This is a genomic window from Micromonospora sp. NPDC049230, from assembly GCF_040647875.1.
In the GTDB taxonomy this organism is placed as follows: Bacteria; Actinomycetota; Actinomycetes; order Mycobacteriales; family Micromonosporaceae; genus Micromonospora.
In genome coordinates this window covers 1-55,821 of record NZ_JBEZCZ010000026.1, presented here as the reverse complement: position 1 = coordinate 55,821, position 55,821 = coordinate 1, and the positions used below count along the sequence as shown (strand labels likewise).

The window sequence follows — 55,821 nt, the reverse complement described above, 5'->3', positions numbered from 1 at the left end:
GCCGGGATGGCCGCCACGAGGGTGACAGCGAGCAGGAACAGCAGCGGCAGGGTCCACCCGCCGCTCACGTCGTGCAGCAGCCCGACGAGCAGCGGACCGAGCGCGCCGAGAGCGTACGCGACTCCCTGGGCGAAGCCGCTCAGCGCGACGGTGCCGCCGTGGGTTCGGGTGCGGATGTTGATGAGCACGAGGCAGACCGGGAACAGGATCGACCCCGAGCCGATGAGCAGCACCCAGAGCAGTGTGAGTGTCGTGGGCGCGAGCAGCAGGCCGAGGTAGCCGGACAAGAAGCTCACGACACCGGTGGCGATCAGCCAGCCGACGTTAAGCCGCGCGGCGAGCAGTGGCGCGACGAATGCGCCGGGCACGCTGATGATGCCGGTGGCGGCGAGCAGCACGCCGGCTTCGGTCGGCGTCGAGCCGGCGATGTCGCCGAGGATCTCGGGCAGCCACGCGAAAGCCGCGTAGGTGCAGATCGTGCTGGTCGAGAATACGACGGTGATCGACAGGGCCACGCGTGACCGCCACAGTCGCGAGACGAGGGCGGTAGGCGGGGACTCGACGGCGCCGGCATCCGAGAGTCGCTGGCGGCGCTCCCGCGCGACGATGACGAGCCACGGAACGAGCGCGACTACCGAGGTCACCGACCAGATGCCGAGCGAGAACCGCCAGCCGATCTGCTCGGCGACCGGAGCGGCGACCGCGGCGGGCACGGCCGTGCCCACGCCCACGACGCAGACGTAGACGGCGGTCAGCAGTGCTACCCGGTCGGGGAAGTGGCGCCGCACGATCGGCGGCAGCAGCACATTGCCGATGCCCGTGCCGGCGAGCGCGACGACGCTGCCGGCGAGGAGTACCGCGAAGCCGGGGGCGAACGCGCGTACGAGATGGCCGAGGGTCATGAGCAGCAGCGCGAGCACGATGCCGCCATCGAGGCCGAAGCCACGGGCGACGCGCGGCGCGACGAACCCGGATGCCGCCAACAGGATCGGTGGCAACGTGCCGAGCAGCCCGACGCCGATGTTCGATATCGGGACGTCCACCCGGATGTCGCCGAGGATCGGCGATATCGTGGCAACCGCCTGGCGCAGGGTGAATGCGACGAGCCCGATGCCCAGCAGCGCGGCCGTGCGTCCCGCCCACAGCGGAAGGCGGCGGTGCTCGGACATCCCCCGACTCTAGTACTCAGCCCCGGGGATGTTGACCTTGGCCGAGCCCGCACGTCGGGTGACGAGAAGGCGGAGACGGTCGCCATCAATCGTTGACGACCGCCGAACATGCCGGGGACGCCAGACCGGTCGGGATGCGGAACCTGCTGACCCGGGGCGAGTGGGACGACGCTCATCGAGGACGCAGAAGAAGAACAGCACCTTCGACACGGGCGCCACGCTCCTGCGGAGGTCATGCCACTGATCCAGCTCCCCGGCACCACCGTCAACCCGATCGGTCTGCCCCGCACGCTGCCAGAGGGCAACCACCGTGCGCGCGCCCCGGGGAGGCGTTGACCTTCGCGAATGCGCTGCGTGTCTGTGGACGACCGGTGTGTTGTCCACAGGTTCTCGCGGAGACCTGAAGGAAGCCCGAAGATCTCTTGGCAATCTGGTGGCGAGACGTCAAGGGGAGTGGCCAGGCATGGACGATCGACAGTGCCCGCACGTCGGTGATGAGGCCCCAGCCCGCAGGGCACCTGAGTGGATCGGGGAGATCAGCGCGCTGCTGACCGCACTGGCGGGACTCGTGGCAGCGATAACGACGAGGATCGTCGCTTTGGCAGCGAGCCGTTAGGGCGTGCGGCAAAGCCCCTGGCCGGCCTGCGGCGGGCCCGGACCGCCGCCTGGACTCCGCCTCGGCTCGACCGAGGACTTTGACACACGCCCTGGACGTGGGCCGCCGTCGGAGCCTGACGCAACCCTGCGACGACCGACTCGTTGGTGCGACAAGGGGCGGACGGAGGCGGGCGATGGCGGCGGGGCACGGCGCTGACCTGCTGCGCCCTCCCTCGAGTTCGGGTCGCGCCACGTTCCTGGAGCTCTTCTTCGACCTGGCCTTCGTTGTGGCTCTCACCCGGGTCTCGCAACGATTCGCCGGCCTCGGCGATGACACTGGCTGGGCGCTCGTCACCGGGTTCGGCCGTACGCTGCTGCTCTTCTTGGCGCTCTGGCTGATCTGGTCACACACCGCCTGGATCACCAGTCGCTACGAACCGGAGCGGTCGATCATCCAGGCCGTGGTGGTCGGCACCATGTTCGCCGGCCTGGTCATGGCGGTGGCGCTCCCGCGCGCCATGGAGGAGCGGGCGCTGCCGTTCGCGATCGCGTACCTGACGGTGATGGTGGTGCGGCCGATGGTGGTCGCCGCCGCGCTGCGTGGCCATCCGCGATGGCTGGTGCCGTTCCGGCTTTCCGTGTGGGCGGCGGCGAGCGCACCGCTCTGGCTGGGCGGCGCGCTGGGCCCGGACCGGCTTCGCCTGCCGCTGTGGGCTACCGCCCTTGCCGTCGACTACCTCGCCTGGACGCTGGGCTGGCCGTTGCCGCGGCTCGGGGCTTCGAAGATCGGCCGTTGGCGGATCGCCGGGACGCACCTCGCCGATCGTTACCAGCAGGTGTTTCTCATCGCGCTCGGTGAGTCCATCCTGGTCATCGGCGTGGTCTTCAGCGGCACGGACTACTCCGCCGGGCGGGCAGCCGCCTTCGGGACCGCGTTCGTCACCAGCGCGTTGCTCTGGCGGATCTACTTTCACCGCGCCGGCCTGCTGTTGACCGATGCGTTGGAGCGGGCGGGCATGCCCGGTCGGCTGGGCGCGGTGTCGGAACGCACTCATCTGCTGATCGTGCTCAGCGTGCTCGTCACGGCGGTCGGATACGAGCTGGTGATCGATCACCCGTACGGGTTGCTCCGACCCGGTTGGCTCCTGTTCGTGGTGGGCGGCCCGATGCTCTTCCTCGTCGCCCGTCTGCGGCTGGAGTACGAGATCTTCGGCCGGCTTTCCCGTTCCCTGACTATCGGCCTGGTGGCCCTGCTGCTGGTCACGCCGGCGTTGGCCCGCTGGGCGCCGATGGCCGGGTTGAGCGTGGTGGCCGGGGTGCTGGCCCTGATCGCGCTGCGCGACGCGCTGTGGAACCGGGGCCGGCCGCCGGAGGTGCCCGCGTCGCCGATCGGGCGGGAGACATCCCACGATCGCGACTCCGAGGCCTGACCGCGCGGCCGTGTACAGCGACCAGCCCGCCCCGGCACTCGCACGGGAGCGCTAACTGGCGGATTCGGCCGACTGGCGCTCGGCGTTGATCCGGAGGAGACCCTCGACCCCCCGCAGGAAGGTCTCGGCCACCAGCGCGGGGTCGAAGAGGCAGCCGGCTGCCATGGCGCCGTCGCGGAGCATGACGAAGTGACGCGCGGCGGGCTCTGCCGTCTCCTTGTGGACCTGTGCCATCAGCGTGGTGAGCGTGTCCAGGAACCACTGCCGGTGGGCGATGATCTCCCGATGCACAGGGTGGTCGGCGTCGGGATATTCCGCTGCGGCGTTCAGGAAGGCGCATCCGCGAAACCCGGGGGACTGGATGCCCTCGGCGATGGCGCCAGCGATCGCCAGGAGGGGATCGGCCGGCGGCGGGTTGGCGGCGATGGCCGCGCCGACCGCGCCGCGATCCATCCGGTGAACTTCCCGCAGGTACGCGAGAATGAGGTCTTCCTTGCTGGGGAAGTGCCGGTAGAAGGTGGCCCGTGTCACTTTCGCCTCGGCGATGATCCGGTCAACGCCGACGGAGTGGATGCCCTCGGCGTAGAAGATCTTGGTTGCCGTGCTGAGGAGCCGGGATCGCGCCTCAGAGGGCCGATCAGCGGGTGCGCCGCGCTTCATCCTCCAATTCTAGCGTATAGAACGTTCGGTCTTAAGATCACGTGCGCTGACGCCCTGTCCGGCGGACGCGGCTGAGGCTCCCCGGCAGTGGCTCACGGGCCCCGCACGGACCAGCCGCTTGACCCGGCCGGCGATGGCCGGCCTGCGCTCGCGTCACCTCACCGAGTAGGCGACCGGCTGGCCGGACGTGCGGCCTTCATCACCCGCGAGGGTAGAACGTTCTGTCTTGACGATGCCCGGCGAAGGTGAGAACCTGTCATAGGTAGAACGTTCGTTCTAGCCAGGGCCCCGCACCATCCGTCCCCGGAAAGGGTCATCGTGAGTTCCGTTGTTGCTTCGCCCGGCATTTCCCAGACCGCTTCCGCGCTGCGGCGGCTCTACTTCGTCCGCTTCGCGTTCGCCATCGTGTGGGCACTCGTGACGATCGCGACCGCCAAGGAGATCGGTCCGCTCACGGCTGTGCTTTTCGTGCTCTACCCGCTGTTCGACGTGGGCGCCGCCATCTACGACCTCCGCTCGTCGCGGGCCACCGGATCGTCGACCCTGCTGTACGTGAACATCGCCGTCAGCCTGATCACCGCCGTTGGCGTGGGTGTCGCCTGCGCGTCCGGAATTCCGGCGGTGCTGCGGGTGTGGGGCGCCTGGGCGGTCGTGGCCGGTCTGGTCCAGCTGATCGTGGGGGTCACCCGACGCAGGATGGGCGGGCAGTGGCCGATGATCATCAGCGGAGGCATCTCGGTGCTCGCCGGTGGGTCCTTCATCGCCGGCGCCTCCGCGGCCGATCCGTCGCTGACCAACGCGGCTGGCTACGCCATCCCCGGCGCCATCTTCTTCCTCATCGCCGCACTCCGTCTCGGCCGCGGCGCGAAGGGCAACTGACATGACCACCACGGAGTACGACGTCGTCGTGATCGGCGCGGGTCCGGTCGGGGAGAACGTCGCCGACCGGGTCGTGCGGGGCGGCCTGACCGCCGCCATCGTCGAGCGGGAGTTGGTCGGCGGGGAGTGCTCGTACTGGGCCTGCATGCCGACCAAGGCGTTGCTGCGCAGCGCCTCCCTCATGCGGACGGCTCGCCAACTGCCGGGCGTGCGGGAGACGGTGACGAAGGACCTGGACGTCGCGGCGGTGCTCGCACGCCGGGACTCCTTCGCGTCGCACTGGCAGGACGACGGGCAGGTCTCCTGGCTCGCGTCGGCGGGGATCGCGCTGCACCGCGGCCAGGGGCGGATCCGGTCCGCCCGGGTCGTCGACGTGACAGGCGCCGACGGTGTGGTGACGCGGTTGACCGCGCGGCACGCGGTGGTCGTGGCGACCGGAAGCAGTGCTCTGCTGCCGGACGTCCCGGGTCTGCGGGAGGCGGCACCATGGTCCAGCCGCGAGGCCGCCTCGGCCGGGTCGGTTCCCCGTCGGCTCGCCATCATCGGTGGTGGTGTGGTGGCGGCCGAGATGGCGACAGCGTTCGCCGCTCTGGGATCTTCGGTGACGGTGCTGGCCCGTGACGGTGTGCTGCCGTCTGTGGAGCCGTTCGCGGGGGAGCTGGTCAAGGAGTCGTTGCGCGATGCCGGTGTGGCGGTCCTTGTCGGCGCGCAGGCTCTCTCCGTGAGGCGCGACGACAGCGGGACCGTCCACATCCGCACCGCTGACGGCGATCTCCTGGAGGCCGACGAGGTCCTGGTGGCGATCGGCCGTACGCCGAACACCCAGGACATCGGGCTGGACAGCGTTGGGCTGGTGCCGGGTGCCTGGCTGACAGTCGACGACACTCTGCGTGTCGTCGGCGGTGGCGAGTGGCTGTACGCGGCGGGTGAGGTGAACCGGCGCGTACTGCTCACCCATCAGGGCAAGTATCAGGCGCGTGCGGTGGGCGACGTGATCGTCGCCCGGGCGAAGGGTGCGAAGGTCGACGACGGCCGGTGGGGCCGGCACGCGGCCACGGCCGACGAGCGGGCGGTGCCGCAGGTGGTCTTCACCGACCCGGAGATCGCGTCGGTCGGGCTGACCGCGGCCTCGGCCACGGCGGCCGGCCTGCGGATCCGGGTCGTGGACTACGACCTCGGAGCCGTCGCCGGAGCATCCCTGCACCTCGATGGCTACCGGGGGCACGCCCGCATGGTCGTCGACGAGGACCGGAAGGTGATCGTCGGCGTCACCCTCGCAGGCCCGGACGTGGCGGAACTGATCCACGCCGCGACGGTTGCCATCGTCGGCGAGGTCCCGCTGGACCGGCTGTGGCACGCGGTTCCCGCATACCCGACCATCAGCGAGGTGTGGCTACGGCTGCTGGAGGCATACGGCCGCTGATGGTGTGGCCGGGCCTGTCCGGGAATCTCGACAGCCTTGCTCGCCGGTGCGGGCGCATGGGGCGATCGACTCCACAGTCAGGTGGCGTATCCAACCTCGACCGGTTCGTCCCGAAGCTGTCCCCGCAGGTGCGGACCGCGCCGACGGTGCTGCTCATCCGTCCCGACGGTTATCTCGCGCTGATCTCCGATGCCGGTGACGTCTCGGCGGTATCGCATTATCTCGACGCGGTCGGCTGACTCGTCGGCCCGGTCCCGTACGGCCGGTTTTCCAGATCTCGCGGACAGCGGTCCGACCCGCTCCGGATACTAGACATTGCCCGGATGTTGCACCGCCACCAGCCCGGGAATGCGGCCAGTGGGCGGTCGTCACCGAAACGCCCTGTCGACACATCCTCGTCGTCCGGTCTGCCCCAACACGTCCGACGACAGCGGGCTTCTCGAAGGGAATGCCAGATGAATGCTGCTTCCGACATGTCTGCCCACGAGACAGGGATGCCGACCATCGTGCTCGTCCATGGCGCATTCGCCGACTCGTCGAGTTGGAATGGGGTGATCGCCCACCTCAAGCGCCGAGGTTATCCGGTCCTCGCCGTCGCGAATCCGCTGCGCGGTGTGCAGAAGGATGCGGCCTACGTGCGGTCTGTGGTGGACAGCGTGTCCGGCCCGGTCGTGATGGCCGCTCATTCCTACGGCGGATCGGTGATGACCGAGGCCGCGGATGGCGCCTCCAACGTCAAGGCTCTGGTGTACGTCGCCAGCGTGAGCCCGGACGTCGGCGAGAGCGTTGCCGAATTGACCACCAAGTTTCCGGGAAGTGCGCTCCTTACCTCCATCAAGATGGTCCCGTACGCCCTCGACGGGGGTGGCACGGCCATGGAGCAGTACATCTATCAGGAGAAGTTCCCGGAGGCGTTCGCCGCGGATGTCGACCCCGACGTCGCCGCGCTGATGGCGGTGACGCAGCGGCCACCTACCGAAGCCGCCCAGACGGAGAGCGTGACCAAGGCCGCCTGGAAGACGATCCCGTCCTGGACCCTGATCAGCACCCAGGACCGGGGGATCCCGCCGGACCTACAGCGCTTCATGGCCAAGCGGGCCGGGTCCACGACTGTCGAGATCGAGGCGTCCCACGCGGTGGCCGTCTCGCAGCCCGGCCCGGTCGCGGACCTCATCGACGCCGCCGCCCGCGCGACAGCCTGACCGGGGACCGCGCCTTCCACTACCTGTCGCGTCGGGATCACCGGCCGAGTTGGGCGACCATCCGGCGGCACGGCATCGACGGGGTGTGGTCCGTCGGCGGGACGCGCTCTCGCCGACGGACCACACCGGAAGCGGAGCCTACGGTTTGCGGGCGAGGAGCCCGACGAAGGTGTGATATGTGTCGGTCTGTTTCGGAGCGGTCGCGCCCGACTCTGGACGCCACTCGGCCAGCGGCACCAGCCCCGGCTCCAGCACCGTGAGCCCGTCGACGAACGAGAGGATCTCCTCGTCGGTGCGCCAACGGCCGGTGCCCAGCGACTCGTTGAAGACCCGCTCGACCTCGCGGGCCTTGCGGGAGCCCTCGGGGTCTCGCTCGCCCGGGTCGCGGAAGTGCGACACCGCCACGTAGCTGCCGGAGGGCAGCGCGTCGATCAACGCCGCCGCCACCGCTCGGGGGTCCTCGTCGTCTCCGAGGTGGTGCAGGATCGCGAAGAGCAACAACCCGATCGGCCTGTCGAAATCGAGGAACCGACGTACGTCCGGATGGTCGAGGATCTCCTGGGGTGCCCGAACGTCCGCCTGGATCACCGTCGCGGTGCCCTCGGCGGCGAGCAGGGCCCGGCCGTGGGTCAGGACGATCGGGTCATTGTCCACATACACCACCTGAGCCTTCGGGTTCTGCTCGGTGGCGACCTCGTGCACGTTGCCCTGGGTGGGCAGCCCCGACCCGATGTCGAGAAACTGGTCGATGCCCGCCTCGGCGACGAGGAAGCGAATCACGCGACGCAGAAAGGCCCTGTTCGCCTGGCCGGCCGCCGGCCCGTCCGGGGTGATCCGCAGGGCGTGCTGGGCGACCTCCCTGTCGACCTCGAAGTTGTCCTTGCCGCCCAGGAAGAAGTCATAGACCCGGGCCACGCTGGGAATACGGGGGTCGATGCCGGGGGGTGCCGCCTTGTCGGGGGTCACAGGCGTCTCCATTCGTCGGGAATTGGCGCAGGCTGAGGTCTGCGGGCGGTGCCGGCGTCGCGGCGAGTGTAGCGATCAGAAGAGTTGATTTCCGCCCCGACTTTGGTACGCGGCACCAACAGGGAGCTCAGCATCCGTGCCAGCCGGTCACCCGCCGCCCCCGAGAATCAGCAGGTGCGCGTCTGCCAGCTCACCTTCGTCGCGAACATTGGCACATACAGGTCCCCTCCGCCGGGGCGAGCGCACAGTACGCCGGACATCTGCGACCCATTGAGGTACGTGTAGGACCAGCTGATCTCGGCGTTGCGGGAGGTGTGGTTGTGGAAGTCGAAGGCCGGGACGTTGCCGGAGCATTCGCTGCTGGTCACCAGAGACGGAGTCGCTGGGTGCGGCCCTCTGGGGCGGAGACTGCCCGAGGCGTCAGGAGCAGTTCTTGCCCTTGTTGATGCAGGTGACGATGCGTTGCATGGTCTGCGCGGAGTTGACGTTGACGAAGTCGTTGTGGTCGGAGAAGGGGTTGTGGTTCTCCTCCGGGAAGGAGTCGAGGGCGTACTGGCCTTTGACCTGCACCTTGCGGGCGATGTCGTACCCCACGGTGATCCGCAGTTGCGGGATCGCCTGGAAGCCCTGCGGGCAGGCGCCGCTGGCCTTGTCGGCGAACGCGACGTGCTTGCGGTGGTTGTCGCTGTCGATGTTGCTGCCGTCCCAGCAGCCGGGGAAGTCGTGCACGCGCTGCACCTGGCTGCCGGCGGGGCAGATCGGGTACTTGTCGGAGAGGCGGTCGGTGAAGCCCGAGCAGGTCCAGGTGGCACGGGCGTTGGCCGGCCCGCGGCTGGTGGGCTTGGCGTCGCCGGTGAGGGCCCGGAGGAACTTCGGCATCGGCACCACCTTGCTGACCGGGTTGCCGCGGTACTCGATCAGCACCTGCGCCGGGCGGACGATGCCGCCGGTGTTGCCGGGCAGTTCGAAGTTGGGTCCCTGCGGGTCGGGCAGCGCGGTGGCGGTGCTGGGCGCGCTGCTCGGTGCCGCCGGGGTGCTGGGGGCCTGGTCCAGCCTGCAGGCGGCGAGCGCGTCGAGGCCCTGCGGTCGGGTGGCCTGCCGCCCGATCGCGGTGGCGATCCGGTCGAGCGCGGCGGTCCGCTTGGCACGCAGCGGCCCGAGGATGGCGTTGTCGACGAAGGCCGGGCCGCCCTGGCCACGGCTGCTGACGAGACGTTCGTTGGCCTCGGAGATCTGCCGGTCGAGGTCGTCGAGGTTGCGGTTCACCTCGGCGAGGGCCCGGTCGGGTACGCCCGGCACCTTGTCCCGCACGCTGGGGCACTGAATCCGCGGATTCGCGGCCTGGGCCGCCGTGGCGCTCGCACGGTGGGCGCTGTCGGGCATCCGGGCGTGCATGTCGTCGTAGCTGACGTCGCACTCCACAAGCGAGACGAGGCCGGGCTGGTTGCCGCCGGCGGAGGTGATCGTGGCGCTGATCTCCTTGAGCATGGCGGCGCGGCGGGTCCGCAGCGAGTCGAGGACCTCCCCGTTGAACGCGGCGTCGATGCGGCCCCGGGTGGCGGTCATCCGCTGGTTCGCGGCGGCCTGCTCGCGATCCAGTTCCGCCAACAGGCGGTCGACGGCGGCGCGGGCCCCGGCGGGGACGGCCCGCAGCCGTTTGCCGACCGAGGGGCAGACCACCATCGGCTGGGTCTGGGCGAGGGCCTGCCGGATCTGCTTGCCGCTGCGGACGGTCTTGTCGATGCGCACCACCGGCCAGAAGTAGGACGACTTGTCACCGTTGCGGCAGGTGGTGCCAGAGGCGTCCAGATCGGCGTTGGAGGAGTTCGCGGTGATGGCCAGGTTGCCGACGAAATCGTGGACGTGTTCGGCGCCGTTGCGGATGCCGGGCTGGGCCACCGGATTGTCCGGGCTGAACTTGCCGTTGCCGTTCGTGCCGCAGTCGACGGTGAACCGGCCGGTCGACGCCCCGGCCGCCGGTCTCGGGTTCTGCACGTTCGGCGACACTTTCTCGATCGCCACGAACTGGTCCAGGGTGGTGGCGGCGTCCGCGGTGCCCTTGCCGCCACCTGAGACGAAGGTGGCGGTGAGCGCACCGCCGGCGGCGAGCACGAGCGCGGCCATGGCGAGCCTGGCCGGCCGGGACTGGGCCAGTGGGGTCCCGCTCTTTCTGCGGTTCATCGGAATCTCCTCATCGCCGGAAGCGGCTGTCTCCAGTCGGTACGGGCCGGCGCACGGTCAACGGTCAACCGTCGAGGGGCACGTCATGATTCGGTAATAAGTCCCGGCGGTCGGGGGTGAACCGGTCGGCCCGTGACGCACGGCAGCGGCGGCACCGCGCTGGCCGAGGCGTGAGATACGTTGGCGATCATCGATCTGTTGCGTCATCGTCGGGGGTATGACAGGCGTCCGTTCGTCCTCGCTGATCCGCCGTCCGCTGCCGGGTCTGCTGGCCGCCGTCGTGCTGGCGACGGCGATGCTCGGAACCGCTCTGACCGCCGCGCCAGCGGCTGACGCCGGCACCGCGGCGCCCGGCGCGTACCCGGGGGTCGCCCCGGCGCCCGGCCGGGCCGCGGTGTCCGCCGCGGAGCCCACCGGCACCGCGCCGCCGGTGCCGACGACGGCGCCCAGCACGCCGAACACCTCGCCCTTCCCGCCGAGTGCGCCCACGAACCTGACCGCCAGCGAGGTACGGACCGGGTCGGTCACCCTCACCTGGACGGCCGCCAGGCCCGGCTGCTGCGCCGTCACCGGCTACGAGATCACGTACTACCAGGCGTTCGACGACGTCATCTACAGCGCCAGCGTCGGGGCCGTCACCACCACCACGATCACCAGCTACCTCGGGCCGGGCCGGCAGTACTCGTTCCGGGTGGCCGCCCGGGACGGCCTCGGCCACCGCTCCCCATCGACGGACACGCTGACCGTTGTCACCCCGGTGACGGACACCGGCCCGGACACCACCCCGCCGAGCGCCCCGCAGAATCTGACTGTCGGCGAGGTGACCGCCTCGACAGCCGAGCTGTCCTGGTCGCCGTCGACGGACAGCGTCGGCGTGCTCGGCTACAACGTCTACCGGTTCGACGGCTGGTTCTCCTCGACACTTGTCGCCACAGTGCCGGGGACGACGTACACGACGTCGCTGCCCCCGTCGACGCCGCTGCGCAACCTGTACTACGTGCGGGCGCGGGACGCGGTGGGCAACGTGTCGATCGCGTCCAACACGGTCACCGTGCCCACGACGTCCACGCCGACGCCTCCGCCGCCCTCGACCTGCCGGGTGACCTACCGCAACCAGTCCGAGTGGCAGGGCGGCTTCGTGGCCACTGTGACGATCCAGAACACCGGGACGGCACCTGTCGACGGCTGGATCGTCACCTTCAGCTTCCCCGGAGACCAGCAGGTCACCTCGGCGTGGAACGCCACGGTCGGCCAGACCGGCGCCGCCGTGTCCGCCCGTAACATCGACTGGAACCGCGTCCTCGCGCCAGGCGGCTCCGCGAGCTTCGGCATGCAGGGGCGGTGGGCCGCCGGTGACCTGCCGCCGATCGGCTTCGCGCTGAACGGCGCCCCGTGCGCGGTCGGCTGAGTGGCCCGAGAAGGAGTCCCGTGAGCAGGTATTCGCACCACCGCAGGGCCCTGGTCGGGGCCCTGACGGTCGGCATCCTCGTCGTCTGCGCCACGCTCGGCGGCACGCCCGCGCCCGCCTCCGCCGCGAACACGCTGAGTATGCGGGGTGCCGACGTCTCCTCGTTGCGGCGCAGCCTGGATCTGGGCGCCAGGTACTACGACGCCGGCGGTGTCGCGCGCGACGCACTGGACATCCTGAAGTCCGTCGGCGTCAACTACGTCCGACTGCGCGTCTGGAACAACCCGATCAGCGGCTACAACAACAAGAACAGGGTGTTGGGCCAGGCGAGGGCGGCCAGGGCGAAGGGCCTCGGGGTGCTCATCGACTTCCACTACTCCGACACCTGGGCCGACCCCGGCAAGCAGTACAAGCCGGCCGCCTGGGCCGGCCACAGCCTGAGCCAGCTGGGCACCGACGTGTACAACTTCACCTACGACGTCTGCGCCAGCCTCCGGGGGCAGGGCACCCCGCCGGACAGCGTGCAGATCGGCAACGAGATCAACGTCGGGATGCTGTGGAACGAGGGCAGGGTCGTCAACAACGACTTCGCCCCGCTGGCCAGCCTGCTGAAGCAGGGCTACAACGCGACAAAGGCGTGCGGCGGCGGCATCCCGGTAATGATCCACACCGCCAACGGCGACAGCAACGCCAACGCCAGGTGGTTCTACGACGGCATCCGGGCCCAGGGCGTGCAGTGGGACATCACGGGGCTGTCGTACTACTGCGTGTGGCACGGCACCCTGTCGAACCTCTACAACAACATCGTCGACCTGCGCGGTCGCTACGGCAAGCCGGTCGTGATCGCGGAGACCGCGTACCCCTTCACCCGCGACAACGCCGACAGCGAGCCGAACGCCATCGGCGACGCGACCTGTGACGGCATCAGCGCGACCTGGGCCGGGCAAGCCCAGGAGTTCGACTGGGTCCAGAACACGGCCCGCAACGCGGGAGCCATCGGTGTCTTCTACTGGGAACCGACCTGGTACGCCGTCCGAGGCAACGGCTGGGACCCGGCCAACATCAACGGCACCGGCAACCAGTGGGACAACATGGCCGTCTTCGACTGGTCCGGGCGGGTGAACCCGGGCGTACGCTGGACGCCCTGACCCGTCGCTGGACGCACGCCGAACCGAGGTCGCCGACCGCGGCGACGCGTCCGGATGCGACGACAGCTCCACTGACCGCCGGCGGCGCGGCGGCGTCGTGCCGACGCGAGGCCACCCACGACGCCAGCCGCACGACCTCACTGGGGGCGGTTCAGCGCGCCTTGTTCGGATACTCAGGACAGCTGAGTACCCGCCATCAGGTGGCCGGCTCGACCGACCAATAGTGTTGCCACGTGGTGACATTCCTGCGTCGGTGGACCCTGCGGACCGCGAGCTTCGCCCTGACCTGGCTCTACACCCTCTACCGGATCCATCCGGCGGTGTGGCGGCTCACGGCCCGTCAGTACCGTCCCCACCTGGGGCGCTTCGCCCGGCTGCACGCCTGGATGACCTGCCAGTTCGCCGCGATCGACGTGCCCGCGTACGGCGACTTCCTCCGCCGCCACCACTGGCGGTTCCGCTGGTTCGACCTGTCGTCGTACCCGCCCACGGACAAGCGGTCGTACGTGCAGGCGTACCCGGAGGCGCAGCGTTGTTGGCACGGCGAGCTCGAGATCGCCGGCAGCGTGGTCGACGAGTCGTCGGGCTCGTCGGGCCAGCCGTTCAACTGGATCCGCAGCCGCCGCGAGCTGCGCTCGGTGCACAAGAACCTGGCCGGCTACGCGACGATGGTGTTCCCGTCGAAGCGGCGGTTCGTCATCAACGCGTACTCGATGGGGGCCTGGGCCACCGGGACCAACACCGGCATCGCCATGTCGGCGATCGCGATGGTCAAGAACACCGGGCCCGACCTGCGGAAGATCATCGACACCCTGTTGTACTTCGGCCCCGGCTTCGACTACATCGTCACCGCCTACCCGCCGTTCCTCAAACACCTGCGCGACAAGCTCGACGCCGAGGACTTCCCCTGGGCCGACTACCGCATCAGCGGACTTGTCGGCGGTGAGGGGATGACCGAGGCCCTGCGCGACTACCTACAGGAGCGCTTCGTCAAGGTGCGCTCCGGCTACGGGGCCAGCGACCTCACCATCGGCATCGCCGGGGAGAGCGACTTCAGCGTCTGGGTCCGCCGCCGACTGCGCACCGACACGGCACTGCGGACCGCCCTGCTCGGCGCCGACGAGCACCGGCTGCCGATGGTCTTCCAGTACAACCCGCTGGAGACGTACCTGGAGACCACAGCGGACCAGGAGGTGCTCTGCACGATCAACTCCACGGCGGTGCTCAATCCCCGGGTCCGCTACAACATCGGCGACGAGGGCCGGCTGATCTCGTACCCCGATGTCCTGGCCGCGATCACCGACCCCGCGGCGCGGGCCGCCGCCGACCGCGCCTGGCAGGTCGACCGGATGCGTCTGCCACTGCTGTTCCTGTACGGCCGCAAGGACAGCACCATCTCGTACATGGGCGCCAACATCTACCCGCAGGACGTCGAGTACGGCCTCTATGCCGGCAATCCCCAGGCGCACCTGCTGCAGAGCTTCTGCCTCGCGGTGACCGAGCAGGCCGACCTGGAGAGCCGACCGGTCGTCAACCTGCAACTCCGCGAGGGCCTGGCGCTCGACCCGGCGCAGCGGCGAACCCTCACCGACACCTGCCGGGCGGGGGTGTTGCGCCACCTGGCCGAGGTCAGCCGGGACTTCGCCGAGTCCCTCGCCGAGGACCCGTCCGCGGCGGACCTGCGGGTGGAGGTCCACGAGTACGGCACCGGCCCGTTCGCCGGCGCGGCATCAAAAATCAAGAACGTCTACCTGGTGAAGGGCGTGCCGGCATGAGAACCACCGACTTCTCCGCAGCGCCGGCGGTGGGCCAGGCGACGGCCATGTTCGTCGGCGCCACCCGCTACCGGGGGCCGCGCTCGATCCTCACGCTCACCCGGACCTGGTTCCGGATGGTCCGGCAGATGAAACGGATGGAGGGGTACCGGTGGCACACCGTCTACTACCAGTTCCCGTTCACCCTCGGCACCATCGCCTTCTTCAGCGACCGTGACGCGCTCCTGACGTTCGCCCGCAGCCGCCATCACCGTGACCTCATGTGTTGGGTGACCGATCACGGCACGAAGAACGCGACAGGCGGCTACATCCGCCTCTACAACGCCGAGCCCGAGGGCTACAGCAACGGCATCTGGCGTGCCGAGGGCGACGGCATGGCGCACATACCGACCTTCACCCCGCTCTCCCGTGAGACGTCCGGCCCGCCGGTGCACCGCGCATGAGACTGGAACCCGTGCGGTCACGGGCCGACCTGCGGGCATTCGTCGACTTCCCGCTCCGGCTCCACCCGACCGACCGCTACGTACCCCTGGTGTCCTCGGTCATCGCGGCCCACCGCGGCGCCGCCGAGCTGTTCGTGGTCCGCGACCGACGCGGCGACGTCGTGGGACGCACCAGCGTGCACCGCAGCGCGCCCTTCGACGCCAAGGTCGGCCCCCGGCAGCTGTTCGGGCACACCGAGTTCGTCGACGACGACGACGTCTTCACCGCCATCATGGACGCGGTCGAGGCCCGGGCCGACGGTCGACAACTGTTCGGGCCGGTGGCCCTGCTGCCCAACCAGACCGGCGGGGTGATCACCTCCGGCTTCGCCGACCGTGGCTTCGTGGACTCGGCGTGGAACCCCGCCTACTACCCGGACATGTACGAACGGCACGGCTTCCACCGTCGCTTCGAGGCCGACACGTGGCTCGTCGACCTCGACGGTACGACCACTGGTGCGTCGCCGGCCGTCGACGCTGACCATGGATTCGCCTTCGACGATGCGCGAATAGCCAGCGAACGGCTCGTCATCCGGCACGGCTCCCGGTGGCACCTGCGCGGCCAACTGCCGATCCTGCGCCGGATGCTCAACGCGAGCTTCGCGCAGTTGGGCTACTACACCGACATCTCCGCCGAGCAACTGGCGGAGCAGACCGACGGCCTGGCGTTCCTGCTCGACGAGGCGCTGCTCCTCTGGCTGGAGAAGGCAGGTCGACCCGTCGCGTTCGTCGTCACAGTGCCGGACATCTCCGAATACCTCATGCGCGTCGGCGGTCGGCTCGGCGTACTCAATCAGCTCCGGCTTCTCGCCACCCGTGGCCGATACCGACGGGACGCCGTCCTCATCATCAAGGGGACCGTGCCCGACGAGCAGGGAAACGGGTACCTGACGCTGCTGTCCCGGGAGTTGCATCGCAATCTCGCCCGCAACGGCTACCGGACGCTGCGCAGCACCTTCGTCGAGCGGACGAACGTCGCCTCCGCCGCGCAGTACCGGCGCGCGAGTGGACGGCCACTGCACGGGTACACCTTCTACGAGCGAGGGGCCGCGGTGTGAGCTGGGTCGAGCAGGTGCGGGCCGCCGAGGCGATCTGCCGGCGGGCACCGAGCGCACACAACACGCAGCCGTGGCGGCCGGAGTACCACACCGACGAGATCACCATCGCCGTCGATCCCGCCCGCCGCCTGCCCGACTCCGACCCGACCGGGCGCGACCTGGCCCTCGGCATCGGCGCGTTCGTCGAGACCTGCCTCATCGTCTCCGCCGAACTCGGCCTCACCGTCACCGTGGCCCCCGGTCCGCGCCTGGTCCCCGCCGCACATCGGTACGCGACCCCGTTCACGACCGCCGACATCGAGGCCCGCCGGGTCGCCCGTGGTCCGTACGCACCCGGCTACGTCGACGACGCAGTCCTCGCCGATCTCGAGCCGGGCATCGCACAGGTCCCGACCCGGGATCTCGTAGCGGACCTGGCCGTCGCCGACAGGTGGATGTTCGGCACACCCGCCGTCGCCGTCGAGTTGCGGGACTGGCTGCGCCTGAGCCCACGCCATCCTCGGTACCACCTCGACGGGCTCACGGACCGGGCGCTCAGCCTGTCCCGCGCCGAAGCGCGCGTCCTGTCCGCGGTGCTGCGCGCGTACCCGGTCACCCGCCGGCTGGGCCTGCCGGCGCTGCTGGCCGCCAGCGGCCGTGGCCTGTTGCGCTACGACGGCAGCGTCCTGGTCCTCCTCGCCGCCGATGGTGAAGACCGGATCAGCGCGGGCCGACGGTTGCTGCGGACGTGGCTGGCTCTCGCCCGGCACGGCCTGGCGGTCCATCCGCTCAGCCAGCTCGTCGACTGCCCGGCGACCGCCGGTCGGCTCGCCGAGCGGGTCGCAGGCCTTCCGCTCGCGGTGTTTCGGGTCGGCCGGCCCCGCATCGCACCGGTCCGGTCGGCCCGACGCGGCGAGGAGTTGTCGGCCCAGCCGGAATAGTCGTGCCTCACCTGCTCGGCAGTCAGAGCGGAACCGCCCGCGCTGTGTACGTGGTCGCGCCGTCAATCTGCTTCGGCGGTCGGCGTCAGCCCCAGGGGCCAAATCCGGCGATGACGCCCCGGTACAGCGCACTCGGGCGGTCCCAGCGCAGGGTCGCCGTACACGGCGCGGTATCGGTGCGGCGGACCGACACCGCGACGGTTTTCGCCTGTGGCGGGGCTGCCTGCGCCGCGTCGAGGCGGCTCCCGGCAGCGAAGAGCCCTCCCGATCGCCACAGCCGTCCGTCAACTGTCAGCTGCCACTCGAAGACGGCGTTGGCGCACTCGCTCGACGGCGGAAGCGTGAACTCGCCGTCCACGCCGCGGAACTGGATCACCCGCTGCCGGGTCGGGAAGGTGAAGGCGGTGCTGACCCGGCCGCCAGGGCCGACCTGCCACTGGTAGGCGACAACGTACTCGGAGCAGTGGGCGTTGCCGGCACCGGAGCTACAGCTCACCTGCGTGATGTCCGTGGGCTGGTCGCCGGAACGATAGATGGGGGCCCGCGGTGCGATGGAGAGCAGGGACAGCGTCAGGAAGGCCAGGCCCACCACCACCGCGCAGAGCCGGATCCACCACTGCTGCGGCGTTGGCCGGCGCTCCTCCGCTGCCTGCTCGGACGTTGTCGCCGCCGGCGGCGCGGCGGAGAGCGGACTTGCCCCGCCGGCCAGATACTCCTGCAGCATCAGGTGCCGGAACTGGTGGCGCGCACCCGACTGGCGGAGCACTCCCCGTTGGTGCGCGTCGTCGAGAAACCGGGGCAGCCGGAACGGCAACCGGCCAGTGACGCCCAACCAGGCCCGGGCGACGAGGAACGAGCCCCACGGGTGGTCGAGTGCGGTCGCCAGGGCGTAGACCACGCCGAACACCGCGACAAAAAGTCCTGCGTACCAGATTCGCAGGCCCAGGACATTCGCCAGCAGCAAGCCGATCGCCACACCGATGAGCGCGCCACCCCAGACGCCTCGGGAGATCGCACGTGCGCGTTCCCTGGCCAGGGCCGACCGGGGGGTTGGCTCCTCCGCATGGAGGCTCTGCGGCGGCCCGCCCGTGGAGAACGCGACAAGGGCCGTGAGGGCACCCGCCAGGGCCGCCATGACCAGTCCGGTGGCGAGCCCGAAGACGGGTGTGAACAGCAGCGCCGTCAACAGTGCGACCAGGGCGCCGGCGATGGTGACGAAGCCGGTACGGATGAGTGGGTTCAGCTCCCACCAACCCACGTCCTGCACACCATGCTCGCTCATGTGCCGGGCAAGAAACATCAACCACCGCTGTGCCTTCTCCGGTTGGTAGTCGACGTCGGCGGCCTGCGGCTGGTCGGACGTGCGGCGGCGGGGCGGAGACGCGTAGACCGCGGGGACGAAGGCCGCCACCAGCCGGGCCTCCACCGAGCGCTGGCCGTCGGCGGTCTGCGCGGCCTCCAGCAGGTCCACCGGGTCCGTCGTGGACGCCGCCTGGTAGGTGCTGCGGGCAAGGGCCACCATCAGCGGGGTGGAGAACGCCTCGGCCAGCGGCCCGTCCCGGTGCGCCCGCAGATGGGCGAAGACCGGCTCCCAGCGCGGATCCGGCGCCGGCGAGGACAGATAGGTGATGGCATCCTCGACATCCACCGACGCCAACTCGACCACCGCCGCACGGGACAGCACGCGGCTGCGTTCCACGGCCATGTCGTACTCGTGGCTGCGGCAGGTGACGACCAGCGGCCACCCGGTCACGGCGAACTGGTCGAGCCTGGTCATCGCCTGAGCGACGGAATCAGCGGGCAGCTCGTCGAAGCCGTCCAGGATCGGCAGGATCCGCTTCTCTTTCACCAGACGTCGGGCGAGAGCCGGCGGGTCGCCGTGGACGGCCAGCACGTCACAGTGGTCCTCGGCCAGCCGCCGGGCCACGAAGTCGTCCAACCGCTCGGCGCCGTCCCACAGGTGGATCGACAGAAGCACCGGCACCGGCTCGCCTGCGGTACGACGGCCGATCAGCCCGAGGGTCAGCAACATCGCGAAGACGGTCTTGCCCGCACCAGGGCGACCGAGAACCATCAACTGCCGATGCGGCAGGTTGCGGAACGCCTCCACGATCTCGTTGTTCGGCTCTCCGGTAGTTTTCCCGCTAAGCGGAAAATGCTGCCAGTCACCCCCGAGGGGATCGTCGAGCACATATCGCCGATCGGCGGCTGGCCGACCCGTCGACGACCAACGCACCAGCAGCGGCGCCGGCCGGGTGACCTCCTGTCGCGCCGCCTCCGCCGCCCACTCCGCCTCGATCTGTGTCGCGAGATCCGTAAGCGCCCGCCCGATCCGGTCCTCGTCGATCGCTGGCGCGTCCGCACGTCGAGGAATCCGCTCCCAGAGCAGATTGGCTCCCTCGAGCAGAGCCACGACAATTGCCGCCCACGTCCCCCACCGCTCAAGCTCTTCCGGGGTGTCGGCGACACCGGATCTCGCCAGGAACATCACGGCCAGCACCAACAGCCCGACACCGGCCAAGATGTAGGTGATCCGCATGTCCCGTCGCCGCCGCACACATGCATCATCGGCTATCGCGACAACACCGTCACGCCGCAGGTCGGCCCGCGAAATCGTCCCACTGACGCGCCCGCCCTCCGCCGCCTCCGAGCCCCGCTCACGACCGCCGAGGATGCGGGCCGGTGCGTACGCGACTCCTCACTGTCCCGTCGTCGCGGCGGGCTGGGGTTGCTGTTGCCAGGGATCGCCGGAAGCGCCGTCGGCGAGGTGCCGTTCGTAGCTGGACACCTTGCCGTTGACGAGTTCGAGGCAGTCGTTCAGTCGCGCGAGCTGCTCGGTGATGTGGCGCTGGTGTTCGCGGAGCAGGTCGAGCCGTTGCGCCTCGTTGCCGGTGCCCTCGCGGACGAGCTGGGCCAGGCGGCTGATCGTCGCGAGGGGCATCCCGGAGGCCCGGAACTTCACGCAGTTCGCCACCCACTCGACGTCCCAGGCGCTGTAGACGCGCCGGCCGGCACTGTCACGCCGTACCTCACTGGCGAACAAACCCTTTCGTTCGTAGAGCCGCAGGGTGTGCACGCTCAACCCGGTGCGCCGCGCCACCTGTCCGATGCTCAGGTCGATGTCCGCCATGGCGTCGACCGTAGTCCGTTGACCTAGACCTCGGTCTAGCGCCTAGCGTCCGTGACATGACCAGCGACACGACCGACGCCATGTTCGGCGCCCACAGCAAGACCGCGGACGTCCTCGCCGGAATGGACCTCAGCGGTAGGACCGCCCTCGTCACGGGCGGCTACTCCGGCCTCGGTCTCGCCACGACCCGTGCGCTCGCCCGAGCCGGGGCTCGGGTCGTCGTCCCGGCCCGCAGGCCGGACGCGGCGCGGCAGGCACTCGCCGGCGCGGCCGAGGTCGAGATCGAACAGCTCGACCTCGCCGACCTCGCCTCCGTCCGTGCGTTCGCCGAACGGTTCCTCCGCAGCCATCCCGCCCTCGACATCCTGATCGCGGGTGCCGGGGTCATGGCCTGCCCGCAGACGCGGGTGGGTCCCGGCTGGGAGGCGCAGTTCGCGATCAACCACCTCGGCCACTACGCGTTGACGAACCTGCTGTGGCCGGCGCTCACCGCCTCCGGCGCGGCTCGTGTCGTGTCGGTCGCCTCCGGGCGCGACCCGTCGTGGCGGATCCGGTGGGACGACGTGCAGTTTGAGCGCGGCTACGACAAGTGGGAGGCCTACGCCCAGTCCAAGCTCGCGAACATCCTGTTCGCCAGCCATCTCGACCTGCTCGGCGGGCCGCACCGCGTCCGCGCGTTCTCCGTCAATCCCGGCTATGTCCGCACCCCCCTGCAACGACACCTCGCCGTCGAGGAGATGGTCGCCGCCGGCTGGATCGACGCGGACGGGACTCCCGCGCCGGGCCTGTTCAAGACCGTCGAGCAGGGCGCGGCGACCCAGGTCTGGGCCGCCACGTCACCTCGGTTGGCGACGAACGGTGGCGACTACTGCGTGGACTGCCGGATCACCGTCGGCAGCCCCACCGACAGCGGCGCGGCAGCCCGACTCTGGGCTCTGTCGGCCGAGCTGACCGGCCTCGACCTCATCGACCACGCCTGACCCGTCCCGCCCGCTCGTACGCCTGCTCCGCGGTCGCGAGCTGCTGGGCCAGCCGATCCTGCCCGCTCTTGATCAGGTCCCCGTACGCGTCGTCGCCAAGCGCCCCGATCCCGCATCGGCACGCTGGAGGCGTTCGCGGGCACGGGCGAGGTCACCGAGCCGGCGATAGCGGTCCGCCAGGTTGAGATGCAACGACGGGTCCGGCGCGGCCACCGACATCGGCTGCGAGTGCCGCCAGTACGGCCCCAATGCTCCGGACTTCTACTTCCTCTGGGCCTTCACCCACTAGTGGTACCGCTCAGCAAGGACTGACCAGATATTTGCGTGGCGCGCATATTTGCGCGCCACGCAACTAGTGCTACCGTTGGGGCATGACGGGGCTACGAGAGCGCAAGAAGGCCGAGACGCGGGCGGCGCTCGGCTGGGCGGCGATCCACCTCACCGTGCAGCGCGGCTTCGACAACGTCCGCGTCGAGGACATCGCCGAGGCGGCCGGTGTGTCCCCGCGCACCTTCAACAACTACTTCTCCAGCAAGGCCGAGGCGATCGCCTCCCGCCACCTCGACCGCAGCCTGCGCACCGCCGCCGCGCTGCGCGAACGCCCCGCCGACGAGCCGCTCTGGGCGGCGCTCACCCAGGCCGCGCTGGAGCAGTTCACGCGCGGCCCCGAGGTCGAGGCGATGCCGTCCCCGCCACACGACCAGTGGGCGGCCGGCGTCCGCACCATGCTCGCCGAGCCCGCGTTGCAGGGCGAGCGGCTGCGGGCCGTCGCGATCGCCGAGGCCGAGTTGGCCGCCGCCGTCGCCGAGCGCACCGGCACCGACCTCGCCACCGACATGTATCCACGGCTCGTCGCCGCCGCCGCCAGCGCGGCCGTCGCCGTCGCCATGCAGCACTATCTCGACAGCGCCGACCCGCCCGCCCCGATCGAGCGCCTCATCACCGACGCCTTCACCCAGGTCGCCGCCGGCCTCCCGGCGCCGCCCCGCTGAGGCTCGACACAACCTCACCCACGTCTCCAGCCGCGGCACACCGCGGCGGGCCGGCCGCGCGCCGCGCCTGCCGTGGCGATGACGCACGCCCAGAACGGATCACGACAATGATCGATGTCCTCATCGTTGGAGCCGGACCCAACGGCCTCATGCTCGCCTGCGAGTTGGCCCTCGCCGGCGTCCACCCCGTCGTCCTCGAACGCCACGCCGCGCCGACCGGCGAGCCCCGCGCCAACGGCCTCGTCGGCCAGGTCGTCCGACTGCTCGACCGACGCGGCCTCTACGCGCGGCTCAGCGGCGAGAGCACCCCGCCGGCCCCCCAACCAGCCTTCGTCTTCGGCGCGTTCCCGCTGGATCTCACGATGCTCACGCAGAACCCGCACTACGTGCTCGGCGTGCCGCAGGCCCAACTCGAGGCCGCCCTCGCCGCCCGAGCCGCCGAGCTCGGCGTCGACCTGCGCCGCGGCCACGAGGTCGTCGACCTCCGCCAACGCCCCGACGCGGTCGAGGTCCACCTCGCCGACGGTACGCGGCTCACCTCCCGTTTCCTCGTCGGCGCCGACGGTGGCCGCAGCGCGGTGCGCCGCCTCGCCGGCATCGAGTTTCCCGGCGTCACCGTCGACCGGACGATTTCCCGCACCGCCACAGTGACCGTCCCCGCGTCAGCCCTCGATCCCGAGACCGGCGGTCTGCGCGTTCCCGGCTACGGGGTCGTCCCGCCGTTCCAGCACACCCGCACCGCCCGCGGCATGATCGCCTGGGCCCCGTTCCCCGGCCGTCCGGCGATCCTGAGCACGACGGAGTGGCCCGACGCGCCGACAAGCGACGAGACCCCGATGGACCTGGCGGAACTACGCGCCAGCGCCGCCCGGGTGCTCGGCGCCGACGTCCCCGTCGACGCGCCGGAGGGCCCCGGCCTGCTGCGGCGGCTGACCGGCCAGAACACCCGCATCGCCGCCCGCTACCGCGCCGGGCGGGTGCTGCTGGTCGGCGACGCCGCGCACGTGCACCCCGCGATCGGCGGGCCCGGCCTCAACCTGGGCCTCCAGGACGCGGTCAACCTGGGGTGGAAGCTCGCCGCCACGCTACGCGGCTGGGCACCACAGGGCCTGCTCGACACGTACGAGACCGAGCGTCGCCCCGTCGCCGAACGGGTCGTGATGTCCACCCAGGCCCAGTCGGCGCTCATCGGCCCCGGTGACGAGATCACCAGCCTGCGGCAGCTCTTCGCCGAGCTGCTGCGCAAGCCGGAGGTGACCGGGCACATCGCGGCGCTGATGTCCGGCGCGGACATCAGCTATCCCGCCGACCCCGCCGACCCGTTGGCCGGCCGCTTCGCCCCCGACGTGATCGTGCGCCGCGACCGCGGCCCGGTCCGGCTCGCCGAGCTGACCCGCGCCGCCCGCCCGCTGCTGCTGGACTCCACTGGCGCCTACGCCGGGGTCGCCGCGCCGTGGCGAGACCGGGTCGACGTGGTCACCGGCCCACTGGAGGGCACGACCGCGACCGCGATGCTCGTACGCCCCGACTGCTTCGTCGCCTGGTCCGCCGGGGACGCCGGTACGCTGCGCGCCTCGCTCACCCGCCACTTCGGCGTCCCACGGTGAGGAGGCAACCACGATCAGGGTTTCCGGCGTAGTTCGCGCAGCACGCCGTGCCGACGTGCGGCCCAGGCGAGGCGTCGGACGCTCGGGTGCCTGACGAACAGCACCGCCACCTGGCGGATCAGGCCGAGGCGGTTGTCGCTCGCCTGGTTGTCGACAGCCTGCCAGATCAGCTCGCGCACCCTGGCGCTGTCCAGCACCGCCCGCAGCTCACGCCGTACCGCGGGATCCTCGGCCGCGGAAGCGATGGCGGCGACCTGACCCGGCCTGTCCGCCAGCGGCTCCAGCGCCGCCGCGACGAGTGGCCGGCGTACCTCGTCCTGCTCCAGCAGCAGCAACACGGCTTCGCGGATCTCGACAGTGTCCAGGGCGGACCGTAGCAGGCTCAACAGGCTGCGCTCCACCTCGCGGTCGTGATCCGCGGCGGACAGCGTGGCCAGCAGCACCGCCACCTCGTCGAGGTCGATGAGGTGGCGCAGCCCGCCGCGGAACTCCGGCAGCCCCCAGGCAACCTGCAAGGCCTTGACGAGATCGCGGTTCATGAACCACCCGCTACCCGAAAGCGACGGCCGGCGAAACCCGCCAGCGGAGTCGGGGAATGATCGTCCGTCTGGGTTCGCCGAGCAAAGTCGCGTCGACCGGTAAACCGTGCGAGCCGATCCGGTGTCTTGCAGGTTGACGAGGCTCGGGAGGGCGGATGAGTGATTCGCGTGGGGCGGAGTTCGACGACTTCGTGCGTACCCGATCGGTGGTGCTGTTGCGGGTTGCCTTCCTGCTGACCGGGGACCGGCACGCGGCGGAGGACCTGCTTCAGGAGGTGCTGGAGCAGGTGTACCTGCGCTGGCGTCGGGTGCGGAGCAGCCCCGAGGCGTACGCGCGACGTGCGCTGGTCAACCGGTCGATCAACCGGTGGCGTTGGCGTGCCCGGCGTCCGGAGCGGGCACTGGGCGACCACGACGGGGTTGCCCGGGACCACGCCGACGCCGTCGCGGTGCGCGAGCTTGTCGTCGGGGCGCTGCGGGCGTTGCCGGCTCGGCAGCGGGCCGTGGTCGTGCTCCGTTACCTGGAGGATCTGCCGGTCGCCGACGTCGCGGCGGCGATGGCCTGCTCCGAGGGTGCGGTGAAGAGCCACGCCTCGCGTGGGTTGGCGCGGCTGCGGGAGGTGCTGGCGGATTCGAGTCTCGCCATGCCCATCACGGAAACCGGGAGTGCGCGATGACGATGAACGACAGTGACGTGCGCGAGATCCTGCGGCGCGCGACGGATGACCTGGTCGCCCCGGCGGGCCTGCTCGGTGCGGTGCGCCGGGGTGGGCGGCGCCGGGTGGTGCGCCGCCGGGCGGTGTTGGCGGCCGTGTGCGTGGCCGTGGTAGCCCTCCCGGTGGCTGGGGGAGTCCGGCTGGCCGGCAACGCCGGGGAGACCCAGGTCGCCGCACCGCTGTTCGACGAGCCCACGCGCGGTGACCTGGCCGCCGACGAAGGCTACCTGCGGCAGGTCCGCACGACGTGGGACCGTCATCTGAAGCAGATCGGAGAGCCGACGAGTGGCCCGCCGCACGTCGTCTGGGCCGGCACGACGCCTGCTGGGCCGGCCGCCTACGTCGCCGACGGCACCCTGCGCCCCACGACCGTGGGGTTCGTCGAACCCACCGCCGACGGGCCGCGCGTCGGCACCCTGACGCAGGTCGGCGACTCGGGGACGGACGGCCTTGAGCAGGCCACACTGCTCGGACCCCAGCGCGACGTGCTCCTCGTCCTCGACTTCGGACAGGCTGTGGAGTTCTCCCCGGAGCTGCGCTTCCTGCCCGACGGCAAGGTCGAGCGGACGTTCACGCCGGTGGCGTTCCGCGACGGTGCGGCAGTGCTGTCGGTGCCCCCACAACGCACGAAGCTCACCGTCGCGCTCGCCAAGACGCCAGTTGAGCGGAGGAACGCGCTCCACATCAGCAACACGTCGCTTGTCCTCTTTCCCGACGGAAAGGACCGGCCGGCGGCACCGCTCTTCCGCCACACGTTGCCCGGCACCGAGCAGGTGTGGGGCAGCGACCCGGCTGCCGAAGACGTGAGCGCGCCCACCGAGGCCATCGCCGACTACATCGACCCGGTGGGCGCGCACACGCACAACGGATCTCCCCGGCTGTCGGTCTACGGGGTGACCCCGGACGGCCGGCGGCTCCTCGTGGAGAGCATCCAGTACGACGACCACCCCTCCTGCGTCATCGCCCTGCTCGCCGGAAAGAACAGTCCCTTCGAAGCGGTGGCCAGCATGACCACGGACTGGCTGGCACCCCTGCCGGTACGGCTACGACTGCCCGACGACCAGGGCATCGTCGTCGCCGCCGAGGGGTCGGCGCTGAGCTACCGGATCGGCGACGGGCAGTGGCAGGATGCCGGCCGCGATGCGGCACTCCTGCCCGCCAGCGCCACCGACGTCCGGGTCACCGACGCCAACGGGACAGCGACAAGCGTCCCCGTCGGGGCCTGATCAGGCGACCGGCCGCCGGCGGCCCCGGCCGGCGGCCGGCACGGTGGCCGGCAGCCCAGATGTCTCACCTGCGGCGCGGGAACGCGTGCGGTGTGTTGCTGCTCCCCGCCGCGCGTCCACGGCGAGCAGCAGGAGCGCGGCCAGCGTCAGCAGCCCACCGGCGAGGGCCAACGTGCGGGCCCCCGAGGTGGGCAGGAGGGCACCGCCGAGCAGTGAGCCGCCCGCGATGCCGGCGTTGAAGGCGGTGCTGACGCCGGCCGACGCGATGTCGGTGCTGCCCGGGGCCAGGTGCAGCATCCGGTTCTGCACGGCGGAGCCGAACGCCGCGTAGGCGAGGCCGATCCCGGCCAGGAGCGCGACCGCGCCGGGCCGGAGCGCGCCGAACGCGTACAGGCCGAACAGCGCGGCCGTGCCGATGCCCAGCGGCGTCAGCAGGGAGGCGACCGGCCGGGTGTCCAGGGTCCGCGCCGCAGCCAGGGTGCCGACGACGCCAGCGGCGCCGGCGGCGAACAGCAACGGCGCCAGCAACGCGTCGGCGAAGCCGCTGACATCGAGCAGGAACGGCGCGACGTAGGTTTGCAGGGTCAGGAAACCGCCGATGCCGAGGGCGGTCGCGACAAGCAGGAGGACGAAGCGCCGCCCGTCCGGTGCGGTGCCCCGGGCGGCGCCGCCGGCGGCCGGGGGATAGGAGGGCAGGAAGACGAGCACCGCGGCGGCGACGGCCAGACCGACCCCGGCCAGCGCCGCGAACGCCGCCCGCCAGCCGGCGTGCTGTCCGAGCCAGGTGCCGAGGGGTACGCCGAGCACCGGGGCCAGCGTCGCCCCGGTGGCGAACAGCGCCACCACCCGGCCGCGTACCGCCACCGGAAAGGGCCCGGTCACGGCCGCCGTGGCGACGGACCAGAACAGGGCCTGCGCGAGGGCGGTGGCGAGTCGGGAGCCGGCCAGCACGGTGTACGTCGGCGCGAGCGCGGCGGTGCCGTTCGCGGCGGCGAACAGGAGCATCGTGCCGCCGAGCAGGTGGCGTCTAGGGATCCGTTGGGTCAGCCGGGCCAGCGGCACGGACGCCAGCACGACCACTACCGCGTACCCGCTGACCAGCAGACCCACCTGGGATCGGGACCTGTCGAGATCGGGTGCGATGTGGGTCAGCAGACCGACGGGCAGCAACTCGGTCGTGATGAACGCGAACGCGGCGAGGGAGAGCGCGACGAGTACGGCCCTGGCCCTGCGCGGCGACACCTCCGGCGTCATCGCCCATCCCCATCTCTGGTCACCACCGGGTCAGGACCGCGGCCGGAACGGGGCGAGCACGGCACGGATCTGGTCAGCCGCACCCCAGTCGTCGTCGAACTGGGCCAGCACGGCGAGGTGCTGTCGCAACTGGACGATCGGCATGCGGGCCCGCCAGTCGCCGTCGAGCGAGGTCAGGTCCGCGTAGACCGCGAAGAACCGTCGCGCCTCCGGCGGGGGAGAGGTCGACCACAGGTGGGCGAGGTCGACCTCGGCCCACATGTAGGACACCGCCGGGTCGATCAGCGCGGGTTGCCCGTCCGGGGTGGCCAGCACGTTCTGCACCCACAGGTCGCCGTGTGTCAGGCACGCGGGCCGGACCGGCAGCAGGTCGGGCAGCCGGTGACACAGTCGTTCCAGTGCCGCCCGGTCGCCGGCGTCGAGTGCCGCCTGCACGCGGGGCTCCCCGAGCCACCGGAGCAGCCGGTGCTCCGCGAAGAACGCGTGGCCGTCGTCCTGCCACGTGTTGACCTGGCGGCGGCGGCCCAGCCAATTGTCGTGGTGCCACCCGAAGCGAGGATGGGTGGTGCCCAGGTGCATGTCGGCGAGGAGGTGCGCCAGCCGCTCCCAGAAGATCTCGCTGTGCGGCCTCTCGTGCAACACCGACAACACGAGCAGTCGACGGTCGGCCAGGATCACCTCGGGTGTCGCCACGCCCCCGAGCTCGCGCAGGGCGGCCAGCCCTTCGGCCTCCGCGAGAAAGACCCCGTCGTCCGGCTCGTCGGCGAACGCCTTGACGAACACCGGCGGCGCGTCCCGGCGGGTGGCCATGCCCGCGAGCGCCGCGACCCCACCGGCCACCGGCTGCACCGTGACGACCTCGCGCATCCCGGCTTCGAGGAGGCGCTCCAGCAGGATCGTCGTCGAGTGCATCAGAAACGCACCCCTCACCGTCGGCGTGCTCGGTCGCCCAATCCTAGACACGCCCTCACTCTGGCGGACGCGTCTCCTGTTCGTCCACGAGCTGGATGATCGTCTTGCCGGGTGTACGACGGCCGGGGGCGAACGCGGCGGCCGTTTCGGAAAGTGGCAGTACCGCGCCGACGAGGGGGTTGAGCCGCCCGTCGCGGAGCCGCTCGGCGAGGTCGGCCAGTCGGGCGCGATCGGGTTCGACGACGAAGAAGATGGCTCGCCCGCCTCTCGGCTGGACGGTGGGCGGCTCGGCGATGGTGACCAGGGTGCCACCCGGGCGTACCAGTGCTGTCGATCGTTCGAGGATGTCGCCGCCGATGACGTCGAGCACCACGTCCACCTCGCCGACGTGTCGCAGATCGTCGGCGGCCAGGTCCACGAAGGTCTGCGCGCCGAGTGTGCGCGCGACAGCACGGTCGTCGGCCCGACCGGTCGCGATCACGTGGGCGCCGACCTCTCGCGCGAGTTGGACGGCGATCGAGCCGACGCCGCCCGCGGCGCCGTGGATGAGGACGGTCTGGCCGGTCGTGAGGCGGGCATGGTCGAAGAGTGCCTGCCATGCGGTCAGCCCGGAGATGGGCAGCGCCGCGGCCACGGTGTGGTCGATGCCGGCCGGCAGCGGGGCGAGGTTGCGCGCCTCCACCGCTGTGAATTCGGCAAGGGAGCCGTTGCGGGCCCAGTCGGTCAGGCCGAACACCCGCTGGCCGACGGTGAGGCCGGTGGTGCCGTACCCGAGTTCGACAACGACCCCGGACAGCTCATGCCCGGGGATGGTGGGGGTCCGGTCACGGCCGGCGCGATCGGACCACGTTGCCGGCCAGCCGAGCTCTCCGGGCGTGAAACCCGCGGCGTGTACGCGGACGATGACGTCGTTCTCCGCGGCGTGCGGGTACGGCATGTCGGTCAGGGTGAGCCCGCCGACACCCGCGGTACTGTCGCGTACGGTGATCGCTCGCATGCTCGAAGCCTCTCCAGGAAAGTTCGTCGACACCTCGTGCCGGGGGGCCGGCCGCTCAGCTCGGCCAAGGCGACCCGACGATGCGCTCGACAGTCGTCACGCGCTGGAAGCCCGGGACGAAGTGTTCGAGGATGTCGGAGTTCACTGTGCCGTTCGTGGTTTCCGGGCGGTTCTTCAGCCCGTCGACGTGGGCGCGCAGAAACCCCTCCTTGAAGTCACCCCGTGGGTGGGCGGCGAGGATTTCGCCGAGCTGATCGGGTTCCAGGCCGTCCAGGCCGAGGCCGAGCACGTCGGTCAGGACGCCGAGGTAGGTGGTGGCGATCTCCGGGCCCATCCGGTCGGGGATGCCGGGCGAGGTGTGCAGCGCGATCGCCGTCCAGACGGTCTCGGCGGCGGCCGTCGGGAAACCCCGGTCCAGGAGGAATCTGCGGGCGTGGTCGGCGCCGTCGATCTCGAAGCGCTGCTCGGCGTCGGAAAAGGGGGTCAGGAGGCCGGAATCGTGGAACAGGGCCGCCAGATAGAGCAACTCCGGGTCCGGTTCCACGCCAAGCTTGCGCGCGTGGATCAGGCCGAAGAGAAAGACCCTCCGGGAGTGGTGGTAGATGAGGGGTATGGTCGTTTCCTGGATGTGCCTGGTCGCCTCGGCGACCGCTGCGGTGTCCGGAATCTCCAACCCCGCGATGACCTCTGGCATGCTCTCTGACCTTCCGGGACATGTGGTCGCACCTGTTGACGACTCTCATGCTGCCTTCCGATCGTCGTACGCCGCCGCCTTTGTCCGGCCAGGAATCCCTCATATCCGGACGGGGTGAGATCGCGGACGTGCGTTCCGACACCGGCGGGCGTGCTACCAATAATTGGTGTTCATTTCCGCTGTTCGGCGAACCAGCGGCGGTCGAGGCCGGCGGGGTCCGGCCTCCCGTGTCGGCCCCCATTGCGTCGCGATCCTCGTGTACGACGGAGTGACGTTGCTGGACGTCGCCGGTCCGGCCGAGGTGTTCAAGGAGGCGAACCGGTTCGGCGCCGACTACCGGATCGTGCTGCTGTCGCCGACCGGCGCGGACGTCACGTCGAGTCTCGGGGTGCGGTTGGCGGTCGACGGGGCGGTCTCCTCGGAGCCGGCCCTCGACACACTGCTGGTGGCGGGATCGGACCACTATCCGAGCGCCCACGTCCCCGCCGAGCTGGCGGACGCCGCACGGCTGCCGGCCGCCGCGGCCGGCCGTGTCGCGTCGATCTGCACCGGGGCGTTCGTCCTCGCCGCCGCCGGCGTTCTCGACGGCAAACGCGCGACCACGCACTGGCAGGTCGCGCACGAGTTGGCCGCCCGGTGTCCGACCTGCCGGGTCGAGCCCGACGCGATCTACGTTCGCGACGGCACCACGTACACCTCGGCGGGGGTGACGGCTGGCATCGACCTGGCGCTCGCTCTCGTCGAGGAGGACCACGGACCCGACCTGACGCGCGACGTCGCCCGTGCCCTCGTGGTGTACATGCAGCGTGCGGGCGGCCAGTCCCAGTTCTCCGCGCCGTTGCAGGGGCCGCCGCCCCGCTCGCCGGCCCTGCGGAGAATCACCGACGTGGTGACGGCGGACCCGCGCGCCGACCATTCGCTCGGTGCGCTCGCGAAGCACCTCAACGTGAGCACCCGGCAGCTCACCCGGCTCTTCCACGACGAGCTGTCCACGACACCGGCTCGCTACGTGGAGAACATCAGATTCGACCTGGCCCGGGCGATGCTCGACCAGGGCCACACCGCGACGCAGGCCGCGACTCTGGCCGGATTCCCCAGTTACGAGAGCATGCGGCGGGTCTTCGCCAGGAAGCTGTCGCTCAGTCCCGCGGCCTACCAACGGCGGTTCAGCACGGCTCGCCGCGCCCGCGAGGTGGGCTAGAGCCCGTCTTCAGGATCGGTTGCGTGGCTGGGCCAGGAAACGCAGATACTCCATCCGGTCGAACGGGTTGCCGTCGGTGCGGGGCCGGCGCGGCGGCTCACCGGTCACCGGGCGGTCGCCGCCGGGCGTCGACGACCACAGCCCCTCGCCGCTGGACAGGTCCGGTAGCCGCCGCTGCGCCTCCGGTTCGAGTCGCGCCGGCAGCACCCCGCCGATCCGCCAGCCGGCCGCGATCTCGTCGGTGCCGTCGATCCGGGTGCCGAGCCGCCCCAGGTACGCGGTGACCGCGCCGAGCCGGTCGGCCGGCACCTCCGCCTCGAACCGGCGACACGGCTCGAAGACCCGGGTGCCGGCCTCGGCGAGCGCCCGCATGAGGACGTACGGCGCCAGATCGCGGAAGTGCCCGGCCGTGGTGATCGGCGACCAGTAGCCGCTGTGGGTGAGGGTGACCCGGATATCGGTGACGGGCCAACCGTGCCGGCCCTGGTCGAGAGCGGCCCGGGTGGCCTCCTCGATGGCCTTGTGGAACGACAGCGGCAGCGAGCCGAGTTCGACCTCCAGCCGGTAGCGCACCCCGGAGTCGGGCTCGACCCGGAACCCGACGGTGCCGAGGAAGCCGTGCCCGATGATCTCCACAGCCGAGCCGGTGCCGGTTGGCCGCTCGACGTGCATGAGTCGGCCCGGCCCGAACTCCGCCTCGATCCCGTACGTCTCGGCCAGCGTGGCAGCCAGCACCTCGCGCTGCACCTCGCCGTAGAGCAGCACGCTCGTGCCGCCGTCCGGGGCCACCCGGGTCCGGATGAACGGGTCGGTGTCCGCGATGTCCAGCAGCGCGGCGTGCAGCGCCAGCGTCCGGGCCGGGTCGCGGGGTCGGAGCACCGCCTCCAGTGTCGGCGCCGGGAAGTACGACCGCCCGTCGAGGCCGGCCGGGCTGCCGAGCTGGTCGCCGAGGCGTACCCCGGTCAGGCCGGCCACCCGGGCGATGTGCCCGGCGGTCAGTGCGGCCGGCGGATCGTCCCGTCCGGCCTGGGTGTGGTGGTCGGCCGCGTCGATCACGTCGAGCCGGGTGATCCGGGCGCGGGTCGTGGTGGTCCGGCCGTCCGGCTCCCGGCGGTACGCGACGACCCGCTGGCGTGCCCGGAGGTGCCCGCCGTACGACCGCAGGTACGCGACCCGCTCCCCGGCGGGGTCGCGTTCGATGGCGAAGACCCGGGCCCGCGGCTCGGGCTCTGCCGGCGGCGACGCCGGGAGCAGGGCCGCGATGGCGTCCAGCAGCTCCGGTACGCCGGCTCCGGACAGCGCCGAGCCGAACAGCAGGGGGTGGACCTGCCCGGCCGCGACCTGCACCCGAAGCGCCCTGTCGATCCGATCCGGGTCGGGCGGCAGGTCGTCCACCAGGGCGGCCAGCAGCTCGTCGTCGTGCTCGGCGAGGGTCTCGGCGAGCCGGTGGGCGCTGCCGTGGTCGTACCGTGGATCGTCACGCCGGAAGGCGGCCTCGGGGGTGCCGGGCGCGCGGACCGTGCCCAGCGCGGCGACGGCCGGGGTGAGCAGTCGGCGCACGTCCCCGACCAGCTCCTCGGGGCGGGCGCCGGCCCTGTCGATCTTGTTGACGAAGATCAGCGTGGGTAGCCGGAGCGACCGGAGGATCCGCATGATCCGCCGGCTGTGCGGCTGCACCCCCTCGACGGCCGACAGCACCAGGATCGCCGCGTCGAGCACCCCCAGGGCGCGCTCGACCTCGGCCACGAAGTCGCTGTGCCCGGGGGTGTCGAGCAGGTTGACCTGGCGGTCGCCCAACCCGAACGCGGCCACGGCGCTGCGGATGGTGATGCCCCGGCGGCGTTCGATCTCGCCGGTGTCAGTTTGGGTGGTGCCCGCGTCGACGCTGCCCAGCCGGTCGATGGCGCCGGTGGCGTGCAGCAGGCGTTCGGTCAGGCTGGTCTTACCGGCGTCGACGTGGGCGACGATGCCGAGGTTGACGATCTGCATGGGCTGACGGGTCCTCGAAAGCTCGCGTCCGGATGGGCGGGAAGGTTTCGAGTCCTCGCATCGCCGTGCTCCCGTCGGTCGTTCGTGCCCGTCGTGACGCCGGACCGATGGTGGCCCGGGTCCGTCTGCGGCAACGTTGGCACGGCCGGGACCTGCCGGTCTACCGAATAACTGTCAGCCGGCCGTCACCCACCCGGACGGGTGACGCTTGATTGGATCGTCTCCCGTCAATAGATTGAGGGTGGGCGTCGCCGAGGTCCGGGAGACCGGGCCGTCGGCGACTGACAGGTCCACCCCGAGCCGGGCACCGCGGTCGTACGCACCGACCAGCCGCTGTGGCGCACCGCCGCGCCGCATCCAGGGCGCACTGTCGCGCCGCGTCCGTCCAGGACGCGCGTCACCGTGCCGCCTCCGTTCAGCTCGATGGCAGAAGGACCTCCCATGACGATTCTCCGCGCCCGCCCCGCTTCGACACTGGCGGTCGTCGCCGCGCTGGCCGCCGTGACAGCGACCGGAACGGCCCTGCTCACCAGCCCCGCCGCCGCGGCCCAGGGCTGCCGGGTCGACTACACGCCCAACCAGTGGTCCAGCGGATTCACCGCCAACATCAAGGTCTCTCCCGGCGACACCGCCGTCTCCAGTTGGACTGTCACCTGGACGTACGCCGGCGACGAACGCGTCACGAACGGCTGGAACGCCACAGTCAGCCAGTCCGGCGCGACGGTGACCGCCCGCAACATGTCGTACAACGGCAGCATCCCGGCCGGCGGCGCCACCGAGTTCGGTGTGCAGGGCACGTTCGGGTCCAGCGGCGGCGCGCCGACCGGGTTCAGCCTGAACGGCGTACCGTGCAACGGCGTCGGGCCGACCCCCACCACCGCGTCGCCGACGACGCCCCCGCCGACCAGCCCGCCGCCGACGACGCCCCCGCCGACCAGCCCGCCGCCGACGACGCCCCCGCCGACCAGCCCGCCGCCGACGACGCCCCCGCCCACCACCCCGCCGCCCACCACGCCTCCGCCGACGACGCCGCCGCCGGTCGGGTGCGCCGGGGCGGTGCTCTGCGACGGCTTCGAGAACCAGACCGGTTCGACGCCGTCCGGCGACTGGACCGTGGTGAGCCCGGACTGTTCCGGTGCCGGTACGGCCACCATCGACACGAGCACCACGCACAGCGGCAGCCGGGCGGTCCGGATCAACGGCGCGGCCGGCTACTGCAACCACGTCTTCATCCGCTCCACCAAGAATCTCGGCAGCGTGGGCAGCGTCCGGTACGGCCGGATCTGGGTCCGCCACACCACCGCCCAGCCCACCGAGCACACCACGATGATGGCGATGACCGACGCCGCCGACGGCAACAAGGACCTGCGGATCGGCGGTCAGAACGGCGCCCTCCAGTGGAATCGCGCCTCCGACGACGCGACCCTGCCCGAGCAGAGCCCGGCCGGGGTGGCGCAGAGCGTTCCGCTACCCACCAACCGGTGGACCTGCCTGGAGTTCATGGTGGACGGCTCGGCCGGTCAGCTCCGTACCTGGCTGGACGGCACCGCCATCGCCGGCCTGACCGCGGACGGCGTACCGACGCACGACATCGACGGCCAGTGGTACAACCGCACCTGGCGGCCGCAGCTCACCGACCTCAAGCTGGGCTGGGAGAGCTACGGCGGCGGAGCCGACACCCTCTGGTACGACGACGTCGCGATTGGGTCCAGCCGGATCGGCTGCTGACCCTTCGCCACTGGATAGGAGGGGTGCGGGGATCGTCGCCACGACCGATCTCCGCACCCCCTCGTCGCCGCCCCGGGGTCGACGAACCACCCACGGCTCAGGGTCAGCCGCGGCGGCCTGCCCACAGCGGGCTGTCCACGTAGTGGTTGTCGTAGCGGTCCTGGGTCTCGCCGACGTCCTGCCAGGTGGCTTCGCCCCGGTGCACCCTGTCCAGGAGCCGGTAGTAGTCGAACCGGGGCTTCCCGGGGGTGATCACCACCAGGAAGTCGGCGTCCTGTCCGTCGGCGGGGGCGAAGGCGTGCGGGGTGTTCGGCGGGACGAAGAGCGTGTCTCCCCGATGCAGGGTGTGCAACTCGTCGCCGACGAGCATCTCCAGGGCGCCGTCGAGCACGAAGAACAGCTCGCCGGAGTGCGTGTGCAGGTGTGGTGGCGCGCCGTCGGTGCCGTGCCTGAGCAGGGTGCGGTTGCTGGTCAGGACACCGCCGGTGTGCTCCGGGTCGAGGAGCAGTGTGATCACGCTGGCCGGGTCGCTGTCGAGAACCTCGGCCTGGGCCGCGCGTACCAGTGTCATTGTCGACTCCTTCGATGAGCGCTGGTTGTCCTTTGCTCTGCACCCCAATAGGCACCGGTCGCAGACAGTAGCCGTCGCACCCGCGGGTGCAGAGCAAAGGACAACCCTGAGCTGGCTGGACGCCCCGGTGCCAACGGGCACCCTCGCCGTGTTCCACAAACTGCCCCGGCGTACCTGAACAAGCAGCTACAAGCCCTGGTCCGGGCCGGGATCCTGACCTCGACCTCGGGGCCGCGCGGGGGCCGGTGCGCCGGCACTGGCCCGCCGAGCGGCCTGGTCGTTCGTCAGGATCGGGTGGGCTTCAGCTTCCGGTGCAGGTGGCGGTGGTGCCGCTGCCGTTTCCGCTGCTCTGGAGCCGAAACTGGTGCTCTGCCCCGCGCCCAGTCGGCCGTTGTAGCTCTGGCTCGCGACGGTGATGGTGCCACTGGTGCCGTTGGCGACGCCGTTCCACACCGAGCTGACCGAAGCTCCGCTGGGCAGGTTGAGAGTGACCCGCCAGCCGGTGAGCGCGGTGGTCCCCGCCGTGACGGTGACGGCGGCGACGAACCCGCCGTTCCACTGGTCCTGCACGGAATAGACGACGGCGCAGGCGGGAGCGCCGGTGGGCGGTGGCGTGGTCGGCGGTGGCGTGATGGCCGCCGGTTCCCCCGCGCCGCGATGAGACCGCGCTTCACCAGCCGGGACAGCGCCGCACGGGCACTGGACTCGCTGACGCCGAACTCCCGCAGGATCGCGATGACCGCCGTGGACGGCAGTTGGGCATCCGCGGAGTCGAGATACTCGCCGAGCACCGTCGTCAGCAGATGTTGCGGGCTGGACCCGATCTGGGCTCGGGGGATTCGGACGTCGTCGGCGGGCTCGTGGACACTCACCTCCTCAGGTTGCCCCACCACGGGGTGCGCGTCGTCGTCGGGCGGGTGCTGAGGGCGTAGCCGGCGGCCGTGACACCCAGCGCCACACCCCAGCCGAGGAAGACGAGCAGTGTGGCGGTGACCGCCCAGCCGTCCCACACCTCCGACCAGCGCAGCTCGCCCGTGACTAGTCGGTCGACGACCACCGCGGCGCTGAGCACGCCGTAGGCGACAAGTGTGAGCGCCACCATCCCGGCCGGAATCACCGCCAGCAGCCGGGGCACCCGTCGACCGCCCAGCCCCGGCACCCAGCGCGGGAACTGCTGCCCCCACCGCTGCACCAGCCCGAGAACGAGCAGGCCGGCGAGCGGTGGGGCGAGCGTGAGCGCCACCCCCGTCGCCGTCGACAGGTCGCGGTGAATGTCGTCCAGCTCCCGCTCCGAGATGCCGAACGGAACGCCGAGCACCCAGAGCCCATGGGGTACGGCCCAGCCGACCACCGGCAGGGTGACCGCCACGTACGCCCAACGCCGTGTCCACCGGGCCACCGGCCGGTAGCCGGGGGTTGCCGGTCCGCGCCCGGGGCCGGATGCGTTCGCCAGCCCGGTGAACAGGATGCCGCCGGCCAACAGGGCGAGCCGGGCGCCGAGGTCACGCCAGTCCGAGGGGCGTCCCGTCAACGCCGCCGGGACCTCGAAGAGCAGGTGCAGCGGGAACGCGCCGACCAGCAGCAGCGCCGCCGCGAGCCAGGCGGCCGTGGTCGCGGGACGGCCGGGGGAGCGGAGTACGCACACGACCACCGCCGCGAGGGCGACGAGGATCGCCAGCGCTCCCCAGCCGGCCCAGAACGGCAGTGTCTCGACGTGGTCGGCGCCGCATCCCCCCGCCGGGTCGACCAGGTCGGTCCGGTCGCAGGCGGTGTACGCCCACCGGCCACCGGCGATCCAGAAGAGGCGCAGAGCCATCTCGCCGAGGAGGAAGGTGCCGCACGCCACCGCCCATGGTCTGCTCCGGTCGGCCAACGTGGATCGATTCGTTCGAGCAGTACGGTCGGACATCCCACTCCCTACGGACGGTGCCGCGCCGGCACACCGGGCCGCTCGTCGCCGTGCCCGCTGTCCACACCGGAACCCAGCGGTCACCAACCGGCAGCCATGGATCGATGATCTGTGGCGCTGGGCGACTCTTCTTCCCCGGCAGAGGGGACCGCGCTCCCCCGGCGAGGTGACATCCGCGCGCGGCCGGGTGTCGTGTGGCACGAAAACCGACACCCCGGAGTGACAGATGCCGAGCGGGCCCTGGACGCGTTGTACCGGAAGATCACCGAGGCCGAGCAGAAGGCCGTGGTGGACGCGCGGGCAGCACCGATGGCCGCCATGGACGGGCGGGCGACGAGCACCACGCGGCTGCGCTGGTTGGTCTGGGCCGGTTGTGCGGGTGGGTGTGGGGCTGGGCGCTGGTTGGTGGGCAGAGTGCGCGGCTGGTCTGGGTGTGCGGGTGGGTGCGCGGCCGGGTGTGGCTGGGGCGTGGGTTGGCTGCTCGGGCGGGCGTGGGTTGGGCAGGTGTGGGCCCGCGCTGTCGGGCTCGCCGCTTGATCAACTCGATTTTCATGAAGTCGGGCTGTCCCAGGCGAGCGGATGCCCCGACTTCCTGTTGATCAACTCGGGTTTCGTTAAGTCGGGCCATCCTGGGCCGGCAGATGCCGCAACTTCCTGAAAGCCGCGAAGGTCAGGGCCGAGTTCCTGGGCAGGCGCGCGCGGAAAGGGCGGCGGACCAGCCTACGGACGTTTGCGGTAGCCGGGTCGTCCAGCGGCGAACCGCCCCGGCGGGTGTGCGGCCGAGACTGTCCAGTTCGCGCGCGACGGTCTGAGCCGTATCGGCGGGCGCTCAACCGGCGGTGTCGGAGTAGACCTCCACGTCGTAGAGCAGTTGCACGTGTCGGCGGCCGTTCGTGATGCCGACGAATGTCGGGTCGCCGGCCGGGGTGCGGCCCTGGCGCCACACCTCCGCGCGCGCCGCCTCCCGCGACTCGTGGTGGGTTCTGCCCTCCTGGTGCAGTTGGAGAACGCGACGGGCGGTGATCCGGTCGCTGTCGAGGTGCACACGTAGCAGAGGCATTCTCCGACCTCCCTGCCGACCGGTACGGCCAACCTTCGCTTGTTCAGCTAGCTTACCGATGTTAAGTCGCCTGTCCAGTGGACTACAGTGGCATCATGACCACCGCAGAGCCGGGCGTACCGTCGGCCGGGCGACGAGACAGCCGCACGTCGTCGCCGGTATGGCTTCGCGGGGAGTCACCCCGTACGCCACGAAGAGCGCCGCTGACCCTCGGGCGCATCGTGGGCGCGGCGGTGACGCTGCTGGACGAGCGTGGCGTCGAGGGCCTGACCATGCGCGGCCTGGCCCAGCAGCTCGACGTGACGGCTACCGCCCTGTACTGGCACGTGAAGACGAAGGACGACGTTCTGGACCTGGCCGTCGACCAGATCTTCGGCGACGTGCCCATCCCCGACGTGAGCGACGACTGGCTGGAGGATGCCCGCCTGCTCGCCCGAGCCTGGCGAGCCGCCATGCTGCGCCATCCCTGGGCGCCGAACCTGGTCGGCCGTCCGATGCTCGGGCCGAACGTCCTCGCCCGTACCGAATTCCTCCAGTCGGCGCTGGTGCGCGGCGGCTGCCACGGGCTTCAGCTCGCGGTGGCCACGCGGATGCTTGCCAACTTCGTCATCGGGTCCGCGCTCACCGAAGCCACGTGGCACCGGAGCGCGGACCCGCACGCGCGGGCCGCGGCCCGCGACCACATCGCGGCGAGGGCCGACACCTACCCGACCCTCGACGCCTCCGGCCACCTCGACGACACCCGGTGGGACGACGACCTGCTGTTCGAGGAGGGCCTCGACGGCATCCTCCGGGCGGCGGCACGGGCCGGGCTGCCGGAATGACCGGCGCGGCGCCGCCGTGACAGTGGGGGCAGGGTCGGTAGACGAGCCGGAGGCCCGGAGCCAGTGGCTCCGGGCCTCCGCTTTTGCCCCTGCTCAGGGGCTGGTGCAGGTGGTGGCGGGCGGGGTGGCGCTGTCGCCGGTGGCGGTGAACCCGAAGGTGGTCGACGCGTTCGGGGCCAACGTGCCGTTGTAGGCGGCGTTCCGGACCGCGACGTTGCCGGTGGTGCCGGTGTTGGTGCCGCCCCAGAGGCTGCTGATGGCCTGGCCACTGGCCAGGGTCAGGCCGACGGTCCAGCCGTTGACGGTGGCGGCGGTGTTGTTGGTGATCGTTACCTCACCCTGGAAGCCGCCGGGCCAGTTGTTGACCATGCGGTAGGTGGCGGCGCAGCTGCCCGGCTCCCCGGTCGGCGGGGGCGTGGTCGGGGGCGGGGTGGTCGGGGGCGGCGTGGTGGGTGGGGGCGTGGTCGGCGGAGGGGTCGTGGGGGGAGTGGTGGACTGGAACTGGCTGAAGAATCTCCAGATCTCCCCCGAGGTCCAGGTCCTGGAGTCGTTCGGGCCGGCCCCGTCGACTGGGCTCGGTGTGTGGTCTCCGTCGAACGCGGCCCACTGCACGGGATAGCCGGCTCGGCAGCCCGCGTAGGTGGTGGTGATGTGGGTGCCGCTGCCCCGGCTCGGTTCGCGGGGGCTCTGTGCGGTGCAGCCGTTGTTCCTGACGAACGTGTCCCGTAGTGACCGGCCCTGCGAGATGTTCAGCACGCTGTCGTAGATGCCGTGGATGCCGAAGTAGGGGACGGGCTGGGTGCCACCGTTGCAACCGCTGAGATTGGCGCCGGACAGGACGGCGACCGCGCGGATGACTGTTGGTCGGGCGCAGGCCACGGCGTAGCTCATCGCGCCGCCGTAGCTCCAGCCCAGAGCGAAGCGTTGGGTCGTGTCGACGCAGAGGTCGTTCTCGACCTGCCGGGAGATGTCGTCGAAGAGGGTCAGGTCCCGACCGTTGGTGTTGGCCCAACCGGCGTTGATGCCCTGGGGTGCGACGAAGATCGCGGTGTTGTTCGACAGCGGCGCGAGCCCGTAGTAGCCGGCCGAGGCGACGTTGTTGGCCGAGCCGTTCAGCCAGTGGAAGCCGAAGATCAGCCGGTAGGGCTTGTTTCTGTCGTACCCGTCCGGGATCCGGAGGATGTAGGTGCGGCTCTGGCCGCTGCTCTGGATGGTGCGTGTCCCGTTGGTGAGCGTGGGGGCCTTGCCGCAGCCGGCGGTCGCCGCGAGCGTGCCGTTCGTCGCGGCCACCGCTTCTGGTCGGAGGCCGCCGTTGAGCACGCCGCCGGCGGCCGCCGCGAGGAGGACCGCCGCGCCCGCGATGAACGATAAGAGCTGTCTATGCTTCGCCATTGCGTGACTCCTTGCCACTGTTGGTGGTGCGGGACCGGCTCCGGCGACCGCCGGCCGCGCCCGTGATGACACCGGGGATGTGGATGACGGTTGCCGGCCGGTGTGGCGTGCGGGGCCGTACCGTCGCTGCCGGGTGTCCGCCGCGACGGGCGTGGGAAGCTGGGGGTACGCAGCCGGACCGAGGTCGTCCGGCAACCGCCCGCGGTCGCCTGGCATCGGCGGAGCGGCCCGGACTGGTCACCGACTGGCAGGGGCGGCCGGAGGGCGTCGCCCTCGGCGTGCCGATGTCGATCGGCTGGGTGCGGGGAAGCGTGCCCTGCGCTCCCGCGCCGGAAAGATAGCATGTCATCGATGTGTTGCTCAACCGTTCGAGGGCACACCCCCACCACAGGCCGAAGGTGGCCAGGGAGCGAGGAGTCGCAATGAACGTGGCTACCCTGGCCGGCGGCCTTGTCGCGCTCTTCATCGTCGCGGCGGCGCTCGTGAGACTACGCAGGCGCGGTACGGCATCCGGTTCCGTTGGTCTGCTGCTGAGGATCCTCGCGGTCGCGGCCACCGCCTGGATCGTCATCGCGCTGCTGCCGTTCACCATCGACGACAGTGGCGGTGCGGCCAGCTATCTGCTGGGTGTGCCGGTGGTCGCGGCCGGGTGTCCCCTCGTCGCCGACCTGACCCACCGCGCGGTCGGCATCACCACGACGATCTCGGCGGTGGTGCTGCTGCTGTGGGCGCTCCTCCTGGGCCTGGGCGTCGGTCTCTGGTTCGTCCTCCCGGCTCTGCTGCTGGGGATGGCCGCGGTCGCCGCCGTGCCCGGCCGAGGCGCGGCGGCGCGGGAAGGCCGGGATACCTGAAGCCGCCGGCCGCCGCCGAGGTGTCGCTGACGATCAGTGCTGCCGCCGTACGTCCGCCAACCGCTCGACGAGGAAGGCACGCTCCACGTCGTTGTCGGTGAGGGTCAGCGCCTCCTCGTAGGCCGTCACGGCCTGGGGCCACCGCCTCAGCTGGCGCAGGAAGTCGGCGCGGGCCGCGCTCAGATATCCGTAGGTGGCCAGGGCCGGGTCGGCGAGCATCGGCGTGAGCGCGTCGAGTCCGGCCTCGGGGCCGTCGCGCAGCCCGATCGCGACGGCGCGATTGAGGCCGACGACTGGCGACGGCCACAGCCGGAGCAGGGTGTCGTAGAGCCCGACGATCTGGTTCCAGTCGGTGCCCTGCCAGGTTGGCGCCTCGACGTGCACTGCGGCTATCGCGGCCTCCAGGGCGTACCGGGTCGGTGGCCGTCGGCGCAGCGACTCGGTCAACAGCGACAGGCCCTCGCCGATGAGCTGCCGGTCCCAGCGGGTGCGGTCCTGCTCGGACAGCAGCACCAGCCGCCCGTCGGCGGACAGGCGGGTGTCCTGGCGTGCCGTGGTGAGCAGCAGCAGTGCCAGCAGGGCGCTGATCTCCGCGTCGGTTGGCATGAGCAGGTGCAGCATGCGGGCCAGACCGATCGCGCAGTCCACCAGGTCCTGCCGCACCAGGTGCGCGCCCACCGGTGCGGTGTGGCCGGTGGTGAAGATGAGATGGACGACATCGAGTACGGCGCCGACCCGCTCACCGAGTTGGTCCGGGCCCGGTACCCGGTACGGGATACGGGCCGCGGCGATCTTCCTCTTGGCCCGGGTGATCCGCGCGGCCATTGTGGTCGGCGGCACCAGGAACGCCCGCGCCACCTCCGGGGTGGACAGCCCGCACACCAGGCGCAGGGTCAGCGCGACCCGTGCCTGCCTGGACAACGCTGGGTGCACACAGGTGAAGATGAGGCGCAGCCGATCGTCGACCAGGCCATCATCGGGGCCCGGCATCGTCTCGTCCGCGACGAGCAGTGGCATCTTGCGCCGGAACACCGACTCGCGGCGCAGGACATCCCGCGCCCGGTTGCGAGCGATGGTGGTGAGCCAGGCGCCCGGCCGGTCGGGAATGCCACTCTCGGCCCAGGTCTCCAGGGCCTGCGCGAACGCGTCCTGGGTGCACTCCTCGGCGAGATCGAGGTCGCGGGTCAGCTGGGCGGTGGTGCTGAGCACCTGGGCCCAGTCGCGGCGGTGCGCCTGGGCGACCGCCGCGACGACAGTGTCGTTCATCAGTGGTCGACCACCGGACGGATCTCCACACCGCTGTGTGCCGCGCGCACCTCGGGCAGCAGTGCCGCCAGAGACAGCACCTCGTCCAGGTCTGTCGCCTCCAGCAGGTAGTAGCCGCCCAGCGCCTCCTTGGTCTCCAGGAACGGGCCGTCGGTCGTGTCGAGCTGGCCGAGTGCGTCCGCGCGCAGCGAGGTGGCAGTGGGCGCCGGTTCCAGCTGCTGCCCGCCGAGGATCCGCGCGCCGGCCTCGGCCACGAACGCCACGTGCGCGGCGTCGTGCGCCTTCCACTGCTCTTCGGTCATCGCGTCCCACTGCTGCGCGTCGCCGTAGATGAGGATCATGTACTTGGCCATGTCCGGTATCCCATCGTGTGTTGGCCCCGTCGGTGGTGGCCCCTACTCTGACGACGAGCCAGCAGGGCTCCGGATCGACAGCCGCGACGACATTCTCGATCCGACGACCGAGAGATCATCGCAGCTTCGAGAGAGGTGGAAACACATGACACGTGGACGCGTGTTGGTGATCGGTATCGATCCGACCAGGCTTACGGACTGGGACCCGGCGCCGGTCGTGGCGGCGATAGCACGCGGTCAGGCCCGCTTCGACGATCTCGGCATCGCGGCCGACCTGTGCCAGGTGATGCCGGACGAGAGCGCAGAGAGGGCAATCGTCGAGGCGCTGACCGGCGGAGATTACGCCTGCGTGGTCGTCGGCGGCGGCATCCGCAAGCACGAGTCACTGCTCGTGCTCTTCGAGAAGGTGGTAAACCTCGTCCGGCAGCATGCTCCCGGCGCGGCCATCGCCTTCAACAGCAACCCCGAGGACACAGCCGACGCCGCGCTCCGCTGGCTGCGCTAGCGCCCGCTTCACAGGGGCAACGCCGCCGGCGGTGCCGCCTGCGCGAAACTCGCGGAGGCGGCACCGCCGGTCAGGTGGTGGTACGGATCAGCTGCGGGTGGACCAGCGCTGGTTCTGTTGCCCGTTGCAGGCCCAGAGCAGGAGCTTGGTGCCGTTCGCGGTCCCAGCGCTGCTGGCGTCGAGGCAGAGCCCGGACTGGACGCCGGTGATGGTGCCGTTGGAGTTGATGTTCCACTGTTGGTTGGTGCCGCTGTGGCAGTCCCAGATGATGGCCTGGGTGCCGTTGGCGGTGCCCTGGCCGCTGGCGTCGAGGCACTTGTTGCCGTACACCTGGAGTTGTTTGCCGGCGGTGTGGGTCCAGCGCTGGGCGGTGCTGTTGCTGATGCAGTCCCAGAGTTGGACCTGGGTGCCGTTGGTGGTGGTGCCGTTCGGCACGTCGACGCAGCGGTTGGACTGGGCACCGACGAGCTGGACGCCCTGTGTCGGGTTACCGCCACCGGACGGCGCGTACCCGGCGGCGGCGATGTTGGCCTGCACCGCGTCCTCGGTCGCCGCGGTCGGGTAGCCGGAGGTCAACACACCCTCGAAGAAGGTGCCCCGACCGGTGACGCTGTTGTCGCCGCCGATGCCGAGGAGGATGGCGCCCTCCTTCTTCATCGGGTGGTAGCCGTTGGGGCGACGCCCGTCGAAGTAGGTGGTCAGACCGCCCGACTGGGCGCTTCCGCCCCGGATCGCCCAGTGGTTCGGTTCGCCCTTGACCATGGCGGTCACGAAGCGGTGGTTGATCGGCGCGATGTTGTTGTACCCGGCGTTCACGCCGGAGAACAGACCCCACTCCAGGTCGGCCATGATCCAGGGGCCGGCTCCCGCCCCGTAGCCCCACTGCTTGTTGGCGCCGAAGTAGACGGTCTCCATGATCGCGCGCTCGTCGGCCTGGCCGTCCGTCTGCGCGTTGCCGTAGTCGAAGCAGCACCACTGGTTGTAGTGCGTGCCGTCGACGACGGCGTAGATGCCCTCGGGCTGGTCGCCGGTGGCGACGCCGTTGGTGTTGTTGTTGCGGTAGCCGGTGCCGGGCGCGATGTAGACGCCGTAGGCCTTCTGGCCACCGATGGTGATCGGGGCCGCCTTCGCGTCGGCCAGGTTGTCCCATCCACCGGGCAAGGGGCCGGGCCAGTAGCCGGGAGGTGCCTGGGTGAGGCGGTTGTTGCGGCCGGACTGGTCGTAGAGGATGGTGATGACGCAGTTGGTGTTGGCGCAGAACGTGTCCTGGGTAGCGGCGTCGACGTAGCCTCCGGCACTCTGCACGCCGATATCGCGGGTGGTGTTGTCCGACGAGCGTCGGACCTGGTAGAGCGGGCCGTTGTATGCGCCGTACAGCGCGCGGGTGGTGCTGTGCGCGGCCACGCACGGGGTGCCCCCCGAGGCGTAGATGTCGCACGGTCCCGTGCCGGCGGCGCGGGCGACACCCGGCGCGTCCGAGACCACGTAGATGCTGGCGCCGCCAGCGAGAACCAGCAGGGTTCCCGTAGCGGCGAGCAGACGACTCAGTCGTCTCTTCACATTCATCGGATCCTCTCGGCGGTGTGGTGGAGCGCGGTAGTGGCGGGGTGAGCCTGTGTTGCCGAACCGATCCAGTTCGATACGGTTGGTGCCGTGGGCGGCGGTGGTTCGAGCCTTGCTACCGACCCAGACCGACGTCACACGTCATACCTGTTCACATTAATGCCCGTCCATTCGTCGCGCCACCGTCGGTCGTCCGCCCCGCTGGCCGCCGAACTTGCCGACGCGGGTTCGAGTTTCCGGACGGATATGCTCGTCAGGGAAAAGATGGTGCGTGCCCGTGTCGGGGCAAGAATCGATTCGAGGGCGCGGCATGAACATCGGGGAGATCGCCCGCCGGGCGGGGGTGTCCCGCAGCACCGTCTCCTACGTCCTGAGCGGGAAGCGGACCGTCTCGGAGGGGACCCGGCAGCGGATCCAGGCGGTCATCGACGAGCTGGACTACCGACCGAACGCCAGCGCCCGCGCGCTCAAGGAGGGACGCACCCGCACCCTCGGGCTGGTGATCCCCCCGGCCAGCCAGCGGTTGACCGACATGCAGTTGGGCTTCGTCGCCAGCGTCGTCGAGGCAGCCGCGCGCCACGACCTCGACGTGCTGCTGTCCCCGTCCGGGGGCGACCACGACCGGTCGTTCGAGCGGATCGTCACCGGGCGCCGGGTGGACGGGGTGGTCCTGATGGAGATCCGCCTGGAGGACGACCGGGTGACCCGCCTGACCAAGACCGGTCTGCCGTTCGTCACGATCGGGCGGATCGCCGAGCCGCACGGCATGAGCTGGATCGACATCGACTATTCCGGGCTGATCGCCCGCTGCGTGCACCACCTGGCCGACCTGGGGCACCGGCACGTGGCCCTGGTCAACCGTTCCGCCGAGTTGGTGGCAGCGGGTTACGGGCCCAGCCATCGGGCACTCACCGGTTTCCGGGCGGCGGCGGCCGACCGGGGGCTGACCGGCGTGGAGGTCTGCTGCGGCGACGACACGGCCTCCGGCGAGGCGTGCGTGGAACAGCTGCTCGTGACACATCCCGACGTCACGGCCGTCGCCACCATCAACGAGGCCGCCCTGCCCGGCATGCAGCGCGCGCTGACCAGCGCCGGTCTGTCCGTGCCGCGCGACTTCTCCGTCACCGGCGTCGCCGCCCAGCACTGGGCTGAGGATTTCCGCCCGCCGTTGACCGCCGCGGACGTCCCGATGGTCGAGATGGGCGCCGAGGCGGTGTCGCTGCTGCTGGAGAGCATCGCCGCCCCGGGCGCCGTGCCACGACACCGGCTGTACAGCCCGCCCATCTCGTTGCGCTCCAGCACCGGTCCGGTGCGGGCTACCCCCTCGTGACCCGCCGTTCCTCCTGACCGGCGGCGAGAATGAGATAGCTGCTGGCGGTCCAGGTGTAGGCGCGGTCCCGGAGCCCGGCCCCGGTCTCGGCGTCGAAGTTCTCCGCGAACCCGGACTTCTCACACAGCGCGAGGAAACGTCGGCTGATCTCGTCGGCGACCCTGGTCTGCCCGGCCCGCCGCAGACCGTCCTCGACCAGCACTGTGGAGGGCGCCCAGATCGGGCCACGCCAGTAGCCGTCGGCGAGATAGTGCGCCGAGTCGACCGGCTCGGTGGCCAACCCGTGCGTGGTCAGGTGGGTTTCGACACCCCGGGCCAGGGCGACGGCGACCGGGGCGGGTAGGTCGGCCCCGAGCGCGACGGGCATCAGGTCGAGCAGGCTCCGACTCGTCCGCCGCTGGCCGGTGTGCGGGTTGCGGGCGGCGAAGCGTTCGCCGTCCCACAGGTCCCGCAGCATGGCGCCATGGACCCGGTCGGCCTCCCGGGACCACGTGTCGGCGGGCTCACCCAGCTCGGTGGCGAGGGCGGCCAGGCAGCGAAGCTGGGACACCAGGAAGCCGGCGAGGTCGGCCGTCTGGAGGACCCGGTTGCCGTCGAAGGTGGTCGCGTTGTCCCAACCGCTGTCGTTGCCGTGCTGGTAGTGGGGCAGCTCCTGGCCGGGGGCCCGACGGGCGTCGAGCCAGAACCGGGTCCAGCGGGCCAGCCGGTCGTACGTCTGCGCCAGTGCCGCCCGGTCCAGCGGCTGGGGAAGGCGTCGACGCAGGTGGTGGAGCGCCCAACCGTGGATGGGAGGCTTGACGTAGTTGTGCAGGACCTCGGAGTGCGTGACCGAGTCGGGGAGCGCGCCGGCCTCGTCCTGGTGGTCGAAGGGCAGCTGGAACTGGTGCCACGCCAGCTCCGGCTCGCCGGCGGCCAGGGCGATCGCGTTGAAGCAGTGGTCCCAGCTCCACACCTTGTCCATCCAGTGCTTGGACATCAGGACCGCGGGTCGGGTGACGAAGCCCGCCGGGCCGACGGTGGCCGACCACAGGACGTAGGCGGCCAACTCGGCGGCCGGGGTCTCCGCACCGCGCCACGGTGCGACCGCGTCGACGAAGGCGGTGAACTCGGCGGCCCGGTCGCGGCACAGCTGGTCGAAGGTGACGGATCCGACGTACGGGCGGCGGGCGGTGGCGTACTCCTCGATCGCGATCTCCCACGGCTGGTCACCGGGGAGGTCGACGGACCGGTCCGCGGTGCCGAGCGCCTCGACACCGTCGGTGCGCTCAAGCGCACCGGAGAGCACGGTGATCCGGTAGCGGCGCCCGGTCTCGTACGAGGTGAACACGTGGGAACCGTCGACCGGGTCGTGGTAGAGGTAGGTGCCGCTGAACGGGGTGAGGGTGGCGGCGGCCGCGGCGACCCGCAGGCCGAGCCGTCGGCCCCGGATCCGCAGGGTGTCCGGCCCGTCGTACACCGCCTCGATCCGGTCGGTGCCGTTTCGCCAGGTCAGCAGCGCGGGTGTGGCGACGACGGTGGTGTCGGCGACCGCCGGGGAGAGCCGGAGCACGGCGTGGAGCCCGGTCTGGTGGGAGACCAGGTGCAGATCGTCGGCGTACGTCTTCTCGGCTACCACCGGGGAGATGTTGAACCAGGATCCTCGGTAGCTGAACGGGATGTCCTGGACGGGGAACTCCGGACCGGACGGGACGACGGTCATGGGTGGCGGGTGCCTTTCTGTGCTGCGGGTGGTCAGTCCTTGACGGCGCCGGCGGTCACGCCCATCGAGACGTAGCGCTGGGCCAGGATGAGCAGCACCGCTGCGGGGATGGAGGCGACGACAGCGGTGGCCATGATGGCGTTCCACTGCTGGTTGTTGTTGCCGATGTAGTGGTAGATGCCGAGGGTGATGGGTTGCTGGTCGCCGCCGCCGGCGAGTGTCGAGGCGAAGATGAAGTCCGACCACGACCACAGGAACGCGAACAGCGACACCGTGACGATCGAGTTGCGGCTGATCGGGAGCACGACCGACCAGAAGGTCCGCAGCCGGCTGGCCCCGTCGACGACGGCGGCCTGGAGCAGTTCGTCGGGAATTCCGGACATGAAGGCCGTGAAGATCAGCACACCGAACGGCACCGCCAGTGTCGAGTCGGCCAGGATCAGGCCGGGCAGCGTGTTGAGGATGCCGAGACTGAGATAGATGGCGTAGAAGCCCATCGCCATGATGATGCCCGGGATCATCTGCGCGATCAGCAGGACGAAGCTCAGTGCGGTGCCGCCGGGTGGCCGCAGCTTCGCCAGCGCGTATCCGGCGGGAGCGGCCAGCGCCACGGTGAGCACCACAGTGCCGAGACCGACCAGGAAGCTGGTGCCGAGGTACGGCAACTGTTGGTCGAGGACGGCCCGGTAGCCGTCCAGCGTGCCGTTGGTCGGGAACAGGTGCGGCGGGCTGGCCCGCATGTCCTGGTCCCGGGTGAACGACACGTTGATCATCCAGTAGACGGGGAAGAGCATCAGCCCGGTCAGCACCAGGCCGACTGCGGTCTTCCACAGGACCCGAGGTGTGGAGGTGGTCATGACAGGTTCTGCCTCCGCTGGATCCTGATGTAGACGAGCCCGGCGACCAGGGCCATCACGATGAGCAGGTTGCCGACTGCCGCACCCGGACCGAACTCGGGCAGCAGGTTGCCGAAGCCGAGTCGGTAGGACCAGGTCGCGAGCGTGGCGGAGGAGTCGCTCGGCCCACCCTTGGTCATGATCCAGATGATGTCGAAGACCTTCAGCGTGTAGACCAGCCCCAGCAGCAGCGTGATCGCGGAGACGGGGCGCAGCAGCGGGAAGGTGATCCCCCAGAACCGTTGCCAGCTCGACGCGCCGTCCAGCGCGGACGCCTCGTACATCTCGACCGGGATCGCCTGTAGCCCGCTGTAGAGGACCACCAGGTTGAACGGGATGCCGATCCAGATGTTGGCGATGATCACCGAGGTGAGTGACCAACCCGGCGAGGTGAGCCAGTTGACCTGGTCGATCCCCACCACACCGAGCGCCGCGTTTACCAGCCCCGAATCGCTGTTGAGGAGCCACGACCAGGTCGAGGCCGAGACGATGAGCGGCAGCAGCCACGGTACGAGGAACAACGCCCGCAACGTGCGGGACAGCGGGAAGTGCTGGTGGAAGAAGAGCGCCAGCGCCATGCCGATGCTGAACTGGAAGATGAGCGACGTGCCAGTGAAGATCAGGGTGTGCGCCAGGGTCGATCCGAACGCCGGATCGGTCAGGACCGTCCGGTAGTTGTCGAAGCCGGCGAACGGCGCACCGCCCTGCACGAACGAACGGACCGTGTACTCGCGCAGGCTCAGGTCGAGATTGCGGTAGAGCGGGTAGGCGTAGAAGGCCGACAGGTAGAGGGTGACGGGCGCCAGGAAGGCCCACGCGAGCCATCGGCTGGGCCGGCGGGTGCGGGACGGGGGAGGCCCGGGTGGGGCGGCGTTGGCCGCCCCACCCTGGTCCGCTGCGGCAGTGGAGCTGTGTGTCGTGGGGAGCATGGTGTCGGTTCGGCGTGGCTACCTGGTCGCGGCCTGGGCGGCGGTCAGCGCGTCCTTCGGTGACTTCCCGCCGCTGAGGGCCGCCTGCACCGCGGTCCACAGGGATTCCGAGATCTTCGGGTACTTCGTGCCGAGGTTGTCGCCGGTGCGGCCCTTGGCCGCCCGGACCGCCTCCACCCAGACCTTGAGCTTGGCGTCCGCGGTCGCCTGCCGATCCTGAACGGCGGCGACGGGCGCGACGTAGGACAGCGTGGTGTCGGTGGTGAGGAGGTTGTCGGCGTTGGTGAGGCAGGCGACGATCTTCTGCGACGTCTCGTACCTGGCGGTCTTCTTCTGCACCGGGATGGAGACGAACTCACCGCCGGTGGGCGCCGGTGCCGGGCCGCCCGCGTTGGCCGGGATCGCGATGGTGCCGTAGGAGAAGCCGAGCTTCTCCGCGTTGGCCAACTGCCAGGTGCCGTTCTCGGCGAACGCGTAGTCGCCGGTGGCGAACTCCTGCCAACTCGTGGTCTGGGTGTTGTTGATGACCGAGTTGGGGGCGAGGCCCTGCTGGAGCCAGTCGGTCCAGAGCGTCAACGCGGACACCGCCTGCGGCGAGTCCAGGCTGGTCAGCTGGGCCCCCGAACCCCAGAACCAGGGCAGGAACTGGAAGCTGCCCTCCTCGGTGCCGATCGCGGAGAAGGTGATGCCCTTCTTCCCCTTGGCCTTGACCTTGGTCAGTGCCGTGGTCAGCGACGCCCAGTCCGTGATCGAGGCCGGATCGACGCCGGCGGCGGTCAGCACGTCCTTGTTGTAGTAGAGGGCGAGGGTGTTCGCCCCGATCGGCACCCCGTACGTCTTGCCCCCGCTCTGACCGGCGCCGAGCAGGTTCGGGGCCATGGCCGAGACGTCGAGCTTGTTGTCCTCGGTGGTGGTGAGGGCGCCGGCCTCGGCCAGTGTCGAGATTACCGGGTTGTCCACGATCAGCACGTCCGGCGAGTTGCCCTGCTGGGCGGCGAGCAGCGCCTTGTTGGTCAGGTCGGTGGTGTCGTAGCCGGTCCGCTCGACAGTCGCCGCCCCCGCCGAGGTGCCGCACTTCTTGAGCAGCGCGACCCACTCGGAGTCGTTGGCGAACTGCGGGTACGGGTCCCAGACGAGGTACGCGCCGCCGCCGTCGCCGGACCCTCCGTCGGACGACGAGCAGGCACTGCCTGTCACTGCGGCGAGCGCTATCACGGCGACGGCGGCCAGGCGCCGTCGACGACTGAATCCTGTCATGTGGTGCCTCACTTCAGTCGATGTCAGGTGGGGTGTGCGGGTTGACCGTCGCGGGTCGGACGCCGTCCGACCATGAGGCGAACCGATTCGACAAATCGGTTCGCACGAAGATAGGTCCGCCCCTGGCGCCTGGTCAAGAGATGCGCGGAGGTTCTGAAGGTTGCGCTGTGAAACGCCACCTTCACCGCGTCGTCACTTCATTGACATCGTTCAGTTCCTGGTCCTACGATCCGTGCGAATCGATTCGCAAGCTGCCCTCCGGAGAGCGTCCCCCGCGCCCCACCAAGGAGCCGCCCGTGAAAACCCCGTCCCCCGGCAGGTCAGGCCGAGCCCGCGCGCTCGCCGCCCGACTCGCGGTTGGCCTGCTCGCCGCCACCGCCGCCGTCACCGTCGCCGCGCCTCCGGCGCAGGCCGGCAACGAGTCGATAAGCGTCAACTTCGCCACGGACAACGGCACGCCGACCTACCGCGCGTCCGGCTGGATCTACGGCATGACCGAGAACGCCAGCGGTCCGGCGGACCACTTCTACCGAGACGTCAAGTTCCAGGCCATGCGGGCGGGCGGCGCGCAGCTGCCCGGCAGTGGCTGGGTCGGCGGCACGTACGACCGTCGATGGAACTCCACACTCGCCCAGGCGCGTCGAACCACAGCCCTCGGCGGGAAGTTCATCATCCTGCCGCACGACCTGTGGGGCGCCGACGGCGCCGGGATCTCCCGCTTCCCCGGCGACAACGGCAACTGGACCGACTACGACAACTTCCTGACCCGGCTCATCAGCGACGTCCGGGCCTCCGGGCTGAGCGTGCAGTGGGACATCTGGAACGAACCCAACATCACCATCTTCTGGAACCGCCCGATCTCGCAGTACCTCGAACTGTGGCGTCGCACCTACCAGCGCATCCGGACGGAGTTCCCCAGTCAGCTCATCGTCGGGCCGAGCTGTGCCTGCGTCCCGTCGACGAACCACGCCTTCTGGAACCAGTACCTGGACTTCGTCCGCTCGACCAACACGGTGCCGGACATCATCAGCTGGCACTCACTGCCGGGTGACCCGGTCGCGAACGTCGCCGCCGCCAACGCCACCCTCGACCCGCGCGGCATCGCCCACCCGCGTCCCTACCAGATCAACGAGTACGGCGCGCCCGACGAGCAGAACCCGGCCGACGGCGCCTGGTACATCGCCCGTCTGGAGCGGGCCCGCGCCGACGGCCTGCGGGCGAACTGGGCCAGCGGCGGCAGCCTGCACAACGACCTCGGCAACCTGTTGATCCGCAACTCGGCAGGGCAGCACCAGCCCAAGGGTGAGTGGTGGAACTACCGCTTCTACGCCTCCCAGACCGGGCAGATCGCCGGGGTCACCCCCAGTCAGTCGTTCGACGCGTACGCCACGAAGGCGGCCGGCGTGGCCAAGATCCTGGTCGGCGGTGGTCGTACCACCGGGAACCTGACAGTCAACCTACAGGGCCTGGACACCACGAGTGGCATTGTGCAGAACAACCAGGTCCGGGTGCTCACCCAACGCATCCCGCACAACGGCGGCGGCGCGGTGCCGGGGCCGATCACGGTCTCGAACAGCGTGGTCGGCGTGTCCAACAACAACGCCACAGTGACCCTGCCGTACACCAACCAGACCGACACCTACGCCGTCACCCTGCTGCCCCCGTCGGATGGCGGCTTCCAGTCGGTGGCGGTTGCCCAGCACTCCCAACAGTGCCTCAACAACACCGGCCTGAGCACCGCCGACGGCAACGGCCAACAGCAGAACTACTGCGACGGCGGCGACCAGCAGCTCTGGAACTTCCTCCCGGTCGCCGGGGTGGCCAACACGTACACCGTGGTCAACCAGCAGAGCGGCAAGTGCCTCGAGGTCAACGGGGCGTCCACCGCCGACGGTGCCGCCGTGAGCCAACGGACCTGCCTGAACAGCTCGAACCAGCAGTTCACCCTCCGCAGGGTGACCTACTCGGGCAACGACTCGCACGACTACCAGCTGGTTGCCCGACACAGCGGCAAGTGTGTGGATGTCAACGGCGTTTCCACGGCGGCTGGCGCAACTGTCCTCCAGTGGACCTGCAAGGCGGTCAACCAGAACGGCTCGTTGAACCAGACCTGGCGGCTCCTGGGGCGGTAGTAGTCCCGGGGCAGGTGACGCGCTGGCTGTCGGCCCCGGCAGTCAGCGCGGCACCGGACATCGCATTCATTGACATGAATTGAACAAAGGTCATACCATTCGCAGCGATTCGCCATCGCCACCACCCGCCCGTGGCGCGTCGACGATCTCCCGCGCTTCCACGACTCCGAGGAGCCACCTCGTGCGAACCCCGTCCCGCAGTGGGTCAGGAACAGCCCGCGACCTCATCCCGAAACGCCAACGCGTCCGACGTCTGACCCTCCTGGCCGGTGCGCTGGCCGGGGTGCTCGTCGTCGTCGGCGTCGGTGTCGGCACCAACCCCACCAGCTCGCCCTTCGCCGCCGAGGCCGCCGCGGCGGCCACCATCCAGCCGGGGCAGAGCACCCCGGTCGTCGGCACGCCGTCCGGTCGCTGCCTTGAGGTGCCCAACTCCAGCACCACCAACGGCACCCAGACGCAACTCTGGGACTGCAACGGCGCCGCCGGCCAGACCTGGACCTGGACGTCGAGCAAGCAACTCCAGGTGTACGGCAACAAGTGCCTGGACGCCTCCGGCCGGGGCACCACCAACGGCACCCAGGCGATCATCTGGGACTGCAACGGCCAGAACAACCAGCAGTGGAACGTCAACAGCAACGGCACCATCACCGGCGTGCAGTCCGGGCTCTGCCTCGACGCCAACGGCGCGGCCACCGCGAACGGCACCAAGATCATCCTCTGGGCCTGCAACGGTGGCGCCAACCAGCAGTGGGCCTCGCCGAACACACCGCCGACCTCCGTACCGCCGACCTCCGAACCGCCGACCAGCCCGCCGCCGAGCGGCTCGCGCCCGTGCGACATCTACGCCTCCGGCGGCACCCCGTGCATCGCGGCACACAGCACGACCAGGGCCCTCTTCGCGTCGTACGCCGGCAACCTCTACCAGGTGCGACGCTCGTCGGACAACACGACCCGCAACGTCGGGCTGACCGGCACGGGTGGCACCGCCAACGCGGCCACGCAGGACTCGTTCTGCACCGGCACCACCTGCGTGATCACCGTTGTCTACGACCAGTCCGGGCGCGGCAACGACCTGTGGTACCAGGGGTCGAGCGTGGTCCCGGGCAGCCCGCAGAGCCGGCCGGCGGTCGCGACGACCGAGTCGCTGAGCGTGGGCGGCGCCAAGGCGTACTCGCTCTACATCAACCCCGGCAACAGCTACTGGCGCGACGGGCACCTCACCGGCGTGCCGACCGGCGCCGCCCCCGAGGGCATGTACATGGTCACCAGCGGCACCCACGTCAACAGCGGCTGCTGCTTCGACTACGGCAACAGCGAGACGACGCGCAAGGCCGACGCCGCGGGTGCCATGGACGCCATCAACTTCAGCAAGCAGTGCTGGTTCGGTGGCTGCTCCGGCAGCGGGCCCTGGGTGCAGGCGGACCTGGAGTGGGGTCTCTTCCCCGGCGGCAGCCAGAGCTGGAACCCGAACCAGCGCGCCTTCACCAGCAAGTTCGTCACCGCGACGCTGAAGAACAACGGCACGTCCCGCTTCGCCATGAAGGGCAGCGACGCCACGTCCGGCAGCCTCTACACGCTGTACGACGGCTCGCTCCCGCCGGGCTACAGCCCGATGAAGAAGCAGGGTGCGATCATCCTGGGCAGTGGCGGTGACTGCTGCAAGCCCGACGGCGGCGCGAACCTGAGCGCCGGCACCTTCTACGAGGGGGCCATGGTCGCCGGCTACCCGTCCGACGCGACCGAGGCCGCGGTGCAGGCCAGCATCGTGAGCGCCGGCTACCGCTAGCCCGACAACACGTGCGCCGGTCACCACCTCGTGGTGACCGGCGCACGTACTCGTCGATGCCGCCCTCTCGGCGGCGGCGGGGCCGCCGACACTGCGGGGGTGGGGTCCCCATCCCCGCAGTGTCGCCCGGTGTCAGGCCACGGGTCTGCTGCACCGATAGGTGACACCTGAGATGGCTTGCCCTGTGGGCGGGCTGGAAGGATGTCGCTGTGCCCAAGCCCTACCCCCGAGAGTT

50 protein-coding genes and 1 pseudogene (1 of these 51 only partly in view) are annotated in these 55,821 nt (G+C 70.6%); 25 read left to right on the top strand and 26 right to left on the bottom strand.

Annotated elements, in window-relative coordinates:
* On the bottom strand, window positions 1–1,169 hold the 5' portion of the coding sequence (locus tag AB0A95_RS21425; RefSeq protein ID WP_357557519.1) for an MFS transporter. 49 nt of this gene lie to the left of the window's left edge; 1,169 of the gene's 1,218 nt are visible here — the first part of the coding sequence; its start codon is at window positions 1,167–1,169; its stop codon lies beyond the left edge, outside the window.
* A gap of 791 nt (window positions 1,170–1,960) precedes the next feature.
* Here AB0A95_RS21425 and AB0A95_RS21420 point away from each other — a divergent pair.
* Window positions 1,961–3,196: a low temperature requirement protein A gene (locus AB0A95_RS21420; protein ID WP_357557518.1), complete on the top strand. Its 1,236-nt coding sequence runs from the start codon at window positions 1,961–1,963 to the stop codon at window positions 3,194–3,196.
* 51 nt (window positions 3,197–3,247) lie between these two features.
* Here AB0A95_RS21420 and AB0A95_RS21415 read toward each other — a convergent pair whose 3' ends face one another.
* Complete coding sequence (locus AB0A95_RS21415) at window positions 3,248–3,856, bottom strand: TetR family transcriptional regulator (RefSeq protein ID WP_357557517.1); 609 nt, start codon at window positions 3,854–3,856, stop codon at window positions 3,248–3,250.
* A 318-nt stretch (window positions 3,857–4,174) separates the two neighbouring features.
* On the opposite strand from AB0A95_RS21415, the gene AB0A95_RS21410 reads away from it, so the two are divergent.
* The 4 genes from AB0A95_RS21410 (at window position 4,175) to AB0A95_RS21395 (ending at window position 7,360) form a co-directional block, all read left to right on the top strand.
* The gene (locus AB0A95_RS21410) at window positions 4,175–4,735 is read left to right on the top strand and encodes a hypothetical protein (protein ID WP_357557516.1); all 561 of its coding nucleotides are present in this window, start codon (window positions 4,175–4,177) and stop codon (window positions 4,733–4,735) included.
* Window position 4,736: 1 nt separating this feature from the next.
* Window positions 4,737–6,158, top strand: coding sequence for an NAD(P)/FAD-dependent oxidoreductase (locus AB0A95_RS21405; protein ID WP_357557515.1), 1,422 nt, complete (start codon window positions 4,737–4,739; stop codon window positions 6,156–6,158).
* Window positions 6,158–6,397 carry a hypothetical protein gene (locus tag AB0A95_RS21400; protein WP_357557514.1) on the top strand — a complete coding sequence of 80 codons (240 nt, stop codon included), beginning with the start codon at window positions 6,158–6,160 and terminating at the stop codon, window positions 6,395–6,397. Before AB0A95_RS21405 ends, AB0A95_RS21400 begins: the two co-directional genes overlap by 1 nt.
* Before the next feature lie 255 nt (window positions 6,398–6,652).
* Window positions 6,653–7,360: an alpha/beta hydrolase gene (locus tag AB0A95_RS21395; RefSeq protein WP_357557513.1), complete on the top strand. Its 708-nt coding sequence runs from the start codon at window positions 6,653–6,655 to the stop codon at window positions 7,358–7,360.
* Window positions 7,361–7,498: 138 nt separating this feature from the next.
* Here the strand turns inward: AB0A95_RS21395 and AB0A95_RS21390 are convergent, their stop codons facing one another.
* The 3 genes from AB0A95_RS21390 to AB0A95_RS21380 all read right to left on the bottom strand — a co-directional run bounded on the left by AB0A95_RS21390 (window position 7,499) and on the right by AB0A95_RS21380 (window position 10,507).
* Window positions 7,499–8,326 carry an SAM-dependent methyltransferase gene (locus tag AB0A95_RS21390; RefSeq protein ID WP_357557512.1) on the bottom strand — a complete coding sequence of 276 codons (828 nt, stop codon included), beginning with the start codon at window positions 8,324–8,326 and terminating at the stop codon, window positions 7,499–7,501.
* A gap of 167 nt (window positions 8,327–8,493) precedes the next feature.
* A complete protein-coding gene (locus tag AB0A95_RS21385) occupies window positions 8,494–8,694 on the bottom strand; it encodes a hypothetical protein (RefSeq protein WP_357557511.1) in 201 nt (66 codons plus the stop codon).
* Window positions 8,695–8,746: 52 nt separating this feature from the next.
* Window positions 8,747–10,507 (bottom strand): DUF1996 domain-containing protein, encoded by a 1,761-nt coding sequence (locus AB0A95_RS21380; protein ID WP_357557510.1) that lies wholly within the window; start codon window positions 10,505–10,507, stop codon window positions 8,747–8,749.
* A gap of 217 nt (window positions 10,508–10,724) precedes the next feature.
* On the opposite strand from AB0A95_RS21380, the gene AB0A95_RS21375 reads away from it, so the two are divergent.
* The 6 genes from AB0A95_RS21375 to AB0A95_RS21350 all read left to right on the top strand — a co-directional run bounded on the left by AB0A95_RS21375 (window position 10,725) and on the right by AB0A95_RS21350 (window position 17,298).
* Complete coding sequence (locus AB0A95_RS21375; RefSeq protein WP_357557509.1) at window positions 10,725–11,915, top strand: cellulose binding domain-containing protein; 1,191 nt, start codon at window positions 10,725–10,727, stop codon at window positions 11,913–11,915.
* Between the two features lie 50 nt (window positions 11,916–11,965).
* Window positions 11,966–13,063, top strand: a complete 1,098-nt coding sequence (locus AB0A95_RS21370) for a glycosyl hydrolase 53 family protein (protein ID WP_357557575.1) — start codon at window positions 11,966–11,968, stop codon at window positions 13,061–13,063.
* 233 nt (window positions 13,064–13,296) lie between these two features.
* On the top strand, window positions 13,297–14,838 hold the full coding sequence (locus tag AB0A95_RS21365; protein ID WP_357557508.1) for a phenylacetate--CoA ligase family protein: 1,542 nt from the start codon (window positions 13,297–13,299) through the stop codon (window positions 14,836–14,838).
* Window positions 14,835–15,281, top strand: a complete 447-nt coding sequence (locus tag AB0A95_RS21360; RefSeq protein ID WP_357557507.1) for a DUF4188 domain-containing protein — start codon at window positions 14,835–14,837, stop codon at window positions 15,279–15,281. Before AB0A95_RS21365 ends, AB0A95_RS21360 begins: the two co-directional genes overlap by 4 nt.
* Window positions 15,278–16,378 carry a hypothetical protein gene (locus AB0A95_RS21355; RefSeq protein WP_357557506.1) on the top strand — a complete coding sequence of 367 codons (1,101 nt, stop codon included), beginning with the start codon at window positions 15,278–15,280 and terminating at the stop codon, window positions 16,376–16,378. The genes AB0A95_RS21360 and AB0A95_RS21355 overlap by 4 nt, the downstream gene beginning before the upstream one ends.
* Window positions 16,375–17,298: a hypothetical protein gene (locus tag AB0A95_RS21350; RefSeq protein ID WP_357557505.1), complete on the top strand. Its 924-nt coding sequence runs from the start codon at window positions 16,375–16,377 to the stop codon at window positions 17,296–17,298. The genes AB0A95_RS21355 and AB0A95_RS21350 overlap by 4 nt, the downstream gene beginning before the upstream one ends.
* A gap of 85 nt (window positions 17,299–17,383) precedes the next feature.
* Here the strand turns inward: AB0A95_RS21350 and AB0A95_RS21345 are convergent, their stop codons facing one another.
* Window positions 17,384–19,837 carry an NACHT domain-containing protein gene (locus tag AB0A95_RS21345; protein ID WP_357557504.1) on the bottom strand — a complete coding sequence of 818 codons (2,454 nt, stop codon included), beginning with the start codon at window positions 19,835–19,837 and terminating at the stop codon, window positions 17,384–17,386.
* Window positions 19,838–19,996: 159 nt separating this feature from the next.
* On the bottom strand, window positions 19,997–20,428 hold the full coding sequence (locus AB0A95_RS21340) for a MerR family transcriptional regulator (protein WP_357557503.1): 432 nt from the start codon (window positions 20,426–20,428) through the stop codon (window positions 19,997–19,999).
* Window positions 20,429–20,484: 56 nt separating this feature from the next.
* On the opposite strand from AB0A95_RS21340, the gene AB0A95_RS21335 reads away from it, so the two are divergent.
* From AB0A95_RS21335 to AB0A95_RS21325, 3 genes are all read left to right on the top strand, one after another.
* Window positions 20,485–21,408, top strand: a complete 924-nt coding sequence (locus AB0A95_RS21335; RefSeq protein ID WP_357557502.1) for an oxidoreductase — start codon at window positions 20,485–20,487, stop codon at window positions 21,406–21,408.
* A 371-nt stretch (window positions 21,409–21,779) separates the two neighbouring features.
* The gene (locus AB0A95_RS21330) at window positions 21,780–22,400 is read left to right on the top strand and encodes a TetR family transcriptional regulator (protein WP_357557501.1); all 621 of its coding nucleotides are present in this window, start codon (window positions 21,780–21,782) and stop codon (window positions 22,398–22,400) included.
* A gap of 107 nt (window positions 22,401–22,507) precedes the next feature.
* A complete protein-coding gene (locus tag AB0A95_RS21325) occupies window positions 22,508–24,007 on the top strand; it encodes an FAD-dependent monooxygenase (RefSeq protein ID WP_357557500.1) in 1,500 nt (499 codons plus the stop codon).
* Between the two features lie 14 nt (window positions 24,008–24,021).
* On the opposite strand, the gene AB0A95_RS21320 is transcribed toward AB0A95_RS21325, so the two are convergent.
* Window positions 24,022–24,546, bottom strand: coding sequence for a hypothetical protein (locus AB0A95_RS21320; protein WP_357557499.1), 525 nt, complete (start codon window positions 24,544–24,546; stop codon window positions 24,022–24,024).
* A gap of 155 nt (window positions 24,547–24,701) precedes the next feature.
* On the opposite strand from AB0A95_RS21320, the gene AB0A95_RS21315 reads away from it, so the two are divergent.
* Together AB0A95_RS21315 and AB0A95_RS21310 are read left to right on the top strand one after the other, a co-directional pair.
* The gene (locus tag AB0A95_RS21315; RefSeq protein ID WP_357557498.1) at window positions 24,702–25,223 is read left to right on the top strand and encodes a SigE family RNA polymerase sigma factor; all 522 of its coding nucleotides are present in this window, start codon (window positions 24,702–24,704) and stop codon (window positions 25,221–25,223) included.
* Window positions 25,220–26,488: a hypothetical protein gene (locus AB0A95_RS21310; RefSeq protein ID WP_357557497.1), complete on the top strand. Its 1,269-nt coding sequence runs from the start codon at window positions 25,220–25,222 to the stop codon at window positions 26,486–26,488. The genes AB0A95_RS21315 and AB0A95_RS21310 overlap by 4 nt, the downstream gene beginning before the upstream one ends.
* Here the strand turns inward: AB0A95_RS21310 and AB0A95_RS21305 are convergent, their stop codons facing one another.
* From AB0A95_RS21305 to AB0A95_RS21290, 4 genes are read right to left on the bottom strand one after another with little or no spacing between them, the layout of a single operon-like run.
* Window positions 26,489–27,742: an MFS transporter gene (locus AB0A95_RS21305; RefSeq protein ID WP_357557496.1), complete on the bottom strand. Its 1,254-nt coding sequence runs from the start codon at window positions 27,740–27,742 to the stop codon at window positions 26,489–26,491.
* A 30-nt stretch (window positions 27,743–27,772) separates the two neighbouring features.
* Window positions 27,773–28,654, bottom strand: a complete 882-nt coding sequence (locus AB0A95_RS21300) for a fructosamine kinase family protein (RefSeq protein WP_357557495.1) — start codon at window positions 28,652–28,654, stop codon at window positions 27,773–27,775.
* 55 nt (window positions 28,655–28,709) lie between these two features.
* Complete coding sequence (locus tag AB0A95_RS21295) at window positions 28,710–29,651, bottom strand: NADP-dependent oxidoreductase (RefSeq protein WP_357557494.1); 942 nt, start codon at window positions 29,649–29,651, stop codon at window positions 28,710–28,712.
* Between the two features lie 55 nt (window positions 29,652–29,706).
* Window positions 29,707–30,345, bottom strand: coding sequence for an HD domain-containing protein (locus AB0A95_RS21290; protein ID WP_357557493.1), 639 nt, complete (start codon window positions 30,343–30,345; stop codon window positions 29,707–29,709).
* Window positions 30,346–30,601: 256 nt separating this feature from the next.
* On the opposite strand from AB0A95_RS21290, the gene AB0A95_RS21285 reads away from it, so the two are divergent.
* Window positions 30,602–31,546: a DJ-1/PfpI family protein gene (locus AB0A95_RS21285; protein WP_357557492.1), complete on the top strand. Its 945-nt coding sequence runs from the start codon at window positions 30,602–30,604 to the stop codon at window positions 31,544–31,546.
* 9 nt (window positions 31,547–31,555) lie between these two features.
* On the opposite strand, the gene AB0A95_RS21280 is transcribed toward AB0A95_RS21285, so the two are convergent.
* Window positions 31,556–33,535 carry a GTP-binding protein gene (locus AB0A95_RS21280; protein ID WP_357557491.1) on the bottom strand — a complete coding sequence of 660 codons (1,980 nt, stop codon included), beginning with the start codon at window positions 33,533–33,535 and terminating at the stop codon, window positions 31,556–31,558.
* A 441-nt stretch (window positions 33,536–33,976) separates the two neighbouring features.
* Between AB0A95_RS21280 and AB0A95_RS21275 the strand changes: the two genes are divergently transcribed.
* The gene (locus tag AB0A95_RS21275) at window positions 33,977–35,263 is read left to right on the top strand and encodes a cellulose-binding domain-containing protein (protein WP_357557490.1); all 1,287 of its coding nucleotides are present in this window, start codon (window positions 33,977–33,979) and stop codon (window positions 35,261–35,263) included.
* A 103-nt stretch (window positions 35,264–35,366) separates the two neighbouring features.
* Here AB0A95_RS21275 and AB0A95_RS21270 read toward each other — a convergent pair whose 3' ends face one another.
* The 4 genes and pseudogenes from AB0A95_RS21270 to AB0A95_RS21255 form a co-directional block, all read right to left on the bottom strand.
* Window positions 35,367–35,834, bottom strand: coding sequence for a cupin domain-containing protein (locus tag AB0A95_RS21270; RefSeq protein WP_357557489.1), 468 nt, complete (start codon window positions 35,832–35,834; stop codon window positions 35,367–35,369).
* Window positions 35,835–36,020: 186 nt separating this feature from the next.
* Window positions 36,021–36,404: a cellulose binding domain-containing protein gene (locus AB0A95_RS21265; protein ID WP_357557488.1), complete on the bottom strand. Its 384-nt coding sequence runs from the start codon at window positions 36,402–36,404 to the stop codon at window positions 36,021–36,023.
* 134 nt (window positions 36,405–36,538) lie between these two features.
* Window positions 36,539–36,625, bottom strand: a pseudogene (locus AB0A95_RS21260) (hypothetical protein); the annotation flags it as partial.
* 77 nt (window positions 36,626–36,702) lie between these two features.
* On the bottom strand, window positions 36,703–37,743 hold the full coding sequence (locus tag AB0A95_RS21255) for a hypothetical protein (protein WP_357557487.1): 1,041 nt from the start codon (window positions 37,741–37,743) through the stop codon (window positions 36,703–36,705).
* A gap of 219 nt (window positions 37,744–37,962) precedes the next feature.
* On the opposite strand from AB0A95_RS21255, the gene AB0A95_RS21250 reads away from it, so the two are divergent.
* Window positions 37,963–38,280 (top strand): hypothetical protein, encoded by a 318-nt coding sequence (locus AB0A95_RS21250; protein ID WP_357557486.1) that lies wholly within the window; start codon window positions 37,963–37,965, stop codon window positions 38,278–38,280.
* Window positions 38,281–38,572: 292 nt separating this feature from the next.
* On the opposite strand, the gene AB0A95_RS21245 is transcribed toward AB0A95_RS21250, so the two are convergent.
* Entirely contained in the window at window positions 38,573–38,803 is a 231-nt protein-coding gene (locus tag AB0A95_RS21245; RefSeq protein WP_357065168.1) for a hypothetical protein, read from the bottom strand.
* 95 nt (window positions 38,804–38,898) lie between these two features.
* Here AB0A95_RS21245 and AB0A95_RS21240 point away from each other — a divergent pair, with 95 nt between their 5' ends.
* On the top strand, window positions 38,899–39,627 hold the full coding sequence (locus tag AB0A95_RS21240; protein WP_357557485.1) for a TetR/AcrR family transcriptional regulator C-terminal domain-containing protein: 729 nt from the start codon (window positions 38,899–38,901) through the stop codon (window positions 39,625–39,627).
* A gap of 93 nt (window positions 39,628–39,720) precedes the next feature.
* On the opposite strand, the gene AB0A95_RS21235 is transcribed toward AB0A95_RS21240, so the two are convergent.
* Window positions 39,721–41,019 carry a cellulose binding domain-containing protein gene (locus AB0A95_RS21235; protein WP_357557484.1) on the bottom strand — a complete coding sequence of 433 codons (1,299 nt, stop codon included), beginning with the start codon at window positions 41,017–41,019 and terminating at the stop codon, window positions 39,721–39,723.
* 422 nt (window positions 41,020–41,441) lie between these two features.
* Here AB0A95_RS21235 and AB0A95_RS21230 point away from each other — a divergent pair, with 422 nt between their 5' ends.
* Window positions 41,442–41,870: a hypothetical protein gene (locus AB0A95_RS21230; protein WP_357557483.1), complete on the top strand. Its 429-nt coding sequence runs from the start codon at window positions 41,442–41,444 to the stop codon at window positions 41,868–41,870.
* 33 nt (window positions 41,871–41,903) lie between these two features.
* Here the strand turns inward: AB0A95_RS21230 and AB0A95_RS21225 are convergent, their stop codons facing one another.
* Window positions 41,904–43,136 carry a sigma-70 family RNA polymerase sigma factor gene (locus tag AB0A95_RS21225; RefSeq protein WP_357557482.1) on the bottom strand — a complete coding sequence of 411 codons (1,233 nt, stop codon included), beginning with the start codon at window positions 43,134–43,136 and terminating at the stop codon, window positions 41,904–41,906.
* Complete coding sequence (locus tag AB0A95_RS21220; RefSeq protein WP_357557481.1) at window positions 43,136–43,489, bottom strand: YciI family protein; 354 nt, start codon at window positions 43,487–43,489, stop codon at window positions 43,136–43,138. Before AB0A95_RS21220 ends, AB0A95_RS21225 begins: the two co-directional genes overlap by 1 nt.
* Before the next feature lie 160 nt (window positions 43,490–43,649).
* Between AB0A95_RS21220 and AB0A95_RS21215 the strand changes: the two genes are divergently transcribed.
* On the top strand, window positions 43,650–43,994 hold the full coding sequence (locus AB0A95_RS21215) for a hypothetical protein (RefSeq protein ID WP_357557574.1): 345 nt from the start codon (window positions 43,650–43,652) through the stop codon (window positions 43,992–43,994).
* Between the two features lie 87 nt (window positions 43,995–44,081).
* Here AB0A95_RS21215 and AB0A95_RS21210 read toward each other — a convergent pair whose 3' ends face one another.
* Window positions 44,082–45,560: an arabinofuranosidase catalytic domain-containing protein gene (locus AB0A95_RS21210; RefSeq protein ID WP_357557480.1), complete on the bottom strand. Its 1,479-nt coding sequence runs from the start codon at window positions 45,558–45,560 to the stop codon at window positions 44,082–44,084.
* 307 nt (window positions 45,561–45,867) lie between these two features.
* On the opposite strand from AB0A95_RS21210, the gene AB0A95_RS21205 reads away from it, so the two are divergent.
* Window positions 45,868–46,887 (top strand): LacI family DNA-binding transcriptional regulator, encoded by a 1,020-nt coding sequence (locus AB0A95_RS21205; protein ID WP_357557479.1) that lies wholly within the window; start codon window positions 45,868–45,870, stop codon window positions 46,885–46,887.
* Here AB0A95_RS21205 and AB0A95_RS21200 read toward each other — a convergent pair.
* The 4 genes from AB0A95_RS21200 to AB0A95_RS21185 are packed head-to-tail and all read right to left on the bottom strand — an operon-like array spanning window position 46,874 to window position 51,668.
* Window positions 46,874–48,586, bottom strand: a complete 1,713-nt coding sequence (locus AB0A95_RS21200; RefSeq protein WP_357557478.1) for a trehalase family glycosidase — start codon at window positions 48,584–48,586, stop codon at window positions 46,874–46,876. The two genes, AB0A95_RS21205 and AB0A95_RS21200, sit on opposite strands and share 14 nt — an antisense overlap.
* Before the next feature lie 32 nt (window positions 48,587–48,618).
* Complete coding sequence (locus AB0A95_RS21195) at window positions 48,619–49,443, bottom strand: carbohydrate ABC transporter permease (protein ID WP_357557477.1); 825 nt, start codon at window positions 49,441–49,443, stop codon at window positions 48,619–48,621.
* The gene (locus AB0A95_RS21190) at window positions 49,440–50,411 is read right to left on the bottom strand and encodes a sugar ABC transporter permease (RefSeq protein WP_357557476.1); all 972 of its coding nucleotides are present in this window, start codon (window positions 50,409–50,411) and stop codon (window positions 49,440–49,442) included. Before AB0A95_RS21190 ends, AB0A95_RS21195 begins: the two co-directional genes overlap by 4 nt.
* A gap of 18 nt (window positions 50,412–50,429) precedes the next feature.
* On the bottom strand, window positions 50,430–51,668 hold the full coding sequence (locus AB0A95_RS21185) for an extracellular solute-binding protein (RefSeq protein ID WP_357557475.1): 1,239 nt from the start codon (window positions 51,666–51,668) through the stop codon (window positions 50,430–50,432).
* 296 nt (window positions 51,669–51,964) lie between these two features.
* Between AB0A95_RS21185 and AB0A95_RS21180 the strand changes: the two genes are divergently transcribed.
* Complete coding sequence (locus AB0A95_RS21180) at window positions 51,965–53,800, top strand: RICIN domain-containing protein (RefSeq protein WP_357557474.1); 1,836 nt, start codon at window positions 51,965–51,967, stop codon at window positions 53,798–53,800.
* Between the two features lie 181 nt (window positions 53,801–53,981).
* Window positions 53,982–55,586, top strand: a complete 1,605-nt coding sequence (locus AB0A95_RS21175) for an arabinofuranosidase catalytic domain-containing protein (protein ID WP_357557473.1) — start codon at window positions 53,982–53,984, stop codon at window positions 55,584–55,586.
* Window positions 55,587–55,821: the final 235 nt, after the last annotated feature.

Excerpts from the sequence above, each read along its gene's own strand:
- AB0A95_RS21420 (WP_357557518.1), top strand. The coding sequence starts at position 1,961 with ATGGCGGCGGGGCACGGCGCTGACCTGCTGCGCCCTCCCTCGAGTTCG.
- AB0A95_RS21415 (WP_357557517.1), bottom strand. The coding sequence starts at position 3,856 with ATGAAGCGCGGCGCACCCGCTGATCGGCCCTCTGAGGCGCGATCCCGG.
- AB0A95_RS21405 (WP_357557515.1), top strand. The coding sequence starts at position 4,737 with ATGACCACCACGGAGTACGACGTCGTCGTGATCGGCGCGGGTCCGGTC.
- AB0A95_RS21400 (WP_357557514.1), top strand. The coding sequence starts at position 6,158 with ATGGTGTGGCCGGGCCTGTCCGGGAATCTCGACAGCCTTGCTCGCCGG.
- AB0A95_RS21395 (WP_357557513.1), top strand. The coding sequence starts at position 6,653 with ATGCCGACCATCGTGCTCGTCCATGGCGCATTCGCCGACTCGTCGAGT.
- AB0A95_RS21380 (WP_357557510.1), bottom strand. The coding sequence starts at position 10,507 with ATGAACCGCAGAAAGAGCGGGACCCCACTGGCCCAGTCCCGGCCGGCC.
- AB0A95_RS21375 (WP_357557509.1), top strand. The coding sequence starts at position 10,725 with ATGACAGGCGTCCGTTCGTCCTCGCTGATCCGCCGTCCGCTGCCGGGT.
- AB0A95_RS21360 (WP_357557507.1), top strand. The coding sequence starts at position 14,835 with ATGAGAACCACCGACTTCTCCGCAGCGCCGGCGGTGGGCCAGGCGACG.
- AB0A95_RS21355 (WP_357557506.1), top strand. The coding sequence starts at position 15,278 with ATGAGACTGGAACCCGTGCGGTCACGGGCCGACCTGCGGGCATTCGTC.
- AB0A95_RS21345 (WP_357557504.1), bottom strand. The coding sequence starts at position 19,837 with ATGCGGATCACCTACATCTTGGCCGGTGTCGGGCTGTTGGTGCTGGCC.
- AB0A95_RS21340 (WP_357557503.1), bottom strand. The coding sequence starts at position 20,428 with ATGGCGGACATCGACCTGAGCATCGGACAGGTGGCGCGGCGCACCGGG.
- AB0A95_RS21335 (WP_357557502.1), top strand. The coding sequence starts at position 20,485 with ATGACCAGCGACACGACCGACGCCATGTTCGGCGCCCACAGCAAGACC.
- AB0A95_RS21330 (WP_357557501.1), top strand. The coding sequence starts at position 21,780 with ATGACGGGGCTACGAGAGCGCAAGAAGGCCGAGACGCGGGCGGCGCTC.
- AB0A95_RS21325 (WP_357557500.1), top strand. The coding sequence starts at position 22,508 with ATGATCGATGTCCTCATCGTTGGAGCCGGACCCAACGGCCTCATGCTC.
- AB0A95_RS21320 (WP_357557499.1), bottom strand. The coding sequence starts at position 24,546 with ATGAACCGCGATCTCGTCAAGGCCTTGCAGGTTGCCTGGGGGCTGCCG.
- AB0A95_RS21315 (WP_357557498.1), top strand. The coding sequence starts at position 24,702 with ATGAGTGATTCGCGTGGGGCGGAGTTCGACGACTTCGTGCGTACCCGA.
- AB0A95_RS21310 (WP_357557497.1), top strand. The coding sequence starts at position 25,220 with ATGACGATGAACGACAGTGACGTGCGCGAGATCCTGCGGCGCGCGACG.
- AB0A95_RS21305 (WP_357557496.1), bottom strand. The coding sequence starts at position 27,742 with ATGACGCCGGAGGTGTCGCCGCGCAGGGCCAGGGCCGTACTCGTCGCG.
- AB0A95_RS21300 (WP_357557495.1), bottom strand. The coding sequence starts at position 28,654 with ATGCACTCGACGACGATCCTGCTGGAGCGCCTCCTCGAAGCCGGGATG.
- AB0A95_RS21295 (WP_357557494.1), bottom strand. The coding sequence starts at position 29,651 with ATGCGAGCGATCACCGTACGCGACAGTACCGCGGGTGTCGGCGGGCTC.
- AB0A95_RS21290 (WP_357557493.1), bottom strand. The coding sequence starts at position 30,345 with ATGCCAGAGGTCATCGCGGGGTTGGAGATTCCGGACACCGCAGCGGTC.
- AB0A95_RS21280 (WP_357557491.1), bottom strand. The coding sequence starts at position 33,535 with ATGCAGATCGTCAACCTCGGCATCGTCGCCCACGTCGACGCCGGTAAG.
- AB0A95_RS21275 (WP_357557490.1), top strand. The coding sequence starts at position 33,977 with ATGACGATTCTCCGCGCCCGCCCCGCTTCGACACTGGCGGTCGTCGCC.
- AB0A95_RS21270 (WP_357557489.1), bottom strand. The coding sequence starts at position 35,834 with ATGACACTGGTACGCGCGGCCCAGGCCGAGGTTCTCGACAGCGACCCG.
- AB0A95_RS21255 (WP_357557487.1), bottom strand. The coding sequence starts at position 37,743 with ATGTCCGACCGTACTGCTCGAACGAATCGATCCACGTTGGCCGACCGG.
- AB0A95_RS21245 (WP_357065168.1), bottom strand. The coding sequence starts at position 38,803 with ATGCCTCTGCTACGTGTGCACCTCGACAGCGACCGGATCACCGCCCGT.
- AB0A95_RS21240 (WP_357557485.1), top strand. The coding sequence starts at position 38,899 with ATGACCACCGCAGAGCCGGGCGTACCGTCGGCCGGGCGACGAGACAGC.
- AB0A95_RS21235 (WP_357557484.1), bottom strand. The coding sequence starts at position 41,019 with ATGGCGAAGCATAGACAGCTCTTATCGTTCATCGCGGGCGCGGCGGTC.
- AB0A95_RS21230 (WP_357557483.1), top strand. The coding sequence starts at position 41,442 with ATGAACGTGGCTACCCTGGCCGGCGGCCTTGTCGCGCTCTTCATCGTC.
- AB0A95_RS21225 (WP_357557482.1), bottom strand. The coding sequence starts at position 43,136 with ATGAACGACACTGTCGTCGCGGCGGTCGCCCAGGCGCACCGCCGCGAC.
- AB0A95_RS21220 (WP_357557481.1), bottom strand. The coding sequence starts at position 43,489 with ATGGCCAAGTACATGATCCTCATCTACGGCGACGCGCAGCAGTGGGAC.
- AB0A95_RS21210 (WP_357557480.1), bottom strand. The coding sequence starts at position 45,560 with ATGAATGTGAAGAGACGACTGAGTCGTCTGCTCGCCGCTACGGGAACC.
- AB0A95_RS21205 (WP_357557479.1), top strand. The coding sequence starts at position 45,868 with ATGAACATCGGGGAGATCGCCCGCCGGGCGGGGGTGTCCCGCAGCACC.
- AB0A95_RS21200 (WP_357557478.1), bottom strand. The coding sequence starts at position 48,586 with ATGACCGTCGTCCCGTCCGGTCCGGAGTTCCCCGTCCAGGACATCCCG.
- AB0A95_RS21195 (WP_357557477.1), bottom strand. The coding sequence starts at position 49,443 with ATGACCACCTCCACACCTCGGGTCCTGTGGAAGACCGCAGTCGGCCTG.
- AB0A95_RS21190 (WP_357557476.1), bottom strand. The coding sequence starts at position 50,411 with ATGCTCCCCACGACACACAGCTCCACTGCCGCAGCGGACCAGGGTGGG.
- AB0A95_RS21185 (WP_357557475.1), bottom strand. The coding sequence starts at position 51,668 with ATGACAGGATTCAGTCGTCGACGGCGCCTGGCCGCCGTCGCCGTGATA.